This is a genomic window from Rhodococcus sp. P4_E4 (assembly GCF_056401575.1).
Map to the genome: position 1 here is coordinate 1 of NZ_JBFUJB010000022.1, position 55,574 is coordinate 55,574.

General features: G+C 62.3%; 60 protein-coding genes (1 of these 60 running past the window's edge). 33 read left to right on the forward strand and 27 right to left on the reverse strand.

Features of this window, described 5'->3' with window-relative positions; genetic code table 11:
- Nucleotides 1–807, forward strand: an 807-nt coding sequence (locus AC1DVN_RS23480) for an Mce/MlaD family protein (RefSeq protein ID WP_477994267.1), incomplete at its 5' end; no start/stop codon positions are given.
- A gap of 562 nt (nt 808–1,369) precedes the next feature.
- Here the strand turns inward: AC1DVN_RS23480 and AC1DVN_RS23485 are convergent.
- A complete protein-coding gene (locus AC1DVN_RS23485; RefSeq protein ID WP_092765666.1) occupies nt 1,370–2,383 on the reverse strand; it encodes a GlxA family transcriptional regulator in 1,014 nt (337 codons plus the stop codon).
- 149 nt (nt 2,384–2,532) lie between these two features.
- Here AC1DVN_RS23485 and AC1DVN_RS23490 point away from each other — a divergent pair, with 149 nt between their 5' ends.
- Both AC1DVN_RS23490 and AC1DVN_RS23495 read left to right on the forward strand, forming a co-directional pair.
- Nucleotides 2,533–3,168, forward strand: a complete 636-nt coding sequence (locus tag AC1DVN_RS23490) for an isochorismatase family protein (protein ID WP_192804721.1) — start codon at nt 2,533–2,535, stop codon at nt 3,166–3,168.
- Between the two features lie 120 nt (nt 3,169–3,288).
- Entirely contained in the window at nt 3,289–3,585 is a 297-nt protein-coding gene (locus AC1DVN_RS23495) for a hypothetical protein (protein WP_070795426.1), read from the forward strand.
- Here AC1DVN_RS23495 and AC1DVN_RS23500 read toward each other — a convergent pair whose 3' ends face one another.
- The 6 genes from AC1DVN_RS23500 to AC1DVN_RS23525 form a co-directional block, all read right to left on the reverse strand.
- Entirely contained in the window at nt 3,586–4,569 is a 984-nt protein-coding gene (locus AC1DVN_RS23500) for an NAD(P)H-dependent flavin oxidoreductase (RefSeq protein WP_092765668.1), read from the reverse strand.
- A gap of 80 nt (nt 4,570–4,649) precedes the next feature.
- Complete coding sequence (locus AC1DVN_RS23505) at nt 4,650–5,786, reverse strand: CaiB/BaiF CoA transferase family protein (RefSeq protein ID WP_070795428.1); 1,137 nt, start codon at nt 5,784–5,786, stop codon at nt 4,650–4,652.
- On the reverse strand, nt 5,783–6,880 hold the full coding sequence (locus AC1DVN_RS23510; protein WP_019746017.1) for a hypothetical protein: 1,098 nt from the start codon (nt 6,878–6,880) through the stop codon (nt 5,783–5,785). The genes AC1DVN_RS23505 and AC1DVN_RS23510 overlap by 4 nt, the downstream gene beginning before the upstream one ends.
- A gap of 50 nt (nt 6,881–6,930) precedes the next feature.
- On the reverse strand, nt 6,931–7,887 hold the full coding sequence (locus AC1DVN_RS23515) for an ABC transporter substrate-binding protein (protein ID WP_477994268.1): 957 nt from the start codon (nt 7,885–7,887) through the stop codon (nt 6,931–6,933).
- A 90-nt stretch (nt 7,888–7,977) separates the two neighbouring features.
- Nucleotides 7,978–8,751 carry an ABC transporter ATP-binding protein gene (locus AC1DVN_RS23520; protein WP_020971337.1) on the reverse strand — a complete coding sequence of 258 codons (774 nt, stop codon included), beginning with the start codon at nt 8,749–8,751 and terminating at the stop codon, nt 7,978–7,980.
- Nucleotides 8,752–8,762: 11 nt separating this feature from the next.
- A complete protein-coding gene (locus AC1DVN_RS23525) occupies nt 8,763–9,635 on the reverse strand; it encodes an ABC transporter permease (protein ID WP_020909703.1) in 873 nt (290 codons plus the stop codon).
- A 233-nt stretch (nt 9,636–9,868) separates the two neighbouring features.
- Between AC1DVN_RS23525 and AC1DVN_RS23530 the strand changes: the two genes are divergently transcribed.
- The 3 genes from AC1DVN_RS23530 to AC1DVN_RS23540 all read left to right on the forward strand — a co-directional run bounded on the left by AC1DVN_RS23530 (nt 9,869) and on the right by AC1DVN_RS23540 (nt 12,727).
- On the forward strand, nt 9,869–10,759 hold the full coding sequence (locus AC1DVN_RS23530) for a LysR family transcriptional regulator (protein WP_428691974.1): 891 nt from the start codon (nt 9,869–9,871) through the stop codon (nt 10,757–10,759).
- Nucleotides 10,756–11,682 (forward strand): LysR family transcriptional regulator, encoded by a 927-nt coding sequence (locus tag AC1DVN_RS23535; RefSeq protein WP_182261877.1) that lies wholly within the window; start codon nt 10,756–10,758, stop codon nt 11,680–11,682. The genes AC1DVN_RS23530 and AC1DVN_RS23535 overlap by 4 nt, the downstream gene beginning before the upstream one ends.
- A 184-nt stretch (nt 11,683–11,866) precedes the next feature.
- Entirely contained in the window at nt 11,867–12,727 is an 861-nt protein-coding gene (locus tag AC1DVN_RS23540; RefSeq protein ID WP_477994269.1) for an alpha/beta hydrolase family protein, read from the forward strand.
- A 64-nt stretch (nt 12,728–12,791) separates the two neighbouring features.
- Here AC1DVN_RS23540 and AC1DVN_RS23545 read toward each other — a convergent pair whose 3' ends face one another.
- Both AC1DVN_RS23545 and AC1DVN_RS23550 read right to left on the reverse strand, forming a co-directional pair.
- Nucleotides 12,792–13,280, reverse strand: coding sequence for a hypothetical protein (locus tag AC1DVN_RS23545; RefSeq protein ID WP_408989010.1), 489 nt, complete (start codon nt 13,278–13,280; stop codon nt 12,792–12,794).
- A 68-nt stretch (nt 13,281–13,348) separates the two neighbouring features.
- Nucleotides 13,349–14,248, reverse strand: coding sequence for a LysR family transcriptional regulator (locus AC1DVN_RS23550; RefSeq protein WP_477994270.1), 900 nt, complete (start codon nt 14,246–14,248; stop codon nt 13,349–13,351).
- Between the two features lie 119 nt (nt 14,249–14,367).
- On the opposite strand from AC1DVN_RS23550, the gene AC1DVN_RS23555 reads away from it, so the two are divergent.
- The 5 genes from AC1DVN_RS23555 to AC1DVN_RS23575 all read left to right on the forward strand — a co-directional run bounded on the left by AC1DVN_RS23555 (nt 14,368) and on the right by AC1DVN_RS23575 (nt 19,211).
- Nucleotides 14,368–15,594: an MFS transporter gene (locus tag AC1DVN_RS23555; protein ID WP_069145310.1), complete on the forward strand. Its 1,227-nt coding sequence runs from the start codon at nt 14,368–14,370 to the stop codon at nt 15,592–15,594.
- Nucleotides 15,595–15,633: 39 nt separating this feature from the next.
- Nucleotides 15,634–17,094, forward strand: a complete 1,461-nt coding sequence (locus AC1DVN_RS23560) for an amidase (RefSeq protein ID WP_477994271.1) — start codon at nt 15,634–15,636, stop codon at nt 17,092–17,094.
- A 54-nt stretch (nt 17,095–17,148) separates the two neighbouring features.
- A complete protein-coding gene (locus AC1DVN_RS23565) occupies nt 17,149–17,667 on the forward strand; it encodes a MarR family winged helix-turn-helix transcriptional regulator (protein WP_003943230.1) in 519 nt (172 codons plus the stop codon).
- A gap of 238 nt (nt 17,668–17,905) precedes the next feature.
- Entirely contained in the window at nt 17,906–18,289 is a 384-nt protein-coding gene (locus tag AC1DVN_RS23570) for a hypothetical protein (RefSeq protein ID WP_223257864.1), read from the forward strand.
- A 10-nt stretch (nt 18,290–18,299) separates the two neighbouring features.
- Nucleotides 18,300–19,211, forward strand: a complete 912-nt coding sequence (locus AC1DVN_RS23575; protein WP_223257863.1) for an NmrA family NAD(P)-binding protein — start codon at nt 18,300–18,302, stop codon at nt 19,209–19,211.
- Between the two features lie 42 nt (nt 19,212–19,253).
- Here AC1DVN_RS23575 and AC1DVN_RS23580 read toward each other — a convergent pair whose 3' ends face one another.
- Complete coding sequence (locus AC1DVN_RS23580; protein ID WP_046379624.1) at nt 19,254–19,499, reverse strand: DUF3253 domain-containing protein; 246 nt, start codon at nt 19,497–19,499, stop codon at nt 19,254–19,256.
- 108 nt (nt 19,500–19,607) lie between these two features.
- Between AC1DVN_RS23580 and AC1DVN_RS23585 the strand changes: the two genes are divergently transcribed.
- The gene (locus AC1DVN_RS23585; RefSeq protein WP_477994272.1) at nt 19,608–20,234 is read left to right on the forward strand and encodes a class I SAM-dependent methyltransferase; all 627 of its coding nucleotides are present in this window, start codon (nt 19,608–19,610) and stop codon (nt 20,232–20,234) included.
- A 128-nt stretch (nt 20,235–20,362) separates the two neighbouring features.
- Nucleotides 20,363–20,830, forward strand: coding sequence for a hypothetical protein (locus tag AC1DVN_RS23590; protein ID WP_477994273.1), 468 nt, complete (start codon nt 20,363–20,365; stop codon nt 20,828–20,830).
- 19 nt (nt 20,831–20,849) lie between these two features.
- On the opposite strand, the gene AC1DVN_RS23595 is transcribed toward AC1DVN_RS23590, so the two are convergent.
- The 3 genes from AC1DVN_RS23595 to AC1DVN_RS23605 form a co-directional block, all read right to left on the reverse strand.
- Nucleotides 20,850–21,287 carry an SRPBCC family protein gene (locus AC1DVN_RS23595; protein WP_477994274.1) on the reverse strand — a complete coding sequence of 146 codons (438 nt, stop codon included), beginning with the start codon at nt 21,285–21,287 and terminating at the stop codon, nt 20,850–20,852.
- Between the two features lie 96 nt (nt 21,288–21,383).
- Nucleotides 21,384–22,070, reverse strand: a complete 687-nt coding sequence (locus tag AC1DVN_RS23600; protein ID WP_317559084.1) for a hypothetical protein — start codon at nt 22,068–22,070, stop codon at nt 21,384–21,386.
- On the reverse strand, nt 22,067–22,987 hold the full coding sequence (locus AC1DVN_RS23605) for a LysR family transcriptional regulator (protein ID WP_080910246.1): 921 nt from the start codon (nt 22,985–22,987) through the stop codon (nt 22,067–22,069). Before AC1DVN_RS23605 ends, AC1DVN_RS23600 begins: the two co-directional genes overlap by 4 nt.
- 95 nt (nt 22,988–23,082) lie before the next feature.
- On the opposite strand from AC1DVN_RS23605, the gene AC1DVN_RS23610 reads away from it, so the two are divergent.
- From AC1DVN_RS23610 to AC1DVN_RS23620, 3 genes are read left to right on the forward strand one after another with little or no spacing between them, the layout of a single operon-like run.
- Nucleotides 23,083–24,285 carry a YbfB/YjiJ family MFS transporter gene (locus AC1DVN_RS23610; protein WP_477994275.1) on the forward strand — a complete coding sequence of 401 codons (1,203 nt, stop codon included), beginning with the start codon at nt 23,083–23,085 and terminating at the stop codon, nt 24,283–24,285.
- A gap of 45 nt (nt 24,286–24,330) precedes the next feature.
- The gene (locus AC1DVN_RS23615; RefSeq protein WP_477994276.1) at nt 24,331–25,359 is read left to right on the forward strand and encodes an NAD(P)H-dependent flavin oxidoreductase; all 1,029 of its coding nucleotides are present in this window, start codon (nt 24,331–24,333) and stop codon (nt 25,357–25,359) included.
- Entirely contained in the window at nt 25,356–26,060 is a 705-nt protein-coding gene (locus AC1DVN_RS23620) for a hypothetical protein (protein ID WP_477994277.1), read from the forward strand. Before AC1DVN_RS23615 ends, AC1DVN_RS23620 begins: the two co-directional genes overlap by 4 nt.
- An 18-nt stretch (nt 26,061–26,078) precedes the next feature.
- Here the strand turns inward: AC1DVN_RS23620 and AC1DVN_RS23625 are convergent, their stop codons facing one another.
- From AC1DVN_RS23625 to AC1DVN_RS23635, 3 genes are all read right to left on the reverse strand, one after another.
- The gene (locus AC1DVN_RS23625; RefSeq protein WP_477994278.1) at nt 26,079–26,564 is read right to left on the reverse strand and encodes a hypothetical protein; all 486 of its coding nucleotides are present in this window, start codon (nt 26,562–26,564) and stop codon (nt 26,079–26,081) included.
- Nucleotides 26,565–26,584: 20 nt separating this feature from the next.
- Entirely contained in the window at nt 26,585–28,420 is a 1,836-nt protein-coding gene (locus AC1DVN_RS23630; RefSeq protein ID WP_021333262.1) for an acyl-CoA dehydrogenase, read from the reverse strand.
- Between the two features lie 396 nt (nt 28,421–28,816).
- A complete protein-coding gene (locus tag AC1DVN_RS23635) occupies nt 28,817–29,839 on the reverse strand; it encodes a zinc-dependent alcohol dehydrogenase family protein (protein WP_029256658.1) in 1,023 nt (340 codons plus the stop codon).
- 134 nt (nt 29,840–29,973) lie between these two features.
- Here AC1DVN_RS23635 and AC1DVN_RS23640 point away from each other — a divergent pair, with 134 nt between their 5' ends.
- The gene (locus AC1DVN_RS23640) at nt 29,974–30,870 is read left to right on the forward strand and encodes a helix-turn-helix transcriptional regulator (protein ID WP_029256657.1); all 897 of its coding nucleotides are present in this window, start codon (nt 29,974–29,976) and stop codon (nt 30,868–30,870) included.
- Between the two features lie 27 nt (nt 30,871–30,897).
- Here AC1DVN_RS23640 and AC1DVN_RS23645 read toward each other — a convergent pair whose 3' ends face one another.
- Nucleotides 30,898–32,106: an MFS transporter gene (locus tag AC1DVN_RS23645; protein ID WP_269576657.1), complete on the reverse strand. Its 1,209-nt coding sequence runs from the start codon at nt 32,104–32,106 to the stop codon at nt 30,898–30,900.
- A 178-nt stretch (nt 32,107–32,284) separates the two neighbouring features.
- On the opposite strand from AC1DVN_RS23645, the gene AC1DVN_RS23650 reads away from it, so the two are divergent.
- Both AC1DVN_RS23650 and AC1DVN_RS23655 read left to right on the forward strand, forming a co-directional pair.
- A complete protein-coding gene (locus AC1DVN_RS23650) occupies nt 32,285–33,370 on the forward strand; it encodes a PQQ-dependent sugar dehydrogenase (protein ID WP_060939821.1) in 1,086 nt (361 codons plus the stop codon).
- 109 nt (nt 33,371–33,479) lie between these two features.
- Nucleotides 33,480–33,884: a DUF4259 domain-containing protein gene (locus AC1DVN_RS23655; RefSeq protein WP_019745980.1), complete on the forward strand. Its 405-nt coding sequence runs from the start codon at nt 33,480–33,482 to the stop codon at nt 33,882–33,884.
- A 25-nt stretch (nt 33,885–33,909) separates the two neighbouring features.
- Here AC1DVN_RS23655 and AC1DVN_RS23660 read toward each other — a convergent pair whose 3' ends face one another.
- On the reverse strand, nt 33,910–34,593 hold the full coding sequence (locus AC1DVN_RS23660) for an SDR family oxidoreductase (RefSeq protein ID WP_046379593.1): 684 nt from the start codon (nt 34,591–34,593) through the stop codon (nt 33,910–33,912).
- A gap of 77 nt (nt 34,594–34,670) precedes the next feature.
- Between AC1DVN_RS23660 and AC1DVN_RS23665 the strand changes: the two genes are divergently transcribed.
- The 3 genes from AC1DVN_RS23665 (at nt 34,671) to AC1DVN_RS23675 (ending at nt 37,019) form a co-directional block, all read left to right on the forward strand.
- Nucleotides 34,671–35,252 (forward strand): TetR/AcrR family transcriptional regulator, encoded by a 582-nt coding sequence (locus AC1DVN_RS23665; RefSeq protein ID WP_218001062.1) that lies wholly within the window; start codon nt 34,671–34,673, stop codon nt 35,250–35,252.
- Nucleotides 35,253–35,380: 128 nt separating this feature from the next.
- Complete coding sequence (locus AC1DVN_RS23670; RefSeq protein ID WP_060939802.1) at nt 35,381–36,262, forward strand: MBL fold metallo-hydrolase; 882 nt, start codon at nt 35,381–35,383, stop codon at nt 36,260–36,262.
- Nucleotides 36,263–36,314: 52 nt separating this feature from the next.
- Nucleotides 36,315–37,019 carry an SDR family NAD(P)-dependent oxidoreductase gene (locus AC1DVN_RS23675; RefSeq protein ID WP_019745976.1) on the forward strand — a complete coding sequence of 235 codons (705 nt, stop codon included), beginning with the start codon at nt 36,315–36,317 and terminating at the stop codon, nt 37,017–37,019.
- 49 nt (nt 37,020–37,068) lie between these two features.
- Here the strand turns inward: AC1DVN_RS23675 and AC1DVN_RS23680 are convergent, their stop codons facing one another.
- Nucleotides 37,069–37,446: a hypothetical protein gene (locus AC1DVN_RS23680; protein ID WP_084324721.1), complete on the reverse strand. Its 378-nt coding sequence runs from the start codon at nt 37,444–37,446 to the stop codon at nt 37,069–37,071.
- A gap of 25 nt (nt 37,447–37,471) precedes the next feature.
- Nucleotides 37,472–38,842 carry an APC family permease gene (locus tag AC1DVN_RS23685; protein WP_374701098.1) on the reverse strand — a complete coding sequence of 457 codons (1,371 nt, stop codon included), beginning with the start codon at nt 38,840–38,842 and terminating at the stop codon, nt 37,472–37,474.
- A gap of 168 nt (nt 38,843–39,010) precedes the next feature.
- Here AC1DVN_RS23685 and AC1DVN_RS23690 point away from each other — a divergent pair, with 168 nt between their 5' ends.
- Entirely contained in the window at nt 39,011–39,682 is a 672-nt protein-coding gene (locus AC1DVN_RS23690; protein WP_080910254.1) for a DNA alkylation repair protein, read from the forward strand.
- A 5-nt stretch (nt 39,683–39,687) separates the two neighbouring features.
- Here the strand turns inward: AC1DVN_RS23690 and AC1DVN_RS23695 are convergent, their stop codons facing one another.
- Nucleotides 39,688–40,632 (reverse strand): GlxA family transcriptional regulator, encoded by a 945-nt coding sequence (locus tag AC1DVN_RS23695; protein ID WP_092765686.1) that lies wholly within the window; start codon nt 40,630–40,632, stop codon nt 39,688–39,690.
- Nucleotides 40,633–40,837: 205 nt separating this feature from the next.
- Here AC1DVN_RS23695 and AC1DVN_RS23700 point away from each other — a divergent pair, with 205 nt between their 5' ends.
- The 4 genes from AC1DVN_RS23700 to AC1DVN_RS23715 all read left to right on the forward strand — a co-directional run bounded on the left by AC1DVN_RS23700 (nt 40,838) and on the right by AC1DVN_RS23715 (nt 43,813).
- Nucleotides 40,838–41,512 (forward strand): DJ-1/PfpI family protein, encoded by a 675-nt coding sequence (locus AC1DVN_RS23700; protein WP_092765687.1) that lies wholly within the window; start codon nt 40,838–40,840, stop codon nt 41,510–41,512.
- 34 nt (nt 41,513–41,546) lie between these two features.
- Nucleotides 41,547–42,017 (forward strand): DUF2269 family protein, encoded by a 471-nt coding sequence (locus AC1DVN_RS23705; protein ID WP_092765688.1) that lies wholly within the window; start codon nt 41,547–41,549, stop codon nt 42,015–42,017.
- Between the two features lie 82 nt (nt 42,018–42,099).
- Nucleotides 42,100–42,765, forward strand: a complete 666-nt coding sequence (locus tag AC1DVN_RS23710) for a HEAT repeat domain-containing protein (protein WP_175470381.1) — start codon at nt 42,100–42,102, stop codon at nt 42,763–42,765.
- 13 nt (nt 42,766–42,778) lie between these two features.
- Nucleotides 42,779–43,813: a MerR family transcriptional regulator gene (locus AC1DVN_RS23715; RefSeq protein ID WP_477994279.1), complete on the forward strand. Its 1,035-nt coding sequence runs from the start codon at nt 42,779–42,781 to the stop codon at nt 43,811–43,813.
- A 44-nt stretch (nt 43,814–43,857) separates the two neighbouring features.
- Here the strand turns inward: AC1DVN_RS23715 and AC1DVN_RS23720 are convergent, their stop codons facing one another.
- Entirely contained in the window at nt 43,858–44,229 is a 372-nt protein-coding gene (locus tag AC1DVN_RS23720) for an SdpI family protein (protein ID WP_084324725.1), read from the reverse strand.
- Between the two features lie 356 nt (nt 44,230–44,585).
- On the opposite strand from AC1DVN_RS23720, the gene AC1DVN_RS23725 reads away from it, so the two are divergent.
- Together AC1DVN_RS23725 and AC1DVN_RS23730 are read left to right on the forward strand one after the other, a co-directional pair.
- A complete protein-coding gene (locus AC1DVN_RS23725) occupies nt 44,586–45,080 on the forward strand; it encodes a hypothetical protein (protein ID WP_069145327.1) in 495 nt (164 codons plus the stop codon).
- A 132-nt stretch (nt 45,081–45,212) separates the two neighbouring features.
- Entirely contained in the window at nt 45,213–45,707 is a 495-nt protein-coding gene (locus AC1DVN_RS23730; RefSeq protein ID WP_477994280.1) for a DinB family protein, read from the forward strand.
- A gap of 33 nt (nt 45,708–45,740) precedes the next feature.
- Here the strand turns inward: AC1DVN_RS23730 and AC1DVN_RS23735 are convergent, their stop codons facing one another.
- The 4 genes from AC1DVN_RS23735 to AC1DVN_RS23750 all read right to left on the reverse strand — a co-directional run bounded on the left by AC1DVN_RS23735 (nt 45,741) and on the right by AC1DVN_RS23750 (nt 49,226).
- Nucleotides 45,741–46,202: a DUF6389 family protein gene (locus tag AC1DVN_RS23735; protein ID WP_041815418.1), complete on the reverse strand. Its 462-nt coding sequence runs from the start codon at nt 46,200–46,202 to the stop codon at nt 45,741–45,743.
- A 230-nt stretch (nt 46,203–46,432) separates the two neighbouring features.
- Nucleotides 46,433–47,461 (reverse strand): 4-hydroxy-2-oxovalerate aldolase, encoded by a 1,029-nt coding sequence (gene dmpG / locus AC1DVN_RS23740; RefSeq protein WP_020971280.1) that lies wholly within the window; start codon nt 47,459–47,461, stop codon nt 46,433–46,435.
- Nucleotides 47,458–48,402 (reverse strand): acetaldehyde dehydrogenase (acetylating), encoded by a 945-nt coding sequence (locus AC1DVN_RS23745; RefSeq protein ID WP_020909649.1) that lies wholly within the window; start codon nt 48,400–48,402, stop codon nt 47,458–47,460. The genes dmpG and AC1DVN_RS23745 overlap by 4 nt, the downstream gene beginning before the upstream one ends.
- The gene (locus AC1DVN_RS23750) at nt 48,399–49,226 is read right to left on the reverse strand and encodes a 2-keto-4-pentenoate hydratase (RefSeq protein WP_060939886.1); all 828 of its coding nucleotides are present in this window, start codon (nt 49,224–49,226) and stop codon (nt 48,399–48,401) included. The genes AC1DVN_RS23745 and AC1DVN_RS23750 overlap by 4 nt, the downstream gene beginning before the upstream one ends.
- Nucleotides 49,227–49,295: 69 nt before the next feature.
- On the opposite strand from AC1DVN_RS23750, the gene AC1DVN_RS23755 reads away from it, so the two are divergent.
- Nucleotides 49,296–50,057, forward strand: coding sequence for an IclR family transcriptional regulator (locus AC1DVN_RS23755; protein ID WP_020909647.1), 762 nt, complete (start codon nt 49,296–49,298; stop codon nt 50,055–50,057).
- On the opposite strand, the gene helR is transcribed toward AC1DVN_RS23755, so the two are convergent.
- Nucleotides 50,019–52,241, reverse strand: coding sequence for an RNA polymerase recycling motor ATPase HelR (gene helR / locus AC1DVN_RS23760; RefSeq protein ID WP_477994281.1), 2,223 nt, complete (start codon nt 52,239–52,241; stop codon nt 50,019–50,021). The genes AC1DVN_RS23755 and helR overlap by 39 nt on opposite strands.
- Nucleotides 52,242–52,512: 271 nt before the next feature.
- Here helR and AC1DVN_RS23765 point away from each other — a divergent pair, with 271 nt between their 5' ends.
- The 3 genes from AC1DVN_RS23765 to AC1DVN_RS23775 form a co-directional block, all read left to right on the forward strand.
- Nucleotides 52,513–52,977 (forward strand): hypothetical protein, encoded by a 465-nt coding sequence (locus AC1DVN_RS23765; protein WP_232816830.1) that lies wholly within the window; start codon nt 52,513–52,515, stop codon nt 52,975–52,977.
- Nucleotides 52,978–53,154: 177 nt separating this feature from the next.
- Nucleotides 53,155–53,391 (forward strand): microaggregate-binding protein 1, encoded by a 237-nt coding sequence (gene mbp1, locus AC1DVN_RS23770; RefSeq protein WP_003943084.1) that lies wholly within the window; start codon nt 53,155–53,157, stop codon nt 53,389–53,391.
- Nucleotides 53,392–53,534: 143 nt separating this feature from the next.
- Nucleotides 53,535–55,574, forward strand: partial view of a catalase gene (locus AC1DVN_RS23775; protein ID WP_264613561.1) — the 5' portion only. It continues 135 nt past the right edge of the window; only the first 2,040 of its 2,175 coding nucleotides appear in the window; the start codon lies at nt 53,535–53,537; its stop codon lies off the right edge, out of view.

The following is a 55,574-nucleotide window of genomic DNA, read 5'->3' on the forward strand; positions in this document are numbered from 1 at the left end:
GGGGTGCACTCCGTTCCGGTCGACGCACTCCACACCGTCGCGAAGGAACTCGGCGCGGCATTCAACGGCAAGGGCGAAGATCTGCAGGTACTTGCCGACTCGCTGTCGGGGATTTCCCAGTCGGGCCTCGACACTCTTCCCCAGACCCTCGGACTGATCCGCGACAGCCAGACGGTACTCACGACCCAGTCCGATCAATCGTCGGCGATCAAGCAGTTCAGCACCGACCTCGACGCACTGGCTGCGCAATTGCGCACCAGCGACCCCGACATCCGACGCGTGATCGACAACGGCATACCGGCCAGCGAACAGGTCGGGGCTCTCGTCCGTGACGGGGGTCCGAGTCTGACGACAGACCTGAGCAACCTTGCGTCCACAGCACGAACATTGACGCCACGAACCATTGCACTGCAACCCCTTCTGATCTTCATGCCCGGCCTCGCCGCCGGTATACCGTCCGCCATTGAGGCAGACGGACCGTCTCAACGTCAGGGACTTGTCCTCGAGACCAATGCGCCGTTCCCCTGCACGGTCGGATACGAAGGGACTATGGCGATCCTCGACGAGATGAAGCGCAAAGACCCGAACTTCGACGACACTCAGCAGGACTTCCCGGTCAACGTCGCGGCCAGCTGCCTGGCGCCGCAAGGCAGTGAAACGGGGGTTCGGAGCGCCAACCGCGTCGTATTCGCGGACCCGAATACCCCCCAGCCTTGGGACGACAAGCCCAAGGTGGACCCGGACAAGCTCAACCTGAACCCTATTGCCACACAACTGGCACCATCGTTCGGTGCGACACCGAAGTGAGATGATCACCAGCTTCGGGAGGTGACAACGGTGAAGTGGGCCGGCCAGACGCTCATCCCGGGGCTCAACTCTCGGTGGACTACCTCGCACTCGATGCCGGACAACCCGAAACGGCAATCCTGGGATACGCCAAACGGTCAACACGGGATCGCCAAAGCGAATGCGAGAAACTCCTACCGAAACTAGGGCGACGCCCACGCTCTCAACATGCTTCGCCAGTGCTCCAAGCTTGAGAAATCCGATAGGTGCATGATCCCGTCCGGGTTCACCGCATCGTCTAGCAGCGCGCGCCAGAACGTCAGTACGAGTGGAAAGAGCTGTGCGTGCGTCAACTCACCCGTTGGTGACATTGAAGCGACGCGATACGCGCGATGGAATTCGAACAGAGCGTCGAGGCATTTTTGGGCGGGCGTCCGGCTTCGTATTAGTCCAAGAGCGGTTCAAGTACACGTACTCCCGACGTATGTGGCTGGATCGGGCCGCTCGCTAAGGGCAGAGAACTGGCCTGCTGCTTCACATAGTGAGGGCAAGCGAATCGGTCGTATCTAGGGCGCGCGGCGCATCATCCCCTCCGTATGCGCCCTCCTGAACCAACGGACGTCGCGGTTTCTCCGACGCGATCGTTGTGGGAGTGGTCAGCGAACTGCTTCCGGTAGGTGGAAGGTGCGGTCGCAAACGCGGATGTGAAGTTCTGTCGAAAGGTCACCGTGCTTCCGAACCCACACGCCAGCGCAATTGCGTCAATGCTCCAACCGGTCGTCTCCAGGAGAACTCGCGCCTCGCTCAGTCGTTGCTGGAGAATCCAGCGTGCCGGAGTGGTTCCCGTGACAAGACGGAACTGCCGTATGAAGTTTCGTCGACTCATCCGCGCCTGACCTGCGAGGCGGTCGACAGACAGCGGCTCGTCCAGGCGTCCGAGCGCCCATTCCAGCACGTCTGCAACAGCTGTGTCGCCCGCAGGTTCCGCAAGCGGTCTCTCGATGTACTGGGCCTGACCACCCTCTCGATGCGGCGCGACGACCAGGTTTCTCGCCACGCGGGTGGCAACTGCGGATCCGAGGTGCTTGCGCACAAGGTGCAGACAAGCATCGACCGACGACACCGTCCCCGCGGACGTCATCACGTCGCCGTGGTCGATATAGAGCACCGACTCGTCCAAGCGGATACTTGGATGGTTTTTGGCGAGCGCGGGCATCATCTCCCAGTGCGTGACGGCCGAGCGACCATGGAGGAGTCCGGCGTCGGCGACGGCAAAAGCGCCGAGACACAACCCCACGATCGGGGTGCCGCGAGCGTGCGCCCGGCACAGCTTGGCTCGCAATGACTCGCTGATCGGTGAAAGTGGTAGCGGCCAGGAAGGGATGATCACGATGTCGGCCCAATCGAGTGTCCGCGGTCCCGCCACATCGCCGACCGAGTATCCCTCGACGGTCCGAACCGCGCCCGCGCGATCGGACCACAACCTGGTTTCCCAGTCAGGTGCGAGCCCGAGCCTGCCCACCTCACCGAACACCATCAACGGCGCTGCGAGATGAAACATCGTGATGCTGTCGAACGCATAGAGGGCGATTCGCATTTGGTCTCTTCCACATCATGGCGCAAAGTCATCGAAAGTATGCACCCGTGCCACTCACGGATGCATAGACACCTACCGAACAATGGAAGACGACCGTCAGGATCGCCGATACGAAACCGAACCCGACCGACCTTCCAGGAGTGATGAAAGTGCCTACACCTCGCCGTGCCCTTATCGTCGTCGACGTACAGCGGGAATACTTCGACGGTCCACTGCAGATCCAGTACCCACCGCGTGAGGAGTCATTGGCCAACATCCTCAGCGCCGTCAAGGTCGCTCGCGCGAATGACCTTCCCGTCGTCGTCGTGCAACATCGGATGCCCGAGGGCGCCCCGGTCTTTGTCGAAGGTACGCCCGGATGGTCACTTCACCCAGCGCTCGAGGATCACATCGATCCGGAAACCAAGCGCATCCACAAGCAGTACGCGAGCGTCTTCGCCGGCACCGATACAGCCGATTGGCTGCACGCGAAAGACATCGACACCATCACGATCGTCGGGTACATGACCAACAATTGCGACCTCGGCACCGCCGTGGAAGCGGAAGCTCTCGGGTTCGCCGCCGAGATTTTGTCAGATGCCAGCGGTGCGATCCATCTGGCCAACGAAGCAGGTCAGGTATCGGCGCAGTCCCTGCACGAGACCCTCATGATTCTTTTGCATTCGAACTTCGCTGCCGTCGCAACAACAAGCGCATGGGTCGACGCCGTAGATTCCGGAACGAGTTTGCCCAAGAGCAATCTTGTCGTCTCAGCCATCCAAGGACGCGAGGCGGCCCTCAGTTGATGCAATGCTGCAGGCCCGCAATAGATTCGGGACGCCTTAATCCCTGCCGGTGCAGACCGAACTCTCATCGACACCTTGGATGCCGCGAAACTTGAAGGACGATAGGTCCTTTGAACGCGGATGTCGGCGCCGGCGGGCCGTGAGCTACTTCCTCGGGGCGCCGGATGGGCAGAAGCTCGAAACATTCGTCTCGTCGGCTCCGCCCTGCGCTTTCCTCGTCCTGACGTCAATGATCGTCCGGATGCACCCGAAACGATCGAGCGCGATGACAAGCCGCGAGGCGATCCGGAAGAGCTCACCGTCACCGCACGACGCATCGACGACGAGGTACGGCGGCGGGCGGGTCGGCGAGCGCAACGGCAGCGATCATGCGCGAAGGACTGGCCGACGGTAGCGCTCAGCGGGTTCGGGACGTAGTCAGGCGCTGACAGGATCCAGGAGGCCGGCAAGCCGTCCGGCAATTAGTGCTTCGGACTCTGCGACAATACGTTCCACCAATTCACCCACTGTGGGGATGTCGTGAATCAATCCTTGCACAGTGCCAGCCGTCCAGATGCCAGCCTCGGGGTCGCCGCTGTCGAACACCGCTCGGCCCCGCGCACCGGCAACAAGATGTCGAACGTCTTCGAATTTGCCACCACTGGAGAGAATTTCGACAACTTCTTGGCTGATGCTGTTACGTGCTACGCGAGCGGTATTGCGCAGTGACCTGAAAATCAGCTCGGTGTCCACCTCGGAGGCAGCAACTATCGCCTCTTTGATGTTGCGGTGAATCGGAGACTCCTCGGTACACATGAACCGAGTGCCCATGTTGATGCCGTCGGCGCCAAGCGCCAGGGCGGCCACTAATCCTCGCGCATCGGCAAATCCACCGGATGCGATCATGGGAATGCTGATCCGCTCTGCTGCTGCAGCGATGAGAACGAGACCAGGTACGTCGTCTTCTCCTGGATGCCCGGCGCATTCGAACCCGTCGATGCTGATGCCGTCGACGCCGAGGGCCTGGGCTTTGACCGCGTGGCGGACGCTGGTGCACTTGTGGAGAACCTTGATGCCGGCGGCGTGAAAGTGCGGCAGATACGGTGCGGGAGAGGAGCCGGCTGTCTCGACGACTTTTACTTCGCAGTCGATGATCACATTGCGATACTCATCGTAGGGCGGAGGTGTGATCGTCGGGAGGATGGTGAGGTTGACCCCGAAAGGTTGATCGGTGAGCTCGCGCGTTCGGGATATTTCTCGGGCAAGATCGTAAGGCGTCGGCTGTGTCAGAGCAGTGAGCATGCCGAGCGCGCCGGCGTTTGCAACTGCCGCTACGAGTTCTGCTCTCCCCACCCACTGCATGCCGCCCTGGACGATGGGGTGACGAACTCCGAACGTCTCGGTAAATGCGGTTGTCAGCACTGGACATCTCCTCGATGATGCATGGATATCGGTTTGTCAGCTACGTTGTTGCCAAGCCATTTTCGGCCAGAGTGACGCATTCAGCCCATCGACGACGCCCACTCGTTCAAGGCCGGGACTTGCGAGGGCTCAGTTCGTGCCATCGGCGGTTCGGCGCGATAGGGCATGGCAGGCGTCAAATATTGCTCGCCACGTTCGTTGGTGCCGGGGATGAAGGTTCGGTTCGCAATCACATCGTCGGCGCAGATTACCTGGTCGTAGTCACGCACAAGCGCGGCAACCACTCCGGCTGCGGTGAGATGCTCTACCGCCTCAGCGGCGCTGCGGTGGCACAGTTGCTTCTCGATCGTGGCGACGAGGTCTGCACGGTTTTCCACGCGCAGTGTGTTGGTGGCAAACCGCGGGTCGTCGGCCAACTCTGGTAAGTCGATCGCCTTGCATAGTTCAATCCAGGCTCGCGGTTGGTAGCCGCTGATCACCAGCTCGCCGTCGACGGCACGAAAGACGTCTGCGGCAGGTGCGACGCTAGGTTGTCCGTTCCCTTTGCGGCTCATAGCCTTTCCAGACACTTGCCACTCGATCCAGTTGGCGGTCTGCAAGTGGATTGCGACGTCGAGCAGGGAAACTCGGACGGAGGAGCCCTTGCCGGTGCGATCGCGCCGCAGTAGCGCTGCCAGTACCGCTTGGGCGACGACGTAGCTCGTTGCATGATCTATGACCGGTGCGCCCACACGCTGTGGCGGGCCCTCCGCCTCACCCGTCACCGACATCAGTCCGCTCTCTGCTTGCGCAGCGATGTCGAGCCCGGCGCGGGTGGAGGACGGGCCCTCCGCCCCGTACCCGCTCACCGATACGCTGATGATTTCCGGTCGCAGACGTTGGAGTTCGGCAGAGGAGAATCCCAGTCGATCAAGCGTTCCCGGGCGCAGATTGTGCAGCAAGATGTCGCTCGACGCGATCAGATCCCGAGCCCGCTGCAGATCGGCGGAGTCTTTGAGGTCGAGGCAGATTGAACGCTTTCCACGGTTGTACCCGTAGAAGATGCCGCGCGCGTAATCGGCGTCGATTTGTCGGGCCGGTTCACCGCCAGGGGGCTCGAGCTTGATGACCTCGGCGCCGAGATCGGACAACTGCTGCCCGGCGCTGGGTATTGCGATCAGTTGACCGATCTCCACTACTCGGACACCTGCCAACGGCAGGTCTACTTCGTCGGTCATCGAATGATCTCCACATGAGGCGAAGTGACATCCTCAGCGGGCTCCAGGCAGCGCGCCAACAGGATGCCTTCGGTGTGGTTGCAGGGGTTCAATCGATTTCTGTCACCTTCTGCTCCCCCGATTCGGATTGTCACGGTTCCATCGTCATTGCGCTCGAAGTGTGCGTCGTTGAGGTTGACGGTGTGGTCGCGGTACTCGAAGGACTCGAACCAGTGGTTGTACAGCATCACTCCGAAGTAGGTGCAGTCCGGGAGAGTGAATGTAATATCCACGGCAGTAGCGTCTTTCAGTGACCACCAGCCGGCAATGTATTGGTTGGAGCTGGTGCCGTAGAAGTCTCCCCACCCTCGTTGCTCCGAGGTCACGCGAATCTCGTTGGGAGACTGACTGAGTGTTTCGATGAGCTGAAGACTGCGTCGAAGGCTCACGTCCATGCCACGAGCAAGTTTCGTGAGGCGCTGGGCCAGCCACGCCGTGTCGAGATCGGGGCGTGCACCAGGCGGCGGACCGAGGCGCTCGATGTGGAGAACGGGATCGATCTCCGCGTTACGCGTCTTGTGATACACACGCACTACAACGTCGAAGCAGCGCTCATCCAGCCGAATGCCGCTGCGCCCCTCCAGCTCTTGTGCGACGAAGATCTCGAAGTTGCCGTCCGCGTCACACACCTTGTCGTCGATGACGATGTTGTCGGCGACCCGGTCGGTCCCAGACGCGCCGACGCGATTGGCGAGGACGGCGACGTACGGCACTGTGCCACGGTTACCGTGAATACGGTATGTCTCGTTGGGGTCGATCATCGCAGTCCAGTAGTCGACGTCGATGCCGTCTCCCCAGAACTTTCGCATCGGTGACATCAGAGTGAAGAGTTCAGGTCGGAGCACGTCTTGGCGTTCGATATTCATCTCGGCGAGGTATCCGAACAGGCGAAGTGCGTGCCGTACGCCTTCGGCGCTGTCCAGCGGCGATCCTGTGGCGGCAGCTGTCGAACCGAATGTCGCAAGGCTGTCGGTGACTGCAGACCAAGCCTCGGTGAGCTGCCGGCGATCGTGCTGGGACTCGGATTGTGTTGACTGGTCAGCGAGTTGTGTCATCGTTTCTTCTCTTTCGTAGTAGACGAACTGGATTGTGTATGGGGCGTTGGTCAGCAGAGGGGGTCGAAAGGAACGTCTGCGTCGGACTTGCCCGAGGTCTGGTTGTTCACCCATCTGACGTTCTGGGTCCATCGGTCGGCCGAAATCTGCACAGGCCAGAGGCTCTTCTGTGAAGCCCACACCTGGTTGGCTTTGTCAGCAGGAACATTCATTCGCTCGGTGAGAAGTTGAGCTCCTGCTTGCTCGTTTGCAGGATCGGCTATCCACCCTGCTGCGGCCTCGAGCGCCGCACACACGGGGGCAGCAGCATCGGATTCAGCGAATGTGGCTGTCGTGACGAGCACCGTGCCCAGGCCGTATGAACTCACGCCGTCAGAGGCCACCGGGTCTACTTCTGTAATCGCCGTCATCGGTATTCCTTGAGCATCGAATACGGCCTGGCTGGCAGCGGTGAGAACGGCGGCATCTATGTCGCCCTTTCGTGCGAGTGGTATCTGACTCGCGGTGGGTGCCGCTGCGATGAATTGCACCGTGGATGCGTTGATGTTTCGTTCTGCGAGAAGCTGATTGACGAATTGCTCGGCTGCGCCGCCACGTGACGGTATGGCGATCCGCTTGCCGGGCAAATCCTCGATGGTGGTGATGCCGCTGTCTTTCGTCACGGCGATGGCAAGATCGATCGACCCGTACGGGGACAGTGGCCGCAGACTCTGCCCTTGCTCTATGGCCGGAACGACGGTTCCGGGTGCTCCGACCGCGAGATCGGTTGTACCGCCGATGAGACCGCTGATGAGTTCGGGCCCGTTCTTTCCGTCGATGAGCTCGACGTGGAGGCCTTCCTTGTCGAACATTCCTTGTTGGACGGCGACGTAGACAGGTAGGGACAAAGCGCTCGCAGGGTAGACCCCGATGGCGACGCTGCCGTCGTTCGGACGCCCTCCCCCTCCACACGCGGAAAGCAGTAGGGCCGCAGCAATGACTGTGCCGACAAAAGGTCGAAGTTTCATGGGATTCCTGTTCCTTGATGGCTGGGCGCATCAGTAATCAAGCTGAGTTGGCTGGGCACATCAGTAATCAAGCTGAGTTGGCTGGGCACATCAGTGGTCGAGCTGACCACGCAGCCGGTTGAAGATTTCGATGTATCGAGGTTCGGCGGTGAGGGTTTCGAGTTCGCGGGGGCGCTCGATGTCAATGCTGACGTCGTCGATCACCCGGCCGGCCCCGAGCAGCAGAACGCGGTCGGAGAGACAGATGGCTTCGCCGAGGTCGTGGGTTACGAAGATGACCGTCCGGCCTACCTGGGATTGCCAAAGCTCGAGGAATTCTCGCTGTACTTCGACTCGGGTCTGCGCATCGAGGGCGGCAAACGGTTCGTCCATCAACAAGATGTCCGGATCCAGAGCCCACGTTCGGGCCAACGCGACACGCTGGCGCATCCCTTGGGAGAGTTGCCAAGTCCACAGCCGTGACGCCTCGGACATTTGAACGGCCGCAAGCCAGCGCGCGGATTGAGTTCGTCTCTCCGCCTTGGGTACTCCCCTCAATTCGAGACCGTACTCCACGTTCTTCTGCGCTGTTCGCCACGGGAACAGCGCATCTCGGGCCATCATGAAGCCCATCCGAGAACGAGCGTCGAATGGCGTTGTGCCGAGGACCTCGGTCTTCCCTTCTGTTGCGTCCACCAATCCAGCGAGCGCGTTGAGCAGGGTGGTCTTGCCGCAACCACTCCTGCCGACCAGGCTCACGAACTGTCCGCGAGGGATTGTGAGGTCGAGATTATCGACCACAGTTTTCGCCGACCCGTCGGGCGAGGGGAAGGATATCGTCAGTCCGTCGAGTTGGACTGCGGGTGTAATCACGTTGGTATCCATGATGATTCCTGTCATCGTCGAGCCGGGGGCTGCCACCGAAGGAGGTAGCGCTCGGCGAAGTTCATGGCCTGGTTGAGGACGACCGCGACGATTGCGAGAAGTATGAGGATCGCGTAGACCGCTTCCATCCGGAACTGGGCCGAGTAGATCGACACAAGCTGGCCCAGCCCGTCCCGTGACGAGATCAGTTCCGAACCCACGACGCCAAGCAGTGAATAGATCAGCCCCAACCGAAGACCGGCAAAAATGCCAGGTGTCGCGACGGGGAGGAGAATGTGCCAGAACACCTGTGTCTTACTGGCATTCAGGACAGTGGAAAGTCGGAGCCATTCGTCGTCAACTGACTTCACACCGGCTCGTGCACTCGAGCAGACGATGAAGAATACGAGTGTGAACGCGAGAGCGACCTTTGCCGTCATCGTGATCCCGAAGATGACGATAAGCAGAGGTGCCAGCGCAAGACGTGGCATGGCATTCGCCGCATCCAGAAACGGACTCATGATGCGTTCGAGGGTCGGAAGCAGTCCGAGAGAGAGCCCTACCGCCACCCCGACTGCGCTTGCGAGGATCCACGCGATCACGACGGCAGTCATCGTGGCACGCAAGTTCGTCGAAATCTCCCCCGACTGCACTGCTGCGGTGAAGTAGTTCCAGGCCTCGCCTGGCGTTTTGGCCAGAACTGGCTCGATCCAACCTTGCGATGCGACGAGCTGCCACGCTCCGAGTAGGACCAAAAGCAGTGCGGCCTGGGCCAGTCGTACCCCGATGGTGCGTCGTGTACCGGATCGACGCTGTCGAGCGGGCTTCGGCTCAGAGCGTGCCCGCCTCGCGGAACGGGGTGACGTAGCGCCGGATGGCGAACTAGCGGTGATGGTTTCGGTCATTTCGGCGCCTTCTCCGTAGTGCTCACAGGCGGCGATAGGTGCTCGAGAAAAGCAGACGGGTGCGTCTGGTCGAAGCTCCCCGGGTTGTTGCTCACTGCGTTCATATGTGAAGCAGATCACGGGATTCTTCTTCCCGTCTACGCCACATTCGAGAGGTATGCCATAGGGTTTACCTATGGCTGACGGGCGCAGAATCGGGCGCGCACGCGGACTTCCATGAGAAGGGAATCCCAATGGACCGGCGTCATCTGGAATACTTTCTCGCCCTTGCTGATCGGGGCAGCATTTCCGCTGCTGCTCGCGGACTGGGGGTCAGCCAGCCGACAATCTCGGAGGCTCTGGCCAGAATGGAGAAAGAGTGCGGCCTGACGCTCGTCCGCCGTGGCTCGCGGGGAGTCACCCTGACCGACGCTGGGCGCGATCTCACAGGTCCGGCGGCCCAAGTACTTCGGGCATACCGGGATTTGGATCACGCTTTGCATCCATTGAACGTCGTGCAGCGGGGTCGGCTGACGGTCGTATGTCCGCGAACATTGGCGCGTGATCCGGCGGCCACGGCCCTCGGTGCGTTCAAAAGCAAGTTTCCCAACGTTGCGGTGACGATGCTCAGCAACGACACCGACGGAATCGGAACGGTGGTCGCCTCGGGTCAGGCTGATATCGGCCTCGGGGTGGACGAGGTGTTCGACGAGGGTGTTGAACGTATCCTTCTCGGCCGGCAACGAATCGTTGCGCTGGTGCCCGCCGCACGAAGTGAAGGCGAGGGGGTAGCGGCGTTGACGGATCTGTTGCGAATCGGATTGATCACCAGCCCGCGTGACGATGTCACTCGGCGACTGTTGGCGGAACGCCTGGGCGAAGGCACTGTGGACGGGGCGGTGGTTGCGGAGACTATCTCTGTGGCCTCGATGATCCCACTTGTACGCGCGGGAGTCGGCGTCGCCTTCCTTCCCGAATCTGTCGCCGATACAGTCGGAGAAGGTGTGGTGCTGTGTCGTACTCGGCCCCCGCTCACTCGTGATATCTGGATGTTCCACGGTTCGACGCCATCGCCTGCGGCACAAGCGTTTATCGAGACGACCAGCCGATTAGGTGACGAAGGTGGAATGGGGAACGCCGGATGAGCAACTTCGGAGAGTCCGCGCCCCCGCGAATCGATCCGCGGCAGCTACAAGACTTCCTCGCGGTCGTCGAACACGGCAGTATCACGGCAGCAGCGGCAAACCAGTTCACAGGAACATCGAGCGTCTCTCAATCAATTGCGCGACTCGAAAGACGCGTCGGAGGACGGCTTTTCAATCGGGGCCGGGCCGGCGCGACGCTGACTGCGCGCGGACGGAATCTCATCGATCCAGCACGCGAAGCGCTGGCCGCGCTCGACCGATTAGTGGTCGAGCGCGAGTTCTTACTGTCAGCAGTCCCCCACCTCAGTGTTGCCACGACAGCGAGCCTTGCGGACGATCCCACAGCGGTGCTGCTCGGAGCGCTGCGCACGGAGGTGCCGAACCTGAGAATCACCATCTCGGTTCCGCCGGGGTCATCTGTGGCCGATGCGCTTCACCCGGTCATGGCCGGCACCGCTGACGTGGCAATAATGGAGTCGCCGCCCACCGGCGTTCCCGGGACTCGAATGGTGCGCCTTCCGGACCACAAGTTGCGCCTTGTCTGCCCGCCCGGCACCCCGCCACCGGTCGACGGGGTATTCATCGGCGACGACCTCATGCGTATCGGCTTGGTCGTCGCACCGCGGTTCGAAACTTCCGATGTCTATCGCCATCTGCGTTCGATCGAACCGCGAATCGACCATGCCTTCGTGATGAGGTCACAGCATCGCGATGCCTTCGCGGATTTCGCATACGAAGGGATCGGTGCTGTCATCCTCGAACTCTCCAGTGCCGAGCGAGCATCCGAACGCGGCTGCACTGTGGGCGAGATACTCGAACTGCCGCCACGGAAGATCGCAGCCGTGGCAAAGGACGGCCAGAACACGCAGGTCGTCGAACATTTCCTACGGCTGTGTGCCGAGCAATCGGCGCGGAAGCTGTAGGCGGAGTCGATCTCTCTGGGACTTTGCGTATTCGCGGCGGCTGCTCATACACCGAGAACGATTGTTTTGTCTACAGACACAACACTTCTGGGATAGTCCGTTTCCTCGAACAAAGCCGACGGTTCACCTTGCCGTAAATATGTAATACGCGTCACTCCGGATCAACTTCGAAAGGTTGACCTTCATGCGAAAGTCTCTGAAATATTTCGCGAATGCTGCAGCGACGGTTGCGTTGTGCGCGACGCTAGGACTCACGGGCGCAACCGGAACAGCGGCTGCCGATACGCCCGGCATCCCGAGCGTCGGGCACGACTGGGCGAGTGCAGGGCCGTACACGCCGAATGTCTCGATCGGGCTGGTGCACACTCTGTACTACCCGCGCCAGCTCGGCGCGCGCGGCGAGAAGCACCCTGTTGTGATCTGGGGGAACGGGACCGGTGTGCTCCCCGGTGCGTACACCTCCTTGTTGCGCCACTACGCCAGTCACGGATTCATCGTGGTCGCCGCCAATACACCGGCAAGCAACTTCGCCATCACCATGCGGTCGGGAATCGATCTCATCGCAGACAAGGCGGCCAGCCCGTCGAATGTCTTCTACGGCAAAGTCGACCTGGAACACATTGGTGCGGTGGGGCACTCGCAGGGCGGGTCTGCGGCGATCAACGCGGCGATCGACGACCGCGTCGACACTGCCGTCGCGATCCAGCCAGGCCCGCTCAATGATGTCGATCTCATCGACGAGCCCGTTCTCTATCTGGCCGGCCAGGCCGACGCAATCGTTTGGCCGGCGATCGTGCGCGCGATGTACGAGGACGCAGACCACGTGCCTGCCGAGTATCTGGAACTGCGCGGCGCCACGCACTTCGGTACGGCGATCACCGGTGGCGATATGCGCGGGCCGAGCACGGCGTGGCTGCGGTACTGGCTACTCGACGATCCGAACGCCCGCACCGAGTTCTTCGGAGCGAGCTGTGGATACTGCACTGACACCCAGCAGTTCTCCGACTTCGACCGCAACGATCTGGCCCTGCAGATCCCGGGGTGACGGTCAGATCCGGAGTTGTCGAAGACGAACAGCCGTTCCAATCAGGTCGGCGGAGTCGCGAAGCTCAGATGACGACGTAGCCGTACATCCGTTCGCCCTGAGCAACAGCTCTGGTCGCTAGTTCGGCGAAGGCGGTCAGGAACGGCACTGAGTCCTCCGACGGTTCACTGGTCTCGTCGATCGCCCAGGCCGCCGCAGCAGCGGCGACACCTTCAGCATTCAATTCCGCTAGTGCATCGCGTAATTCGTCGGTAACCGTGAGCACGAGGGTGTCGCCGTCGTCGCTCATTGCGACGAGTTTCCCGCAGCGTGGACCTTTTGCGACCTCGTTGTAGGGGCGAGCTGTGAGGGCTGCTTCCAGTCGGCCGAGCGCGACAACCGGATCGACGCCTTTCGCCTGCAGAACCGGAGTCCCATCCGCAGCCAACTGAACCCGCGGGCGAGAGGCATCGTTCGCCTCGATCACCGCTGGTTCCAAGTCGACGAGACCCTCGAGGGCGGAGGTGGCGTGCTCATCCGTGCGCGCGGTGAAGTAGTCGGTGATCGCAGACATGGCGCGATCATCCCACACGCGGTGCATCCCCACGTCCCGGAGTCCTTCCGCGACTTGGCTGATCACCGTCAGACGGGGCAGGAGTGTGCTTCCTCGATCGCCTTCGCGAAAGCGCGGAGTCGTGGGCTTTCGAGATCGGTACGCCACACGAGGCCCAAAGCAGATTCGGGTAATCCGTTGATCGGTACGAATGTGATGTCCGAGCGCTGGCTGTATGTAGCGGTTGCTGCGCACAGGATGAGGCCGACCTGACTGAATGCGACCTGCGACAGGCCTTCCTGAACGGTGCTCGCCCCACCCTGCGTGGGAATCGTGGCTCCGCCCGGCGTCGTGCTCGGGGAATTCACACGCTGCCAATAGTCGGGGGCGGGGCCGGTGATGGGTACGAGACAGATCTGCGCCAACTGCTCGGCGTCGATCACGTCCAGTTCACTGAACGGGTGATGGACTGAGACGGCCAGGGTCTGGGGCTGTCGAGAAAAGACGAGCCCGGTCGTCAGCTCGGGCTCATCTACGGGGAGAAGTGCCACTGCCGCATCGATTCGCCCGGCGAGTACATCACTGAACGGATCACCCAGGGGTAATTCTTTGATGGTCACGCAAGTTTGCGGATGTTGTATCTCGAAACGAGTGACAGCAGCCGCGATCGAATCGTAAATTGCTCCTTGGAAACCCACCCGAAGCGGCGTCGGCATGTTGCGTGCTCTTGACTGAGCGTCCTCGATTACTCCGACAAGCGCACGATGCGCGGGAGCCAACGACGCAAGAAATTCGGCGCCGAATTCAGTCAGGTGTACGCGGCGACTGGTGCGCGCCACCAGGCTGGTGCCGATACGGCGCTCCAACCCGCTGATCAGCTGACTGACTCGGCCCTGGGAGATGAACAGTCGTTCGCCGGTGCGACCGAAGTGCAGTTCTTCAGCGAGAACGAGGAAACACTCGATCTCACGCATCGGAGGCTCCGACATTTTCACTCCGACCTTCGACTCATTCGACCACTCCATCATGGCTCATCGATGAATTGAGCTAATGGTTGGATGAGCGATTCGCCGTTGATCCTTGGGCGTGCGGGAGCTTCTCTGGTTACATGCCACATTCCGCGCCCGGGCAGAACAGCCCCGCGCCCACGTCCTCAACCCACGCACACACCATCGAGAACCACTGGGCTGCGGTCGCCCTGATCGCAGCGTCCACCTTCATCGTTGTCGCGGCAGAGATGATGCCGGTCGGGCTACTCACCCCGATCGGTGCTGACCTGGTGGAAAGCGAAGGGACCATCGGGCTCTCACTGGCCATTACCGGGTTGGTGGCAGCGGCCACTGCCCCGTTTGTGCCCATCGTGACCCGGCGCTTCGATCGTCGGTCGACGCTTATCGTCCTGATGTTTGTAGTCGCCGCGGCGAACGCCCTCACGGCTCTCGCACCAAGCTTCGCTGTGCTCGCTGGTGCTCGCGTCCTACTCGGTGTGAGCATGGGCGGAGTCTGGGCACTCGCCGCTAGCCTGGCACCCAAATTGGTGGGTTCCAGATCCGTCGGGTTGGCGACCACGATCATCTTCAGCGGAATCGCTGTTGCCTCAGTTCTCGGTGTCCCTGCGGGGACGTATATCGGAGCAGCGGCCGGGTGGAGCGTGGCATTCTGGACTCTCAGCTGCGCCGCGACGCTGATCGCGCTCGCCATGTTCGCTGTCCTACCCGTGATGCCAGCTGATCAAGCTTTGTCGCTCGGGAGTCTCGCGGCGGCTTTTCGGAACCCGGGAGTCCGGGTCGGAATCGCGATTACCGCGCTCATCGTCACCGCTCATTTCGCGGCGTACACCTATGTGCGTCCGGGGCTGGAGCTCTTCGCAGGATTGCACCCTGCGCAGATCGGCACGATGCTCTTGATCTACGGGGCTCTGGGCGTTGTCGGCAACTTCATAGCCGGGCCATCTGCCACCAAGTCACCGAAGACTGTGGTCGTCATCCTCAGCGCGGGAGTAGCGATCACCCTTGCCCTGTTCCCGATCTCGGCTACTACCTTGATCACAGCTGCTCTGCTCATGGCGGCTTGGGGCCTCTTCTACGGTGGTGTATCGGTGAGTACTCAAACATGGATCGCACAAGCAGCCCCCGTTCACCGAGAGGCCGCTGCGGCTCTGTGGGTTGCAGTCTTCAATGCAAGCATCGCCCTCGGCGCGTTCGCGGGTGGACGCATTCATGACCACTCCGGTTCCGAAACGGTCTTCTGGATAGCCGCGGGAATCGCCACTCTCGCAATGCTGCTCGCCACATTCCGCAATCCCGTCGTTGCAAAGCACGAACTGACAACCTAGCCGCCGACACAAAACCTTCATAGAGGCAGGACAACAGATATGCGCCAGGCACCCGTTTCGACATTCATGGATGTGACCGAGATGCTCGAACGCTACCGGGACAAATCGCTGTCTCCGGTGGAGGTGCTCGAGTCCACCATCGAACGTATCGAGGCGCTCAACCCGACCTTGAATGCAGTGGGACACAATTTCTTCGATACTGCACGGGTACAAGCGAAGTCAGCGGAACGCCACTACGCCCGCGGTTCGGATGTCAGCCTTCCGCTCGCCGGTGTTCCGGTTGTGGTGAAAGAGGATGAACCGGTACAAGGCCAACCGTGGACTCAAGGGTCCAAGGTCTATGAGGACTTGATCGCCACCCACACTTCGACTTTCGTGCAGCGGATCGTCGACGCCGGTGCCATTGTCCACGCGCGATCGACGGCCCCGGAATTCTCCTCGGCCGCGTTCACACAGTCCGAGTTGTGGGGCGTCACTCGCAATCCGTGGAACACGAAATACTCCTCCGGCGGGTCTTCCGGTGGATCGGCAGTCGCACTTGCCACCGGTATGACGCACTTGGCTACCGGTTCCGATGTTGCAGGATCGATCCGAACTCCGTCGTCACTCAACGGAATTGTCGGGTTCAAGCCACCGCACGGCCGTGTCCCCGTCGATCCGCCCTTCAATCTCGATCGCTACTGCCACTGCGGTCCGATGGCTCGCACCGTAAGTGACTGCCTCACACTGCAGTCGGTCATCGCGGGACCGACCTCCACTGACATTGCCTCGCATGTGCCGGCATCACCGCTGCCCGGCCTCGATACGCATTCGTTGACAGGAATGCGTATCGCCGTGATCCCGGCGTTGGGTGACTGGCCGGTTGATCCGGACGTTGCCGCCAACACCGCCAAGTTGGTGGACACCCTCACTGCGCTGGGCGCACGCGCGGAGATCATCGAAGTCGACCTGTCACGCGCTGCAATCATGCGTGCGGCCGCCATTCACTACGATCACGTGTTCGGTGCATCGATCTCCGCCGAAGCGTCCGCGCACCCCGACAAGGTCACCGAGTACGCGCAGGAATTCGCCCGATGGGCACGCCGCACCCGTGGTGATGCGACTTTCCTCGACGGACTCGCGATCGAAGCCGAACTGTATTCGTCGATCGGATCCCTGTTCGACACCTATGACGCGTTGATCACTCCGGCAGTGGTGACCGATGGCTTTCTTGCCGGCGACGACTACGTGGGGCACGGAATCAATGTGGCTGGAACAGAATTGGAGTTCTACCTCGAGGCTGTCCCGGCCATCACCTTCAACATCCTGAGCAGCTGCCCGGTGCTGACAATCCCCACCGGTTTCGCTCGGAACGGAATCCCCACCGGTACACAGATAGTCACGCGGCCGTACGACGACCACACGGCCTTTGCGATAGGGCTCGCCCTCGAGAAGGTCCTGCCGTATCCGAATGAGCATCCAGACTGCTTCGCGACCCCGCAGGAATCGCTCGGCGTTTGAGACTTGCTCTGGTGAAGGGTTGACCAGAATGTAGTTAGGTGCCATATTAGTTGCATGGCAGTGGACGGAACCGATCACGACTCACCCACGTTGGATCAGGCGCGGCGGCAGTTGGAGCATTACGGCCTCGGGTCCGATCCGCAGGCGGTGCTGGTTGCGGTGCGGCTGATTTCGGCGGGCGCGCGGCTCGGTCGAGCAACCGAGGTCCACTTCGCGAGGTATGGACTGTCGACCGGCCGTTACCGATTGCTTGCGGATCTGGAAGACCACGACGGGGAGAAATCTCCCTCGCGACTGGCCGCTGATCTCGGCGTCTCGCGAGCCACGGTGACCGGGCTGGTCGACGGCCTCGAGCAGGAGGGTTTGGTCGCTCGGCGTCCGTCGGCCGAGGACGGGCGTGGTGCGGTGGTCGTCCTGACTGCTCGCGGCGCTCAGCGTTTGCGTGACATGGCGCCCGAACACTTTGCTCGTCTCGAGGAAATGGTCGACGAGCTCACTGTCGACGAGCGTGCGGTTTTTCTGGATCTGCTCTCGCGGGTCGTTCGCGGTATCGGTGCGCTGACTGCGGAGTAGTCGGCTGGGATTCCAGGCATTCGTGTAGCGATTCGAATCGTCGCCAATTCTCGACAGAGGCTTCTCTCTCCATGCCCAAATAGTTAGCCACCTAATTATAAACGGAAAGTTGGCCTCCTTCATGTCCGGACTCACCCCGCMGATCCGTCGCGAAAACAAAAGGGAGATAAACGATTCCAAWCGATTCGACCCGGTTGCCGATCGTCGCGCCGCACGACCTTTCACCCTGTGGAGAGAGGTGCTGGTCGCCTACCTTGCCCCTGCGCTGATGGCGGGTGCTGGCGGAGTCGCATCCGGCCAATCGGGCCTCACGACGGCGGCATTTACGTCCATCGCGGGCACGTCGGCAGTGGTGGCGTTGCTGATCGGCTCCTGGCTGCGGCGTCGCGGGAGGTCACGACCGTGGACCACGGCCCTGCCTCGCATCGTGGTGGCGGCAATTCTTGCCGTCGGAGCCGCTGTGATTGCTGGTCTCGTCGGGTGGTTCGCCTCCCGTTGGCTACCAGCTCACACGAGCGTGGTCGACACCGCTCGGCTTGCTCGCCTGCAACTCGATCTACCGATATCTGCCGCTGTGGCTGCCGTCATCGTCAGCTGGCGATGGCGCCGTCAGAATCCCTGACAGACAACACATGTCAAAGATCCCCGGCTTCGCGGGGAAGACCGAAAGGAACACGATGATCGTCATCATGGGAGCGTCCGGAACCACAGGCGGCGCGTTGCTACGCAGTCTCGCATCCTCGGGTGTGCCGAGCCGAGCGCTGTCCCGCGACCCGGACAGGCTGCGCGCCCACCTCGGCGATTTGGCCGACGGTTTGGTCGAAGTAGTGCGGGCCGATGCCGCAGACTCAACTTCGCTACGCACTGCTTTCGAAGGGGCTGAACAACTTTTCCTCGCCATGGCCAACGGACTCGAACAGGTCGAGCTCGAAACGCGTGTGATCGACATAGCCGCCGAGAGCGGCGTCGAACACATCGTCAAGATCTCCGATCCCGCCGCCGCGGCCGACTCCCCTATCGCTCTCTCCCGCGGCCACCATGCCGTCGGCGAACACCTGCGCGCATCCGGGATCCGCCACACTCTGCTCCGCCCCTATGCGTTCATGCAGAATCTGTTGCTCCTGGCTCCGGCGGTGGCTGCGCAAGGGGTGATTCTGGGCGCGATGCGGGACGCGCCGTGCAACTGGATCGACTGCCGAGATATCGGTGACGTCGCCGCGGCCGTGCTCACACGCGCCGACCTCGCCGGCGGTACCTACGTCCTGACGGGTAGCGAGGCAGTCGGCTACGGCGGCATCGCCGATTCTCTGACCCGCATGCTCGATCGCCCCGTCCAATATATCGACCTGGCACCGCACGAACTGCGGCAAAACCTCGTCGATCATGCCCACATGCCTCCGTGGCTGGCCGAGCACATTCTGGAGATCCAGCAACTTGCCGTCTCGCGCCCGGAGTCACCCACCGACACGGTGGCACGTGTCCTGGGGCGTGAGCCACGAAGCCTGGATGCGTTCCTGCGTGAGCATCTGGACCGTTTCCGCTGATTCACGCTGCGAGAGCAGTGCCGCCAGAAGTCACGCGGTTGATCAACGAGCCCACCGAATCCTGATCGGACCTCGTACGGATTCCGGGTCGACGACTTCGCCGCCCTGGGTGATCTGTACTTCGCCGTCGGCCACCATGTGGCGGGCAGCCTCTCGGACGGGGTCCATCAGCGGACGCCAATTGTCGGGTGCCGCTGCGCGGGCCACGTCGGAGGGGCAGATGCTCGACTCGGCCGATCGGGCACTGAGTAGTTCGCGGATCTTCGCCGCCAGTTCTTTCTCTTCCACCGTGTGACCTCAGTTTCCGGTCGTGACCGTAGGCCTTCAACAGAGTATGAACCTTCGGTTCGGCGAGTTGTGGCGAAGGAATGGTGCACATCGATAATTATTGACGGCGTGGAGAATTCGAGTGCAACGCGCCGCGACGTAGTCCGAAACTCGTATTCGGCCAGATCCCAGGAGTACGCGGACCTCTTCGGTTCGATGGATTCGACGCACGCATCTGATCGGGCCCTGGTGACCAGCTGGGCTGCCACTTTGACCGGCCCAGTGCTCGACGCCGGGTGCGGGCCGGGGCAGTGGACAGACTTCCTGGCCCAGAGCGGGCTGGCTGTGAGCGGGATCGATCTCGTGCCTGAGTTCGTCGAACGAGCACGCAACCAATACCCGGATCTTTCCTTCGAGGTCGGGGGCTTCGAGGCATTGGACGCGAGAACGAATTCACTGGGCGGCGTGCTGTCCTGGTACTCGCTCATTCACCATCACCCGCAAGATATCGAGGCACCGCTCGCTGAATTCGCGCGCGTGATCCGCCCAGGCGGTGGATTGTTAGTCGGCTTCTTCGAAGGCGCAACGGTAGAGCCTTTTGATCACGCCGCGACGACTGGTTATCGATGGCCGGTGACCGAACTTGCCGAGGTGCTGGTCACAGCGGGTTTCGACGTGATCGAGACCCATACCCGGACGGGGAGCGGTTACAGGCCGCACGGCGCAATCACTGCCAGCCGGCGCGGCGTCGAATAGCGGATCGAGACAGCGGATCGAGACGGGGCGAGCAATTCTCTTTCATTCATTTCGTGTGAGTGGTGTGCTGGATGAGTCACTCCCCGGCTTTTTCAGCACCGGATCATCCACAGTTGAAAGAAGGCGCCATGACCACGATCCATCTTCACAAGACGACCACTGCGACGCCCGAACAGGTCCTTGCCGGCCTGACCGACTTCGGCCCGGGCCGTGAGGAAATCTTCGGCCGCAGTGCGGACAGCTACCTGAAAGTGCACCAACAAGGACCCCACGATGCTGATGTCACCGAGGGCTCCAGTGGTATCTGGGAGCGTCTGCACTACGACTGGACCGACCCGCACTGCGTCGTGATGACAACCACCGACTCCAACCTGTGGGGCGGGGCGTCGAGCCATACCTACACGCTGACCCGGCAGCCAACGGGTCTGACCGATGTCGACGCCGTCGTGGTCCGGGACGGCAAGAACCTCAAGGGAAAGCTCCTGGCGTCGGTACTCGGACTCGTCGGCACCCAAGTGCTGGGAAAGTCGTTCACGAAGTCCATCGATGCCATCGAAACTCGCAACGGTGGCGCGAGCGGCGGCAACACACAGTGACAAGAACCTGACGGGCTTGTCAGAGCGCTTCGAGGGCTACCGTCATCTTCTTCACCGTCTCTGGTGCCACTTTGGCTTCGAATCCCGCCTTCAGGAGAGGCGACGCTATCTTGGCGGCACCGTTGAACTCGACGTTCGCGTGATATTCGATCTCGGTCGAGTTCGGACCCACCGAAGTCAAGGTGATGTCGTCGGTACTGGTGGCAGTCTTGTTCTTTCCTTCGAGAACAACGTGATTCAGCTCGTCGGTCACCAGCGTGTACGTCAGTTCCGTGGTGACGCCGAACAGCTTGGACACGTTGTGCCACTGGGTTCCGACGCCGACAGGACCGTCGGAGATCTGCGTGCAGCTCTCGGTGCCCGGATCCCACGTCGGCGCATTGGCGAAGTCGCGGAGAAACGCCGCAGCCTTTTCGATCGGTACCTCGGCGGTGAATTTGCGGGTGACGTCAACCATGCGGTGGGCCTTTCGGTTCATTTTTCGGCGGTAGTGCCGCGGTGAGAGTTCGTTCCGACGCCCGGGCTACCCATACTCGACAAACGGTAACCACCTTCAGAAGACTGCGCGGTCCAGTGGACGCGGAAGCGGATCGAGTGCGCCGGTCTCGCGCAGGCGCTCGTACGCCCGAACGACCCCATCGACGGCCCCGATCTGTAGCAACACGCCGCCCGGTAACGCGGCAACGCCTGCTGCGAGGTCATCCGGGATCGCGTCAGCGCGAGCGGACGAGAGGTAGCCGACTCGGCCGATCACGGGATCACCGACGCGATAGTCGGACTCGTCTTCGAGAGCGTCGAGGATGTTGTCGTCGGTGACGTCTCCGAAGTCCGGTTCCCACACCGCGGCGAGCATCCGAAGTAGTTCTGTCTCAGGAACTTCGGCGGTGTCCGGCGCGCTGACGGCAATAATCATCGACTGAAGGACGATTTCAGGTTCGCCGCCCGCCAACCCGGAGAGCTCGAGCCCCCATTCGGGCCCTCCACTGGATGCGAGCCTCAATCCGATTCCCAGACGATCCGACCAGTCTTCGGCGGCCTGCGCGTTCTCGAGGACCTGCGCCAACTGGTCGACGGTCACGGCAGTAGCAGGTCCAGCGGAATGGATCTGTTGCCACGACCCGCCGACCACCTCGGGCAACAGGAATTCGACTTGCTCCAACGTCCGACGCCACCGGGAGGCCACGGCCTGCACCGATTCCGGCCGTCGTCCCCAGAAAACTCGAATAGCGCGTCGTGTCATCGAGTCCTCCGGTAAGGATCGTCCATGGGTAGCCATATCCCGTCTTCGTGGATTTCGAGATCAGTGACGCCGCGGGTGAGAGCGTCGACGGCCGCGAGAACTGCAGGGCGCGTTTCGTTCTCACGGCACAGGAGTGACCACGTCCAGATCGCCGCGGGGTCGATCACCGGACGTGCAGTGAGATCGCTTGGCAACGTGATGGTCTGCCCTTTGGGCGAGTTGACGACCGGACGGCCGACGGCACGGACGTGATCGAAGAATGCCGGACCGGTGATACCACCGTCGTTGATGCGCAGGATCTGTGCGCCGGTATCGCGAGCGAATTCTTCGGCGTAGACGTTCCACGAATACCAGGAGGTGGTGTCGTCGTCGACGAGTACGACGACGTCGCGTGCCCGCACCGGTGTGGTGTCCTCTCCGGTGGAGACCGCGTACAGCCGATCCGCACCGAGCAGTCTTGCGCTCAGAGCATGTTGGGCGACATCGGTTTTCCGCACCCAGGCGATCGCCAGGTCGAGGCTGCCGTCCGCTACCCGCGCGGCCTGCGCGTGCGAAGGCACCACCCAGGCGTCGACGTGCAGTTGCGCGACCCCTGAAGTGCGCGCGATCAGATCCGTGGGGAGCCAATTGACGTAGCCGATCCGGACGGGCTCCGCTCCGGACAGACGCTCCGCGCGGCGTCGCAGATTCTCGGCACTCTCGAGTAGCGCACGGACATCAGGGAGCAAGGCCGCGCCGGCTGGCGTCAGAGCGACGGAACGGCGGTCGCGGACGAACAGCTTGACGCCGAGGTCGCGCTCGAGTGCCATGATCTGCTGCGACAATGACGGCCCGGCTATCAGTAGCCGCGCCGCGGCTCGGCCGAAGTGCAGTTCCTCGGCGACGACCTCGAAATATCTCAGCTGACGCAGCTCCACGATCATTCATGCTACGTGCGGTGGGAGGTTGTGCCTATCAGTCAGGAGCAAAGCGGTCGTGGCGGTCCGGCGCGGCCGGGGCACACGATAAGACCATGACCACAGTCCACAACGGCGTCTCCCCGCGAGCGCACGCTGTCCAAGCTGCCGCTGCGCTGGCGGCGAGCATGGGAATCGGTCGATTCGTCTACACACCGATTCTGCCGTTGATGCACACGCAGGCCGGTCTGTCCGCCTCGCTCGGCGCCACCCTGGCGACGGCCAACTACGTCGGGTACCTGATCGGTGCGCTCGCGGGAATCCTCATTCCCGGCGTGGTGCGCTCGGCAGCGGTGATGCGTACGTCGTTGGTGGTCCTCATCGCGACTTTGGCGCTCATGCCCACTACCCACGACGGATCCATCTGGTTCGCCCTGCGGCTCGTCGCAGGCATTGCCAGTGCCCTCGTCTTTATGATCGCCGTCAGCGCTTTGCACGCGCACCTTCGGGGGCAGTCCCAATTCCTGGCCGGATGGGGATTCGGCGGAGTTGGGTTGGGTATCGCCCTGTCCGGGGTCCTCGTGTTCGTCGTCCGCTTCATCGGTGCCTGGAGTACAGCCTGGCTGGCATCTGCGGCCCTTGCGGTGGTGTGTGCGGTCGCAGCCTGGGGATTGACGCCGGAAACGCGTCCGATCATCACACCGGACGCGCCGGGAACTCCCGGTCTCCAACGCTGGTTCACTGCCTTGTTCATCAGTTATTTCCTGGAAGGCATCGGCTACATCATCGCGGGCACGTTCCTTGTTGCCGCAATCGATCTCGCCGCTCCAGAATGGGTCGGCAGCGGCGCTTGGATAGTGGTCGGTCTGGCCGCATTTCCCTCGTGCGCCCTGTGGGCTTGGCTCAGCCTGCGTTGGTCGAGGCCGACTCTGCTTCTCGTTGCCCTGTTGATTCAGGCGGTGGGCATAGCGCTTCCTGCTGTGATCGGAGGCGTCGGCCCCGCACTGATTTCAGCTTTCCTGTTCGGTGTCACCTTCCTTGGTATCGGGTCAATTGTGTTGGCAATCGGCGCGCACCTGCAGTTCCCACGTGCCGTGGCGTTGCTGACCGCTGGATACAGCGTCGGTCAGATTCTCGGCCCACTCGTTGTCACTCCGTTGCTGCGAGACGGGTATCGCGACGCTCTGCTGTTGGGTGCGGCCGTCGTCCTGGGCGCAGCAGTGGCCGCCGCGGTTTTGCGGTTCCGATTCCCTTCCGATCTCGATGCGGACCCTCGGACGGCCACCTCGACTGAGGAGGTAGTTTTTGATGTCAGATGACGAAACCGCCGGAGCACTACCCGACGTAGGACTGGAGATGTTCGAATGAGCGCACTCACAACCGATCTCGACCTGAAGGTCCCTGTCATCGCAGCCCCCATGGCCGGCGGCGCTTCCACACCGGCACTTGTTGCTGCTGCCTCTCGCGCAGGCGGTCTCGGATTCCTCGCCGCCGGGTACAAGACGCCTCAGGCTCTGTCCGACCAGATCGACACCGTGCGCGCCGAGGGAGTGTCGTTCGGTGTCAACGTCTTTGCGCCCAACCCGGTGCCTGTCGACGTCGATGCCTACCGTGCCTATACCAGGGCGATCCAGGTCGAGGCGGATCGCTACGGCATCACACTGGCTGACGGTGAGCCGGTCGAAGACGACGACTACTTCGAGGACAAGATCGATCTGCTCCTGGCCAGCCCGGTTCCGGTGGTCAGCTTCACCTTCGGCTTTCCCACACCCGGCGTCATCAAGGCGCTGCGCGCTGCCGGTTCACTTGTCGTCCTCACTGTGACTTCGAAGGCAGAGGCGCTCCTTGCCGTCGACGCCGGTGCCGATCTGCTTGTTGTGCAATCGTCGGCTGCCGGCGGCCACTCCGGAACGCTCACTCCCCTGCAGGTTCCGGCAGAAACACCGATCACCGAACTGATCGCACAAATCCGTCATCGCACCTCTGTTCCGCTATTGGCGGCCGGTGGACTGGCGACCTCCGCCGACGTCGCTGCAGCCTTACGTGCCGGAGCGGACGCGGCAGTCGTCGGTACCGTACTGCTGCGCACCGAGGAGAGTGGTGCCTCGGCTCCGCACAAGGCAGCTCTGGCCGACACGTCACGCGGGAACACGGTCGTCACAAGAGCTTTCACGGGACGTCCTGCACGGGCACTTCGGAACGAGTTCATCGATCGCTACGACGCACAAGCGCCCATCGGGTACCCGGCCATACATCACCTGACCAATCCGATGCGCAAAGCCGCTGTTGCGCAGGCAGATCCCGAGCGAATGCACCTGTGGGCCGGCACTGGCTATCGCCATGCGACGGAGGAACCAGCCGGGGTAGTGATTTCGCGATTGGCTAACCTGTGACGGCGCGGACACCGGAAGCCGGATTGCCGGAAGTAGTGACATACGACGGGTTGCCCGGGTCCGCCGGTGGTGCACACTCGCTTCGAGTCAAGCGTCCCGATGTTGCATTTCAGCGGCTGCAGACATTCCTGGAATCCTGTACCGAACCAGTGTCGTTGCCGTCGTGGACGTTCGAGATCTACCAGAGGGGGCCATCCGAGCCGACCGCGCAGTTGTCATCGTTCGCTGCCGAGCTCTTCGGTGGGCCCCGCTACAAAGCGCAAACCCATACCGAATGGAACGTCCCACCTGGTTCTGTCAACGAAGCGCTCGATGCCCTCGTTGGTTGCGATGCGGTTACAACCCACGGACGTTCTGTGGCGGCGCTGACCTGCAGCGCGCCCGTACGCCTGATCGACCCCAACACGCGCGCGCCGTACCCCGACATCACCCCCGACGCGTTCGGCCGTTTTGCCGTGGATGGATACGGCCGGATTCTCGGCGAGTCAGGCATACGCGCAACCCTCGGCAACTCGACATCCTCACTGTCCCTTTGGCTCAACCTGCCTGCAGACGAACGGTTGTCGTCCGGTGCTCGTCACCTACAAGACCATCTCCCGTTCCGGTTGTCCGCGAAACACTGGCGTCTCTGGCGGCCGAACCGGAGCGGAGACTCGTATCGTTCCAACAAGATTCCGTCGCCGGTTCACGACCACGTTTGAATCACAAAGCAAGCATTCTCATTTCGGGCAGAGTTCGCCGATCTCGGAGACGATGCGATCAGTGCTGCGAACCACCCATACCGCGCGTCCGCCACGCAATGTCGGCATCAAGAGTCGGTCCTTCTCGATGGGCCAGTGCACAAAGGGAAATCCGCCGGCCAGCTCGTCCTGGACTTCGCCGGCGATCAGGGCCGTCAACTCCTGTACAGGCTGTTCGATGTGCGGCCCGACGACCCTGACGCCGATCAGGGGACTGGTTCCTGCACTCTTGCCCTTTGGCCGTGGTCCAGCGTCGAGCGCGAGGTGGCACTGACCGTCATCGAGCATCGACACCGTCCACACGCAGTTCTGCATGTACGTATCAGGGCCGTGCCAGCGGCATTGCAGATCCCTGCCGACAGCCTGGCACGCCTCGACGACGTTGGCGGGAGCGTCGTCTGGTGCATCCGGCCCCATGATCGGAAAGCTCCAGACTCCCACGTAGTCGAAGTCGGGCAGATACATGCTTTCACTATGGCACGTTGTCAGAATGCGTCTTCCTCGAGTTCCATGATCTCGTTGTCGAGGGATCCCAGGATTTCTTTCGTCGACGCCAGGATAGGCAGGATGTTCTTGGCGAAATACGACGCGATGACCACCTTGCCCCGATAGAACGACCGGTCCTTTGCCGACGCGTCACGGTCCAAGGCTGCCAACGCGACTTCCGCTTGCACCAACAGGCGCCATCCGATGAGCAGGTCGCCTACCGCGTACAGAAAGCGCACCGAGCCGAGGCCTATCTTGTACAACTCGGAGGGTTGGTCCTGGGAAGCCATCAGATACCCGGTGAGCGTCCCGGCCATCTCCTGCACGTCGGTCAAGGCGGTCTCGAGTAGGACTCGCTCGGCCTTGAGTCGACCGTTCCCGGCCTCACTGTCGATGAACTCTCGTATGCGACCGGCTACGTGAGCGAGTGCAACGCCGCGGTCGCGTGCGATCTTTCGAAAGAAGAAGTCCTGCGCCTGGATCGCCGTGGTGCCCTCGTACAGGGTGTCGATCTTGGCATCGCGGATGTACTGCTCGATGGGGTAGTCCTGAAGATAACCGGAGCCGCCCAGGGTCTGCAGGCTCTCGGTGAGCAGTTCGTAGGCCTTCTCGGAGCCGACGCCCTTGACGATCGGCAGCAGCAGATCGTTGACCCGCGCCGCCAATTCGGCATCCGCACCCGAAACCAACTCGGCGACATCGGCATTCTGGTGTGCAGCGGTGTAGAGGTAGACCGCTCGGAGGCCTTCGGCGTAGGCCTTCTGCATCGCCAGGCTGCGTCGGACGTCGGGGTGGTGCGTAATGGCCACACGGGGCGCGGTCTTGTTTGTCAGCTCGGTGAGGTCTGCGCCTTGAATTCGTTCTTTTGCGTACTCGAGGGCGTTGAGATAGCCGGTGGACAGTGTTCCGGTCGCCTTGGTGCCCACCATCATTCGAGCATTCTCGATGACCTGGAACATCTGGGCGATACCGTTGTGGACATCACCCACGAGCCAGCCGACGGCAGGAACGTCCGTCGCTCCGAAGGTGAGCTCGCAAGTTGGGGAAGACTTGAGGCCCATCTTGTGCTCGACGCCGGTGACGTACACACCGTTGCGCTCTCCCAGTTCAAGTGTGTCCGAGTTGAAATGGGACTTCGGAACGTAGAACAGGCTCAAACCTTTGGTTCCTGGACCGGCTCCCTCGGGCCGGGCAAGCACCAAGTGGAAGAGGTTCTCGGCCGTGTCTCCGACGTCACCGCCGGAGATGAATCGCTTGACGCCCTCGATGTGCCACGTGCCGTCGTCCTGCGCGATTGCCTTTGTTCGGCCTGCGCCTACATCTGATCCGGCGTCTGGTTCGGTGAGCACCATCGTTCCGGCCCATCCGCGTTCGAATCCTTCTTTGGCCCAGTGTTTTTGCTGTTCGTTTCCGATGGTGTAGAGCACGCTCGCCATGAGTGGACCCATGTTGAAAAAGCTTGCGGATCCGTTTGCCGCGACCAACATTTCGCCGATCGCCCAGACCAACGGCGCCGGAGCAGGAACACCACCCATGCCTTCTGGTAGGCCGAGTCGCGACCAACCGGCCTCGTTCACCGCCTCGACCGTCTTGCGTAGAGGTTCCGGGACCACAACTGCGTGATTGGGTGCGTCGAATTCGACAGGGTTCCGATCCGCGTCGGCGAAGGACGCGGCGACCGGGCCTTCTGCCAGTCTCGCTACTTCCGCAAGAATGTTGCGCACAGTGTCGGTGTCGAGGTCCCCGTATGCGCCGGCATCCAACAGCTCGCCGATCCCGAGCACCTCGAACAGATTGAACTCGATATCACGCACGTTGCTTTTGTAGTGACCCATTGTTCTCCGACCTTGGTTCGTCAGCAATACGATTCGTCAGCAGATACGGCTCGTCAGCAGTACACAAGAAAGCCTGCCCCACAAGGAATTCAGTACGCAACCGTAGGTAGAGACGAGTTTCGTTGCTACAAAGTAGCGCCGAGCCGCTCTCATTGAAACATTCACTCGTACAATCGGTTTCCGCTGGTGGGGTGCATATCAGTCGCGTAGCATCCTCCTGGGTCAAAGCAGCTGCGCACCAATCGAAGTGCCCATCCTCACCTTCGGCATCAAACGCATTCGCTGTGATCAGTGAACATGCTGCTCGGTAAACCAAGAGCGCCTCTCGTTGGTAGCCGAGACGTTCCTCGATCGGCGTGGAGAACCCAGTTCTGTCTCGTGAGCCTTTGGTATCGGTCAGAGGGTGAGTAGCACTTTGGTGGCGCGCCGCTCGTCCATCGCCTGGTAGCCGGCGGCGGCGTCCTCCAACGGGAGAGTGAGGTCGAAGACGATGCCTGGGTCGATCTGGTCGGTCATGATGAGCTCGATCAGTTCGGGTAGGAATCGCCTGACCGGCGCGGGACCGCCGAGCAGGCTCACCGTCGCGAAGAACAGGTTCATGCCGTCGAGCTCGACGCCGTGGGATACCCCGACGTAGCCGACATGTCCGCCGGGGCGGGTAGCTCCGATAGCCTGCATCATCGATTCTTGGGTGCCTACGGCTTCGACGGTCGAGTGGGCGCCGTAGCCGCCGGTGAGTTCCTTGATTTTCGCGATGCCCGCGTCGCCCCGCTCTTCGACGATGTCGGTGGCGCCGAATTGCGTGGCGAGTGCCTGCCGGTCGGCGTGACGTGACATGGCGATGATCCGCTCGGCGCCGAGTTGTCTGGCAGCGAGGATCGCCAGGAGTCCGACTGCGCCGTCGCCGACGACGGCGACTGTTTTGCCAGGTCCGGCTTCCGCAGCTACGGCGGCGAACCAACCGGTGCCGAGCACGTCGGAGGCTGCAAGGAGGCTGCGAGCCTGCCGCTCGGTCGGCTCTCCGCGGACAGGGACGAGGGTGCCGTCCGCGAGCGGGATGCGAGCGTATTCGGATTGGGTGCCGACCGAGCCCATCATGACCTGGTGGATACAGCGAGACTGAAAGCCGGCCTCGCAGATTTCGCAGGTGTTGTCCGACGCGACGAACGAGCCCACGACGAAGTCCCCAACTTCGATGTCTTTGACCTCGGGGCCGACCTGTTCGACGACGCCCACGTATTCGTGTCCCATCGGCGTCGGGCCATTCAGCTCTTCGATGCCGCGATAAGGCCAGAGGTCGGAACCGCAGACGCAGGTGGCTGTAACGCGAATGATCGCGTCGGTCGGTTCGACGATCACCGGCGCATCGATCTCTTCGACCCGGACATCGCCGGGGGCATGCATGACGACAGCGCGCATGACGTGGCTCCTCACCATCGGTTTCTTCGTGTCACTTCAACCTGATCACGATTCGGCGGCGTGCGGGAGTCCCGCGCGATAGTGGTACTGCGAGGGACTCCCTCGCTACCGGTCACTGACTTACGCTCGATGGCATGGACGATCGAGCGCAAGTACGCGAATTCCTGACCTCGCGGCGCGCCCGAGTCACGCCCGAACAAGTTGGACTGCCGGCCGGATCGAACCGCCGCGTGGACGGTCTACGTCGAAGTGAAGTGGCAACCCTTGCCGGAGTGAGCGTCGAGTACTACACCAGGCTCGAGCGCGGAGCGATCAGCGGCGCATCGCCGGGAGTACTCGACAGTATCGCGAAGGCACTACGACTCGACGACGCCGAGCGCGCCCACCTATTTGATCTCGCGCACGCGGCAAGCCCGGTAGCCAGGCCCCCGCGTCGGCGAAATGCGAAGGGCTGGAAGCCCCATCAGAGCCTGCAGTGGGCGCTCGATGCAGTCACTGCAGGACCCGCTTTTGTGCGGAACGGTCGCATGGATCTTCTTGCGGTCAACCCACTCGCGCGTGCGTTCTACAAGGACCTCTACGACATGCCGGGGCAGCCCCCGAACATCGCGCGCTTCACGTTCCTCGACGAAAGGGCTTTCGAGTTTTATCCGGACTGGAACGCGTTTGCCGAGGTGACCGTCTCGATTCTGCGAACCGAGGCTGGGCGAGATCCTCACAACAAGGAATTGCACGATCTGATCGGTGAACTCAGCACTCGGAGTGAGGAATTCCGGCGTCGGTGGGGCGCGCACGACGTCCGCCATCACGGCACCGGATTCAAGACTTTTCACCACTCCGCCGTGGGGGAGCTGACGCTTGCCTTCGAAGGTTTGGAGATGGCCGCCGAGCCGGGGTTGACGCTCACGATCTACACCGCAGAGCCGGGATCGCCGTCCGCGGAACGGATGCAGTTACTCGCCTCGTTGGCAGCCAGTGAGAATGCGGACTCTGCGCCTCACGTGTCGGAGCGGTCGCTGACGGACGGCTGACGAACTGCGCGACGGTTGATCGGGTCGTCAGTTGACGACTTCGGCGGCGGTGCGCTTCGTGCGTTCCTTGCGCAACAGGATCATCAGCGGCAGAAAGTAGAGAGCGGCAACGCCGGTGCCTACCAACACCGGCCCAGTGGCACCGAGACTCGAGGCGAACGCGAACCCGGCGATCCAGGAGCCGACCGCCGTGCCCAGATTGAACGACGAGGTGCTGAGAGCAGAAGCCATCGTCGGTGCCTGATCGGCATAACGCACAGCCATCCCGATCAGGATGGGATTGGTCGACATGCCGAATAGTCCCAGCATGACTACGAGAATCACCGTCACGATCACGTTGTGCGAGAAGAGGCAGAGCGCCCCGAGTACGAGAAACGTCATCGCTGCCGAGACGAACAAGACCCCGTACTGATGCTTCGCACCGAGTCGACCGCCGAGATTGGAGCCGACGAACGCACCGAGTCCGTAGCCGACAAGCACTAGCGGCACTGCCGACGCAGCAAGTCCCGTGTTCTCGGTCAACAGCGGAGAGATGAAGCTGTACGCCGCCAGCGACGACCCGCACACGACGGCGCAACCGGACAGAACGAGCCAGATGCGTTCGTCCCGTAGGCTCGCGATCTCCGCTCGCCAGGACGGCACCGCACCGGAGTCGGTGTCGGCGGGTACCAATCGGTGGACGACGGCCGCGGCGACGAGCGCGAGGGCGGCGAGGGCCCAGAAAGGACCACGCCACCCGATGCTCTGACCGGCCAGAGCGCCGAGCGGAACACCGATGACGTTCGCGAGCATGCCTCCGCCCAAGACGATGCCGAGCGCGCGCGAGGAAGACGCCGGGCCGGCCGCTTTTGCTCCGACCACTGCGGCGACTGCCCAGAATGCGCCCGTCGCCACGGCTGTGAGGAAGCGGGCGCCGAGAATGAGTCCGAAGTTGGACGAGAGCGCGACGATGACGTGTCCGATCGCGAAAACAACCAGCGCCGAGCTCAAGGTCACGCGTCGGGGAACCCTGAGTGTCAAGATCGCCATCGCCGGCGTGCCGACGATCATTCCGATCGCGAAGACGGTGATCATCAGGCCGACGTTCGCGATCGACGTACCGAGGTCACCCGCGATTTCGGGAAGAATGCCGGCGACGACGAATTCGGTTGTGCCCATCAAGAAAACTCCGACGGCCAGCACGTAGATCACGAGCGGCAGGCGGCCGGTTTCTTCGACGGTCGGGGCGGAAATCATGAGGTGGTCAGTTCTCTTTCTGTTGACGACGCGCATGTCGTGGCGCACCCGTCCAGGGCATCACGCCCGTCGCCTGCGAGGGAGTCCCGGTCGTTGGGGGTACTCGAAGGGACTCCCGGTGTGGCCGATTGCGCGCTACCGTCGGCGCAAAGACTGCCTGAACCCGGGAGACGCGCCCATGACACGACGACAGATCCGAGGACTGGGCGCCGCCGTGCTCGTCTCGGCCTTCCTGACGGCCTGCGGTAGCGAGGATCCTGAAGGGCCCCGTCCGCAGGCAAGCACGACAACACGATCGGCGCCCGCCGCGGCCTTCGGTGAACCCGAGACCGTCGCCGACGGCTTGGACGCGCCCTGGTCGATCGCATTCCACGGCGACACACCACTTGTCAGTGAGCGCGACAGCGCGCGAATCCTCGAACTCGACGCCGGCGGAAACAGCCGCGAGGTGGGAGTCGTCGACGGCGTCAGCCCCAGAGGTGAGGGCGGTTTACTAGGGATCGCAGTACGTGAAAACCGCCTGTACGCGTACTTCACCGCGAACGGGGAGAACCGGATCGAACGCTTCGACATCATCGGTGCTCCGGGGGAATTCGCGCTCGGGCCGGCCGAGACGATTCTCGACGGGCTCGCTTCGGCCAACTACCACAACGGTGGTCGCATCGCGTTCGGCCCGGACGGGATGCTGTACGTGACCGTCGGTGATGCCGGTAGTCGAGACAGGGCTCAGGACCTCGACTCGATGTCCGGGAAAATCCTTCGAATGACTCCGGATGGCGATGTGCCGCTAGATAATCCATTTCCGAACTCGTTTGTCTACAGCTACGGCCACCGCAACTCCCAGGGCATTGCCTGGGCAGGGGACGGCACGATGTACGCCAGCGAGTTCGGGCAGGACACCTGGGACGAGCTCAACAAGATCGAAGCAGGCGGAAACTACGGGTGGCCCGAGGTCGAAGGGATTGCGGGTGAAGACGGATTCATCGACCCGCTCCAACAATGGTCACCTGACGATGCCAGCCCCAGCGGAATCGCCATCCACGACGGCACGATCTACATCGCCAATCTTCGTGGTGAGCGACTCCGCACGGTGCCCTTGACCGATCCCGCGACCGCCGACGAGCAATTCGTCGACGAATACGGGCGCCTCCGTGATGTTGTGGTCGCACCGGACGGGTCGCTGTGGATACTGACGAACAACACCGACGGACGCGGCGACCCCAAACCCGGTGATGACCGCATCATTCGCGTGCCGTTGCGCTGATGTCGATTTCCGGCGAACGCAGTACTTCCAGCCCGAGGATCCTCGCCGAAGCCGGTGATTCACTAATATCGTTACGACAGATGACGCGGGTACGGATCGGAGAGACAGCATGGGGACTTGGGGTTCAGGACCTTTCGACAACGACGTAGCGGGCGACCTGCTCAGCGCGGTACAGGCGGGTGACTACGATATCGACGATTACGCACGCCACCCCGACGACGGCTACCTCGATGCCGATGATGCTCAAACAGCTATTGCCGTAGCCGAGATCCTTGCGGTTGCGCACGGGGTTGCTCCGGCGCCTGTGCAGCTGGCCGAGATTGATGCCGCCGGGTACGCCGGAACCTTGAGTCCGGAGCAGAAGGCATGGGTCCTCACCGCACTCGAGCGTGCCGTCGCAGACAGCGACACGTCGGAGTTGTACGAGTTGTGGGAAGAAAACGGTCCGGAAGACCTCGCGGCTTGGCGGGCACCGATCCTGGGCAGATTGGCGAGTCTCAAAACGGTGGGATGAGTGTCACTCGTCAACAGTCCCTTGGTTACTCGGAGTTCGACGACGACAGACTCCCCTTGACATACCGGGTGGTGTCGTCGGCGAGGATCTCAGCCAGCCCACGTTCGATGCCGTCCAGGGCCTGCGCGGCGACATCGGCCGGAGCGATCTTCTGTTCGGCCGGTACGCCCGCAGCCATGTCGGTATCCATGTATGCAACGTGCAGTGCCGAGACGGCGATTCCCCGCGGCGCCAGTTCTTCTCGAACGGCGTCGGTCATCGCCCACGCCGCTGCCTTCGATGACGCGTAAGACCCGAGCGCAGCCGGATGGAACCAGGACAGCACCGAAAGAACGTTGAGTACTGTTCCGCCTCCGTTGTTTTCGACGACCGGAGTAAACGCCCGGGTCACGGCAAGCGGGCCGTAGAAATTGACGTCCATCTCGCGGCGAACGTCATCGATGTCGCCTCCGATCAAGGGTGCCGAGGTAGAGATTCCGGCGTTGTTGATCACCAAGGTCACATCCGATGCGATTTGCGCTGCGGCCGTGATCGATTCGGCGTCCGTCACGTCCAACCTCAGGGGGATGACGCCGGGCAGATCGACAGTTTCCGGATTGCGGGCAGCCGCGTACACCTTTGCGCCGCGCTCGACGAGCCCTGCTGCCAGATGGCGGCCGAGTCCGCGATTGGCTCCGGTGACGACCGCAACCGTCTTGTTCAGGTCCATGATTCTCCCAGGGTTGTGACTGTCGGTGACATTTAGATTATGAATCAAATCTAAGTGTGGGCTAGGATAGATGTCAAGTGAAATCCAAACTGGAAGGCGTTGTGATGGGCCGCGTATCGCAGCAACAAGCGGAAGAGAACCGTCGGCGCGTCGTGGAAACCGCAGCTCGTCTGTTCCGAGAGAAGGGCACTCACCTCAGCGTCGCCGACTTGATGAAGGCGTCGGGGCTGACCCACGGTGGTTTCTACAAGCAGTTCGCGTCCAAGGACGCGCTCATCGACGAAGCGACCACCCATGCCTTCGCTGAACTGGCGCAGCTGCACGCAGCAGGTCTCGAAAGGCACGCTGGGCAGCGTGACGAGGCTCGACAAGCCCTGATCGACAACTACCTCTCCGTGGAGCATCGCGACAATCCGGCAGACGGATGTCCCGCTGCTGCACTCGCCGCCGACATGGCACGCGAGCCGGCAGACAGTGAGGCCCGTCGGGTGTATGTCGAGGGGGTCGGTGATTTTGCCAAGGCGCTCGCGGATGAGGAGCATGACGGGCTCGTGCGTCTCTCGACCATGATCGGCGCTCTGGTCCTCTCGCGAGCCACCAAGGGATCGTCCCTCTCCGAGGAAGCCCTTGTCGCTGCTCGTGAAGAGCTCACCGGGTAGTCCAGGATGATCCGCGTACGGCCCGCTGACCCGGCCATGCATACTGGCTGAGGTCTCTGTCAGCGATACCTTCGATTGCTTCGAGATCTGCAACTTCACTACCCGATGGCCGCAGGGAGAAGCGAGAGATGTTCACACCCAGAGAATTTGGCAAAGTCTCAGTGCTGGTACCAGAGAACGGTGGGACCGTCCCCTTCGGAAACACCGTGGTCGTGCACGGATCCGAACGCACGCTGGTGATCGACCCGTCCCTCTCCCTCGACCGAGATCCCGTTGGCGCAGACCTCGTCTTCATCAGTCACGGCCACGAGGACCACGTTGCCGGTCTCCGGCATTTTCAAGCACCAACGTATGCGCACAACCTCGACGCACCGTCGGTCGCCTCCCTTGACACGATGCTCACAAATTACGGCCTCCGCCCCGAGGAGCGAGCTGAGGTCGAACATTCAATAGCAGCGCAGTACGGCATTCCCCCGACGCACGATGACGTTTCCGGGATCGCCGACGGCCACGTCTTCGACCTCGGAGACCGCACGGCGACGGTCATTCACCTACCTGGTCACACTCCCGGACATTGTGGCCTCCTCATCGAGCCCGACGGCTTCTTCTATGTCGCCGACATCGATCTCACCTCCTTCGGCCCGATGTACGGCGACCTGGGCAGTAGCGTCGACGACTTCCTCGCCTCCATCGACCGCGCCGCGGGCATCGACGCTCGGTGGTACGGCACCTTCCATCAAAAGGGCGTCGTCGAAGGCAGCGACGAGTTCCGTCGCCGGCTGACCGCCTACCGCGACAAACTGCTCAGCCGCGAAGAAAGACTCGTCCAATTTCTCGGTGAACCAAGGCAGTTGGAAGACATCGTCGCGCATCGCCTCGTCTACCGTCCGCACGTCACCGCGCCGTACGTCGATGCAGTCGAACGACGAACTGCGCAGCTGCACCTTCAGCGGCTCGTTGCGGCAGGTGCCGTTGTCACGCTCGAGGGCAACGTATTTCGGCGTGCATGAATGTGTCGTGTCATCCATTGGATGTGAACAGAGCGGGCAGAAGGGTGCAATTGTGGCGAGGGTAGTTGTTGTCGGCGCGAGCCGGGGACTTGGTCGTGCATTGATCGAGGGCTTGAGGAGCGATGGTCACGACGTTGTCGGTATTTCTCGTCGGCGCCCTGACGGGTTCGACGTCTCCGAGTGGATCGAAGCAGACCTGACCGACCCTGTTGCGGCAGCGAACTCGATCGACCAGGAGCTTGTCGGAGGTGTAGACACCCTGATTTGCAACGTCGGAATTTGGGAAGGGGACGCCTTCACTTCCGATTATGTGTTCACAGATCAATCCGACGTCGAAATGCTGGAAATGATCAACGCCAACATCACCGGCACGATCCTTTTGTCGAAGCGCCTGATCCCGCGGATGATCGGGCGTCCTCGACCTCGGATTTTCTTGACCGGTTCTACCTCGGGGCTCCCGCGAAGCGGTAGGCCGGAAGTTGCGTTCGGCGCATCGAAGTCCGCGATCAACGGCATTGCCGACGCCTTGAGAGAGGGCTACCGGAAGGACCGACTCGCAGTGACGGTCCTTCACCTCGGATATCTCAACACGGAAGATGGACTCGATGTGCCCCGAGACATCGCTGCCGCTCGCGGAGATGGGTCTCTGGTTCCCGTGCACGACGTCGTGGATACCGTGCGCTCCATCTCGAATCTGTCGTCTTCGTCATCGGTTCGAGAAGTGGTCCTTACTGCCATCGACGACACACGATTCTGAACGACAGCTACCGCTTCGGTCTGTGAATCCGATTGCCGAACAGATGTATTCAGAGAATATTTCCCTCGATGAAGATGAAGGCTCCCGCCAGGTACACCAGGGTGAGCCCCGTCAGGAGCCACGCCATGTACGGCCGGATGTAGAGGCGCCGCAGACGGTGCAATCGCAGGGAGGCTCGCAAGAACGCGCCTACGGAGCCGAGTAGCAGCATGAGGCTCGGGACGAAGACGGCCAGTCGGCGATCTTTCTGTGAGCACAGCAAGGTGTCGGTACCGAAGCATTCGCCCCGCCGGGAGCCCAACCAGACGATCGCGACAACCAGTGCCGCGGTAGCCAGAACGACGGACAGGCCGTACGTCAGGGTTCGCCTGTTGATTTTTTGCTCTCGACGCTGAATTACATCTGGTGTGTCAGAACTGTCGGTCATCACACCCCCTTTCGAACATCGCACCTTACTTCGTGGATCGACGGCGGGAGAGGGCGTACAGCACTACTCCGACCGCCAAGAGTAATGATGCGCGCAACCACGTTGCGGCGCTCTGCTGGGTGAGCAACGCAACGCACGTACCGAGGGCGAGGATCGGAAAGATGATCGGTGTCCGGAAATGGCTGTGTTGCACTGCGTCACGACGCAGAACCAGGACCGCGATGTTGGTGCTGATGAATACGAAAAGCAGCAGGAGTACCACCGTCTCTGCCAGGGCTGACAACGATCCGGTGACGCAGAGAGCCATGGCAACGGCTGTGGTTGCGATGATCGCCACCCAGGGGGTCCGGCGCCGCGGCAGCACGCGCGCGAATGCGCTGGGGAGCAACCCTTCCGACGCCATTCCGTACGTCAGCCTGCTTGCCATGATCATTGTCAGCAGTGCGCCGTTGGCGACGGCTACCAGAGCGATCAGGCTGAACAGGCGAGGCGGAACACCGACGTCGGCGGCTGACACCACTGCCAGTAAGGGGCCGGAGGACGCGGCGAGCTCGTCGGCGGGCAGCACCACCGAGACAGCCAGGCCGACAAGGACATAGGCGGCGCCCGCCGTCAACAGGGCTCCGAACAGTGCGCGTGGGTAGACCTTGCTCACGTTCTTCACTTCTTCGGCGACGTTCGCCGAGGTTTCGAAGCCGACGAACGAGTAGTACGCGAGGAGCGCCGCTGCCAACACGGCGAGTGCAGGCGATCGACTGTCGTCGAACTCCACGACACTGCTCAAGGTTCCGTCGCCGTGCCCGAGAACTACGCAGGCGAGGACGACAACCATGACGAGGCCGGTGACCTCCACGACTGTCATGACGACATTTGCGCGCATCGACTCCTTGATGCCTCTGGCATTGAGAAGCCCCACCAGGAGGAGGAAGACGAGCGCGGCTGGAACGGTCGGGACGTCAATGAAGGCTTTGAGATAGTCACCCGAGAATGCGAGGGCGAGTCCTGCTGCACTCGTGACACCGGCCGCCAGCATCGAGAAGCCGACGAGGAATGAGATCAGAGGTTTCCGATACGCCCGTTGGGCGAATACTGCTGCACCGCCCGCCCGCGGATATTTGGTGACCAGTTCGGCATACGACGTTGCTGTCAGCAATGCCATGACGAGCGCTACGAGCAGTGGTACCCAGACGGCTCCACCAACTTCACCGGCGATGACGCCCACCAATGCGTAGATACCGGCGCCCAGGACGTCTCCGAGGATGAACACGAAAAGGAGTGGGCCGGTTATAGCCCGAGTGAGAACATTCTTACTGCCGCCTTCATCTCCGCCTGCGGTTTCGTCCACGTTCTCGGCACCCGCGGCGCGTCGCATATGCAAGGTTCGTCCTGTCTTCATGGTGACGTGCCGCCACCTCAGGAGCAGACATGTACCCATTGGTCGAAGTTTCAAACACGGGTCGGACGTGGATGCTTCGGCGCGTGCCGTCCCGTGCTTTCCTTGTAGGTGACTTGCAGTAGGTGACTTGCAGTAGGTGAATCGCAGAAGTAGTGACTGGAGGACGGCGTGGCTGAATCGACGGTTGCCGCGGTGATGGACGAGTTGGCTGCGCTCGAGGATCCGAAGGTGCGCGCAGTGAACGAGAAGCACGGTGACGATCACGGTGTGAACCTGACAAAACTGCGGGCAGTCGCGAAGCGACTGAAGACTCAGCAGGAACTTGCACAACAACTTTGGGCGACGGGCGATACTGCAGCGAGGCTGCTTGCCCTCTTGATCTGTCGCCCGAAGGCGTTCGGGCGTGACGAGTTGGACGTCATGTTGCGTGAGGCTCGTACTCCCAAGGTGCATGACTGGCTCGTCAACTACGTGGTGAAGAAGAACCCGCACGCGGAGGATTTGCGGGTGGCCTGGACCGCCGACTCCGATCCCGTGGTTGCGAGCGCCGGTTGGGCCCTGACTACCGAGCGCGTAGCGAAGAAGCCCGAGGGCCTTGATCTTTCAGGATTGCTCGACGTCATCGAGGCGGAGATGAAGGATGCCCCTGATCGCCTGCAATGGGCGATGAACCACTGCCTGGCCCAGATCGGGATCGAACATGCCGAGTACCGGGCCCGCGCAATCGACATCGGTGAACGTCTGCGGGTGCTCGAGGACTACCCGACTCCCCCGAACTGCACCTCGCCGTTTGCGCCGATCTGGATCTCGGAGATGGTGCGTCGACAGAGCGAGAAGTAGGTCAGCTAGCGCGACGTTCGAAACTGCGTCCGGTATCGCTGTGGACTGGTGCCGACCAAGTCTCGGAAGCGTTCGCGGAACGTGGTGACGGCATTGAATCCGACTTGTCCCGCAACACGTTCGATGGAGTGGTCGGTGGTCTCGAGCAGAAATTGCGCTTGACGGAGCCGCGCGTGATGGAGCCACTGCAACGGCGTCGTACCGATTTGTTCCTGGAAGCGGCGGTTGAGCGTGCGAGTGCTCATCGTTGCCTTGGCTGCGATTGTCGTGATGTCGAGTTGCTCCCCGAGGTTCTCTTCCATCCAGTTCAGTAGCGGCCGAAGGGTTGTCCCGCTGGGTACGGGAGGTTCGTGGACGATGAATTGTGCTTGCCCTCCGGCACGTTCGAGCGGCATCACGCTCAGCCGCGCCGTGTCGGCGGCGACCGCGGACCCGTAGTCCTGACGGACCATGTACAGACACAGGTCGAGTGCGGCCGCGGCGCCGGCGGAAGTCAGGACGTGCCCGTTGTCTACGTAGAGAACGGCGGCATCGACGTCGATGGCCGGGTGCCGACGCGCCAACTCCGACGCAGCCGCCCAGTGCGTCGTCGCGCGAAGTCCGTCGAGCAAGCCTGTGTCGGCGAGTGTGAATGCACCGACGCACAGTGAGGCGATGCGCGTGCCGCGATCCGCGGCAGTTCTGAGGGCGTCGATGATCTCGGGGTCGATCGGCACGTCGAGTTCGGCGGTGCCCGGGATGATGATCGTGCTTGCCTGGGCGAGACGTGACAGTCCGTGCGGTACTCGCATCGTGAACGTTCCGGTCTCCACCTCCTCGGTGAGCGCGCACACGGAGGTCCGGTACGCCGGTGCACCTGAGGGGAGCCTGCATCGTCCGAAGACTTCGAGGGGTGCCGCCAGGTCCATCGGCACCACCCCGGGCAACGCGAGAACTGCAACGTCATGCATGTCTGAAACGTAGCGTATGTGGCGCGAGATTCGGTGATCTCGTGTCTTGAAATATCCTCTCAACTGGTATTTCACAGAATGTGTGAGGTTGGCTGAAATCCGTCGAAGGTTGGCTTTCAGCCGTCGCCATAGAGGTCAACTTCCTCCTACTGTCGTGGGAACAGCGACGTGCACAGGAGCGCGTCGCACAAAATCGGAGGTTGCAGTGCACGCGCAGATCGTGTTGTTCGACGGATTCGATCCCATGGATGTCGTGGGCCCGTACGAGGTGCTTTACGCCGGGGGTCTCGCCAGCGGTGGGGCGTTGAGCGTCGAACTCGTCAGCGCGGAGGGGCCTCGGACCGTCATGAGCGGCAGTGGTGAACTCGCTATGACCGCCACTGCAACCCTCGATGTCGAACACGCGGATCTGATCATCGTTCCCGGAGCATCGGGTCTCTTCGAACCCAATGCGGACCAGCCGGGTTCCAGCTTGCCGGAAAGGCTCGCGGCCACAACGGAAACCGAACTGCCTGTCATGATGCGCCGTGCACTCGACGATCCTGGTGTTCTCGTTGCGACCGTCTGTGGAGGATCATTGGCGCTGGCGATGGCGGGGCTTCTCGAAGGGCGTCGCGCCGTGACGCACCATCTTGCCGTGGACGCATTGGCGGCCGGCGGTGTAATTCCGATCCAGGCGCGAATCGTCGACGACGGTGACCTGATCACCGCCGGTGGGGTGACATCCGGTCTCGACCTGGGCCTGTATCTGCTGGAACGATGCCTCGGGCCCCGGATAAGTCTCGAGGTCGAAGCGCTCTTCGACTACGAGCGTCGTGGAACGGTGTGGTCGGCCAAGGGCGCCGAGCCTGTAGTCACCTTCGCCCCGGACGCCGCGTGAATACGCTTGTGCGTACCGAAACGCGAGAAATCCCATGACCGGAATCCTGCTGTCCCTCCATGTGATTGCGGCGATTCTTGCCATCGGCCCCGTCGCTGTGGCAGCGAGTATGTTCCCGGTGGCGAGCCGCGCCGCGCTCGCCGATCCGGACAGCGCCAGTGTTGCGATGACGGGCATGCTGCATCGCATCGTTCGGGTGTATGCCACGATCGGCATTGTCGTTCCGATGCTCGGTATCGCCACCGCCGTCAATCTCGGAGTGCTCGGTGACCTGTGGATCCTCACCTCGATCGCACTCACCGTCGTTGCCGCCGTGATACTCACCGCGGTCGTGCTTCCCGCCCAACGGCTGACAATGGCGGCGATCGAAGGAACCGGGTCCGTTGTGGACGTCGCAACGCGGCTCACCCGTCGACTGGGCACCGCGACGGGAGTCTTCAATCTGCTCTGGGTCGTTGTCGTCGTGCTGATGATCTTTCGGCCAGGATCGACAACCGGCGTGTGATCCGAGGCGACATTTCACGTGTCGGAGGTAGTGACGCTTGACCTTGACACAGTGACAAGGGTTCCACTGGTCGGTGAAGGAGGTGGTTGTCGTGAACACAACCAACCACGGTGGGCAGCATGCTCACCTCGTCGACGCCTTGGCCGCAGCAGATCCCTCGGTTCGACTGCGCGCCGCGCTTGCGGTCGGCACACACCCGGATCCTCAGTTGACGGATGCCATGATCGATCGGTGCGCCGTCGAGCCGGACTTCTTCGTCCGCGACATGCTGACCTGGGCGTTGTGCCGCTTGCCGGCCGAAATCACGGTGCCGAGGCTGATCCGTGAGCTCGGGTCTGATGGCTCGCAAGCCCGCAGTCAGGCGCTCCACACTTTGTCCAAGATCGGCGATCCGATCGCGTGGCCCGAGGTCTCCGCGCTCGTCCACGACCAGGACGACGAGGTTGCGCGCAGTGCGTGGCGCGCGGCTGTGGCTCTCGTGCCGGCGGGAGACGAGGGCGCACTCGCGGCCGATCTGGCCACAGAACTCGGTCGGGGTGAACTGCAGATGCAGCTCAGTCTGAGCCGCGCCCTGACCGGGCTCGGCGAGGCTGTGCTCCCGGTGCTCGACGCGGCCGGTACGAGCCCGAATCCGCGTGTCCGAGCGCATGCTGATGCTACAAAGCAACTCTGGCACGATCCCGACGGTGGATTCGCTCTCTCACACGAGTTGGCGAAGCGCGTCGCGGCAATCGGACCGGACGCGTAGGAAGGGGAGACGGATGTTGATCGGCGAGGTCTCGCGGCGTTGTGGTGTCAGCACACGGATGCTGCGTCACTACGACACTTTGGGGCTGGTGAAGCCGACGGGCCGCACGTCCGGTGGCTACCGCGAGTACTCCGCTGACGACATCCGTCGCCTCTTCCACGTCGAGAGCCTGAGGACATTGGGGCTCTCGTTGAACGAGGCCAAGCGTGCACTCGACGAATCAGACTTCGCACCGGCCGATTTGGTGGGTGAACTCATGCAACACACTCGGCAACGGATCGCGGCGGAGGAGGAATTGCTGACCAAACTCGAAAGGGTCGACGCCACCGCCCCTTCGGAGTGGGACGACGTCCTGCGCCTGGTCTCGCTGTTGCGTGCACTCGAATCCGAGTTCGCCGCCCACCGTCAGCAAGCGATTCTGTCGCAGGACGCGAATGCGGCATTGCCCGTCGACGCACTCGTCGAGGCCATCCTGTCGGAGAGGGATGCCAACGTGGCGGGAGCGTTGCAGTGGGCGTTGGCGAGGACCGAAGGTGCGGGCCTTGCAGGTCTGACGAAGGGGCTCGAATCGGAGGACGTCGAGGTTCGACGCCGCGCGATGTCGGCCATATCCGGGATCAACACCGAGGAAGCAACTCGGTCTCTGAAGCGAGCTCTCGATGATTCGGACGCGATAGTCCGCGCCGACGCCGCTCTCGCCCTCGGATCTCGCGGAGAGGCTGTCTCGATGCCCGCTCTCCTCGAAATGGTCGCCGACGGGCGCCGCGACGTCGAGGCAGGCGAGGTGCTCGGTCTTCTCGCGGAGCACTCACCTACAAGCGGTGAGGTCGTCGATGCCGTGCAGGCAAGACTGGACGGCACTGACGACGCCCCGACGAGGTTGCGAATTACGCAGGCACTCGCCGAGTTTCCCGGCGCTGCAGCACGCGAAGCGCTCGCCCGGATCACCCACGACGACGACAAGACGGTCGCGTCCACGGCAGCAGCGATTCTCGAGATGCGCGATCGAGGACCACGTCGGCGCGAACGACCGCGTATCGGGGACTGAAAGCCGAGATCCAAGGCGCGTCTGACAGCGGCGGGGTCAGGCGGTCAACGCTGCAACGACTTCGCCGCGGCGTTGCCCTTCACTCCTGCAAAGAGCAGGACAAGGAGCACCGCAAGAAACACGACTGTTGAGGTGACAGCCGACACCACAGATCCGAAACCTGTCACGACGCCGATGGCGACCTGCATGCACAGTCCCGCTACGGCAGTCCACATCGTCCGGCGCAGAAGCGGCTGCGCACTCTGATGTGCCAACTGCCACGCCTCTGGACTCGCGATCGTCGCCTTCGTCCGTATGCCGACAACGGGATTCGGTTCATCACCGACGAGTCGCGGCATGAGCCCAGCAACGAACGCGAGGATAAGCGTCGACGACGTCAGTGAGACCGTCAGACCCAGTAAGTCAGGCGATTCCATCCGTCCAGCCCCCAATCGGCAGATGTTGACGCAGCGGACATTCCAGTCTGGGGTGCCGCCGGGACACCCCGACTGTAAGCCAACGAATGCATGTGCAGCTATTCGGGTGACGCATTTTCACGCTTTGTCGGATGGACTGTGAGACTCGATCTCGGACTGACTTTCAGACCGGCCTAGTGCGGATCACCCACGCAGAAAAGGTTTCCCACCGGATCCGCGAGAACGTCCCAGGATGATCCACCTGCCTTATGGTGCTCGAGATCGAAGTCGAGATGAAGTGTATTCCCCACGCGCGCTGCAGAATCGGTCCGACCACCACGTGGCAAGCGATGGTGATCAACGGATAGGGTTCTTACGTGGTGGATCAACGGCGACAGAGTTTGAGACGCAGGTACCTGAGCCTCAGCCTCGGCGAACTGGCTGCCGCGGCTGTATTTGCCGCTGTGGCGGTCGGTGTCGTGATGCCCCGGCTCGAAGGTTCGCGAGACTCCGCGGCGTTGTGGTCGGCGCTGGCCCCACTTCTTGTGATCCTCGTGCAAGTAGGTGTCTATTGGCTGCTTGCGCGGGGCTGGGTCGAGTTGGAGCCGATGCCGGCCCGCCTCGCAGCGCTTTACCGCGTGTTTCGGGTCCTCGATGTTCTCTTGTTGGCGATAGCTCTCCTCGGCGTTGTCATCTGGTTACCAGATCACTCCGGCGCGGCGGTGGGCGTCGTGGCGGTGTGGGCTTTCGGCGTCGTCGAGTACGTCAATTACTTCGTGGCTCGTCTCGCCTATCCGCTGCGGCGGTGGCCTTTCGAGGTCGGCAAGTGGCGGAGACCCCAACTTGTGCGCGACCTGAACTCGGCACGCTGACACCGGCAACCAAGTTGTCTTTGCTGTAACGGCAAAATTTGATGCGGGATCGGAGTGAGTTCGGAAGGATCGGTTCTGCCCATCCAGGAATGAAGCCTCTTCATCGTTCTTCGCCGAGGAAGGAAAACCGCCATGGCAACGTCGCGTCGCAGCCGCCGAGATGCCCCACCACCCCGGACAGGGAATAGCGAGGCAGCCACACTACGAGCGTTTCTCGACTACCTCCGTGATTCGATTGCCGCCAAGGTCGAGGGTGCTCCGGAACCTCAGGTGCGCACCACAATTGTTCCGTCGGGAACAACCTTGCTCGGGCTGGCCAATCATCTGACCTTTGTCGAACGATCGATGTTCCTTGCAGAAAACGTGACGGATTGGAAAGCGACGTTTCAATCGTCATCGGAAGACAGCGTGGACGGTGTCGTCAGTCGCTATCGCGAGACGGTCGAGCGCGCCAACGCAGTTCTCGACGGATGCACAGATCTTGCCGCGCCCATCCCGCGACCGGGGGCGAAACGACCCGCTCCCAGTGTCCGCTGGGCGCTCGTGCACATGATCGAAGAGACCGGACGCCATGCCGGGCACGCTGACATCCTCCGCGAATTGATCGACGGTTCGACCGGACGCTGACGCTGCAACGTGTTCGCCGATGCTTCCGCGCTTTCACCGAGGCGAATGTCCACGGCTGATCTCTGGGCCCACGAGTACAGCGTCGACAGTTCCGTCGGGAGTCGTTACTTCCCAGGGTAGTTCGGTGGCGGTCGAGGGAATGAGCCCGCCGATCCATTTGGCCACGACACCGATGACCACTTTCTCGAGTTCCACACGTGACCACTTTCGCGGTCGATGCGGAACCGGCGGTTCCCAGCCCTCCTCGCCCCAGATCACGCCGAATAGCTCTCTCTCGTCACCGATCTGCTGATTCAGACTGAATGCGTCGGGACCCTCGAACCGTGCCCAGACGCCGAATGTTCCCTCGCCGTCTTGGTCGAGCGAGACGTCGATGACGATCCCTTCGGTGCGCGGGGTTGCCGCGTTGTGGATCGCAGCCAGTCGATCGCTCACTACCCCCGACGCGGTATCGAGGACAGATCTCAATTCGTCACGGTATTCGGTAGGTTCCACGAGCTCAGCCTATCGAAGGTATCACCCTGCAGGTCTTGCATCGATGAAGCTGGTTTCCTGAATTCGTCTGTAGCGGAGAAGTTTCTACTCTGAGCGTCAGAGATGTCGTGCGACGAACTTTGCCAGCTTTTCGAGTGCCGTGTCGGTGGGCTCTCTCGGCCGAAGTGGCAAGTCCCGCCCCCGTCCGGAGACGGGAGCGGGACTCGGGTATCAGCGAACTCGGCAGCGCGTCAGACAGCTTCTTTTGTCGCCTGCGCTGCGAGGGTGAGTGCGATGTCGACGATCATGTCTTCCTGGCCACCCACCAGACGGCGGCGGCCGGCTTCGAGAAGCAGTGTGCGAACGTCGATTCCGTAGCGCTCCGAAGCGGCCTCGGCGTGGCGCAGGAAGCTCGAGTACACGCCTGCATAGCCGAGCGTGAGGGTCTCTCGATCGACGCGAACCGGCCGATCCTGCAGCGGCCGGACGATGTCGTCGGCGGCGTCCTGCAAGGCGAACAGGTCGCAGCCGTGCTCCCACTCCTCGATGTTCGCGACGGCAATGAAGGCTTCGAGGGGGCAGTTGCCGGCGCCGGCACCGTGACCGGCAAGCGAAGCATCGACGCGGGTGACGCCGTTCTGCACTGCGACAACGGAGTTGGCAACCGAGAGCGAGAGGTTCTCATGGGCGTGGATACCGATTTCGGTGCCGTCGTCGAGGATGTCGCGGTATGCGCGAACACGATCCGCGACGTCGTTCATCACCAGACGTCCACCCGAGTCGGTGACGTAGACGCAGTGCGCGCCGTACGACTCCATCAGCTTGGCCTGCTTCGCCAGTTCTTCGGCAGGCGCCATGTGGCTCATCATCAGGAAGCCCGAGACGTCCATGCCGATCTCGCGGGCGGTTTCGATGTGCTGCGCGGAGACGTCGGCCTCGGTGCAGTGCGTGGCAACGCGAACCGAGCGAACACCGAGGTCGTAAGCGTGCTTGAGTTCACTGATCGTGCCGACACCCGGAAGCAGCAGCGTGGTGAGACGAGCGTGCTCGAGTACCTCGGCCGCTGCTTCGATCCATTCCCAGTCGGTGTTCGAGCCGGGGCCGTAGTTGAGCGAGCCGCCGGCGAGGCCGTCACCGTGTGCAACTTCGATCGCGTCGACGCCGGCAGCATCGAGAGCTGTGACGATCCGCTTGACGTCGGTGGGCGAAATACGGTGGCGGACAGCGTGCATGCCGTCGCGAAGGGTGACGTCCTGGACGAAGATCTTGCGGTTGCTCACTTGGTTGCTTCCTTCTGCTGGGCGATGCGCTCCGCGATCTGCATTCCGGCGGACGTCATGATGTCGAGATTGCCGGCGTACGCAGGCAGGTAGTGTGCAGCACCCTCGACCTCGAGGAACACCGACACCTGATGGGTGGGGCGATTGCCGTCGACGAGCAACGTCTCGACGGGCTGGTCGGCCGGGATCTCGGTGATCTGGACTTCCTGCTTGAGGCGGTAGCCCGGAACATAGGCGGAGACGTCGCCGACCATCTTCTCGATGGACTGACGGATCTCCTCGTGAACAGCCGGGTCCGGGGCGTCGACGAGGCAGAACACCGTGTCGCGCATGATGAGCGGCGGCTCGGCGGGGTTGAGGATGATGATGGCCTTGCCGCGGCGGGCGCCGCCGACTGCCACGATCGCCTCGGATGTGGTCTCGGTGAACTCGTCGATGTTGGCGCGCGTTCCGGGACCGGCGGACTTGGAGGCGATGGACGCGACGATCTCCGCATACGCCACCGGGACGACTCGAGAAACAGCCGCAACCATCGGGATCGTGGCCTGGCCACCACACGTCACCATGTTGACGTTGGGTGCGTCCAGGTGCTCGTCTGCGTTGACGGCCGGCACGACGTACGGGCCGATGGCGGCAGGCGTCAGGTCGATCATGCGCTTGCCGAGGGGAGCCAGCCGCGCGTTGTTGGCGACGTGAGCCTTTGCCGAGGTGGCGTCGAAGACGATCTCGATCTCGTCGAAGTTCGGCAGACCGATCAAACCCTCGACACCTTCAGCCGTGATCGGCACGTTCAGACGCGCTGCGCGGGCGAGGCCGTCCGACGCCGGGTCGATGCCGACCATCGCGCCCATCTCCAGGTAGTCGGAGTTGCGCAGCACCTTGATCATCAGATCCGTGCCGATGTTGCCCGATCCGATGATCGCGACCTTGACCTTGCTCATGCGTTGTCCTCTTCGCTGGAAAAACTGGTGGTGACGGAACCGAACCCGGAGACGGTCACGGTGACTTCGTTGCCTGCGGTGACCGGTGCCATGGGGCCGAGTGCGCCGGACAGGATCACCTGGCCTGCCGTCAGCGGCTGCCCCAACTCGCGTGCCGTGCGGGCGAGCCAGACGACTGCTTCGATCGGATCGCCCAGGCAAGCGGTTCCGACGCCGGTGGACACCTCGGTGCCGTCGACGGACATCGACATGACGACGCCGGCGGGTTCCACCTCGTCGAGGGTGCGGCGTTCGGTTCCCAGGACGTACACGCCCGAGGACGCATTGTCGGCGACGGTGTCACCGAATTTGATGTCCCACGACGCGATGCGGCTGTCGCAGATCTCGATCGCTGCGACGGCGTAGTCGATCGCGCCGCGCACCTGCGCACTGTCCAGCGGTCCGTCCACGAGGTCGGCACCGAGTACGAAGGCCACTTCCGCTTCGACCTTGGGCTGGATCAAACGACTCATGGGGATGGTGCCGCCGGCAGGGAACTCCATGTCGGCGTACAGAACGCCGAGGTCGGGCTGGTCGACGCCCAGCTGTTGCTGGACTGCCACCGAGGTCAGGCCGATCTTGCGGCCTACGACGACGGCACCCGCCTGCCGACGGATTTCATCGACGCGGCGCTGGACAGCGTAGGCAGCGACGAGATCGTCGGCGCCGATCAGATCGCGCACCGGTGCGCAGGGAGTACCGCTCGCGATGGCGGCTGCGAGGCGGTCAGCAGCAGCTGAGATGTCCGTCTCGCTCGCTGTACTGGTATTCGTGGGCTGGCTCATGGCCATTACTTTCGCCGTGGCGCCGAGATTGCGCCAGGGAACTGTCTCACTCAGCGATACGCTGGGCAGGTGACTGGCGGCGCAAACCTCGACACCGTGCTCGGCAAGGCGGTGACGATCCTGCGTGCCTTCCGGGCTGACGATCACGTGTTGCCTCTCGCCACCCTGGTCCAACGGACCGGACTGCACAAGGCAACGGTGCACCGCCTGGCCAACGAACTGGTCGCGAACCGGCTACTGGACCGTATCGACGGTGGCTACCGGCTCAGCGGCGGCCTCTTCGAACTCGGCATGCTCGCCTCCCTCGAACGCAGCCTCCTGGAAATGGCGATGCCGTTCCTCCAAGACTTGTACGAGCGGACCCACGAGACAGTCCACCTGGGGGTCCGCGACGGCCACGACGTCGTATACGTCGCGAAAATCGGCGGACACCGGCAAGCCAACTCGCCGTCCCGGACCGGTGGCCGGATACCGCTGTATTGCACCGCAATCGGCAAGGCGCTCCTGGCATTCTCCGACAACGAATTTCGTCGCGAGGTGCTGTCGGAACCGATGACCAGACGCACCCCGCACACGATCGTTGCGCCCGGCATTCTCAATACCCAACTGAACCGAGTGGTCGAGACCGGTATTGCGTTCGAGCGCGAGGAATCAGCGCCGGGTCTCGCGTGCGTTGCGGCGCCGGTATTCGGGACCAACGACAAACCCGTCGCCGCCATCAGTGTCACCGGTCCCACCAGTCGCTTCGTTCCCGAGAGCCAAGTGCCTTACGTTCGCGCCGCTGCCGAAGGCCTACACAGCACCATCGCTCGCCGCGAACGACTGCGGTGATCCGGCCGTCCCGGCCCGGACGAGCCCGGTCAAGGCCTGCGGCAACGGCCCCTCGTGCAAGACGCCGAGACGTTGGGTTGCGCGGGTGAGGGCGACATAGAGTTCCGACGCGCCGCGTGGGCCGTCGGCGATGATTCGCTCCGGTTCCAAGACGAGCACGGCATCGAACTCCAGACCCTTCGTTTCCGAAACAGGCACAGCGCCCGGCACGTCCGCAGGTCCGATGACGATGCTCGTACCCTCGCGCCCGGCCTCGTCCTGATTGAATTCGTCGATGGCGGAGGCTAGTTCGTCGGCGAATATTTGTCTGGACCACGGCGCGATCCCGCAGGCGCGGACGGACTCGGGTGGCTGCACGTCCGGCGCGAACTCGGCGAGCAGGGCGGCGGCGACGCTCATGATCTCGGCAGGGGTGCGGTAGTTCACCGACAGGGATCGGTAGATCCAGCGGCCGGGGACGTACGGCTCCATCATCGTCGCCCACGAGCGGGCACCTGCGGGTGAACGTCGTTGCGCGAGATCGCCTACCACCGTGAAAGACCGGTCTGGGCAACGGCGCATCAGGACTCGCCAGTCCATCTCGGACAGCTCTTGGGCCTCGTCGACCACTATATGCCGGTACGTCCAGTGTCGGTCAGCAGCAGCGCGTTCGGCGAGTTCCCGGGTATCGCGTTCGACGAAACGATCCGCCAGGTCCTCGGCGTACAGCATGTCCTGGGCGAGAAGGTGATCCTCGTCGTCCATCAGATCCTCGCGGCTGATCATCATGTCCAGCACGCCCGCTGCATACGCGGCTTCGTCGCGGCGTTCACGTTCGGCACTCTGGTCGACGGGCTTGTCCCGGCCGAGCATGTCCACCAACTCGTCGAGTAACGGAACGTCCGAGACAGTCCAGGCGTCACCGTCCTGGCGAAGCAGATTCTCGTCCGCGCCTGCCGCGCGTAGTCGCGCTGGAGAAGTAAACAGCTGTGTCAGTAGCTCTTTCGGAGTCAGGATCGGCCAGAGCGTGTCGAGCGCCGCGGTAAATGCGCTGTTTTCCACCAGCTCTGCGGTCAGGTCCGTCCGCACTTGCTCCCAGGCTTCACGGTCACTGCGTGTCAACCACCCCTTGCCGATCCGCGCTATCGCCCGTTCGGTCAGCGCCCAGGTGAGGATTTCGGTGAACACAGTGCGTGCGTCGTTGTGGGGGAGTCCGCTCGAACGGGCTTCTTCTCGGGCCCACTCCGCGGTTTCGGCGTCGATCCGCACCGTGACGTCCGCCAATTCGATCAACAGTGGGTTCTCGGGCAATTGCTGGTGATCGGCAATCGCTGCGCCGAGAACGTCCAGGATCTTCAGCGAACCTTTGAGCCCAGCGGCCTCCGGAGTGTCCTCGGAGGTGACGCGTAGACCGGGAACGAGATCACCGGTGGTCATGAACACCACGTCGGACTCTCCCAGCGAGGGCAGTACGCGGCCGATGTGGTTCAGGAACGCCGGGTTCGGCCCGACCACGAGAACGCCGTGACGTTCCATCCGCTCTCGCTGGGTGTAGAGCAGGTAGGCGACGCGGTGCAAGGCGACGACGGTTTTCCCGGTACCTGGGCCACCTTCGATCACCAGCACCCCGGGGTGTTCGAGTCGGACGATGTCGTCCTGTTCGGCCTGGATGGTTGCCACGATGTCCCGCATTCCCTCACCGCGGGGTGCGTTGACTGCCGCGAGCAGGGCGGAATCGCTGTGCGTGTCGTGTTCTACGCCGTCGGGGCGCCCGAGTACCTCGTCGGTGAAATCGACCACGCGTCGACTCCGGGTGCGGAACTGACGGCGTCGACGCATGTTCTCCGGGTTGGCAGCGGTGGCAACGTAGAACGCGCGAGACGCCGGCGCCCGCCAATCGAGCAGCACCGGTTCGTAGTCGTTGTCCGCATCGAGAAGGCCGATCCGGCCGATGTAGGAGGTCTCGCCCGAATGCGAGTCCAACCGGCCGAAGCACAGTCCGTTGTCGGCTACGTCCAGCCTTTTCACCTCTTTGGCAAGTGCGCGCACCTCGGCGTCGCGTTCCATGAGTGCTTCGCCATTTCCGCGCAGAGCGGTGTTGTACCTGCCTTTGACTCGGGCGCGCTCCGCATCGAGGCGTGCGTAGAGCCCCTCCACATAGTTCCGCTCGGAACGCAGTTCTTCTTCGTATCCCTGGGTTGGCACGTGCCCTCACTTCCGCTGGCTGTTCCGATCCCGTAGTCGGTCGTGCGGGATCGGAAGAGCCATTCTGCGGCACTACCCGGGCCTTGCCGCAAGGCCCCCAGTGGGATATATATTGATAGTGGAAGGGAGTGTTGATCCTCCCTCACAGTTCCTGTAACAGATCCCTCAGACTGACGTACGGCTCCCAGCCTGGTCGATGTTTGGACCCTGAACGCCACGGGTACAAATCTAGTGGCCGGTGTTCCAAAATCGGTTGCCCTCATGAACTTACGTGGATCGAGGGATTGTGAAGGCGATACTGGCAACGGCCGCAAGCATCCTTCTGGTGGTTGCCTTGGCCGTTGCCATCTTGCTTTTCCTTTCCGGATCTCCGCGCGAAAGCACCTCACACGAGCTTGCCGATACGGTGCACACGATCGGCGGAAAGCCGACCACCTGCAGCGAGTTGTTCGGCGAAACGTGCAGCTTCGCTTTGCAGTCGGACTACAACCAGTGGGGACAAGACCTCGACAGTTTCGTCAATGCGGGAACTCTCGGTCCCTTCGCCCGCAGCATCGGTTTCGTGGCGGAGGCAAAGCTGAGCCTGCAAGCATGCGAGGTCAGCGCCGCAGCTGGTCGGACGATTCTCGATTTCTACACTCTCGCCGAGATCGACCATCCTGCGGCAACCACCACCGATCTCTTCCCCTTCTGGAACGAGTCCCGCCAATTCCTGTGCCCGGTAAACAGTTTCTGAGAACGGTTGATCGTTACTCGCGGAACGACCTCGTCGTTCGGCTACGACGAGTCATGGTCTGCGCCTGGTCGGTGCACGGATGTTTATGCGAATTTCGACGGGGTAGGGCCTTCTGTGTGGGAGTCCTGCCTGTGTGGGAACCCTGAGCGAGAATCCGAAACGTATTGGAGGGTCAACGTGCCAGATGACAAGAGCGGTCCCAGCGAGGGAATCAAAGGCGTAGTAGAGGACGTCAAGGGTAAGGCCAAGGAAGCCGTTGGTGCGGTTTCCGGAAACGACAGTTTGACCCGAGAGGGCCGCGCCCAGCAGGACAAGGCCGAAAGCCAGCGAGAAGTCGCGAAGAAAGAGGCGGAAGCCGAGAAGGCTCGCGCCGAAGCGGCCGCAGACGAAGCGCGACAGAAGTCCGAGCAATAGCCCTGACGCACTCGTCACCCTCGGCCTGGGATTGATCCCAGCCCGAGGGTGAGTCGTGGCTCCGCGTTCAGTTTGAAATCTCTACTTACTTAGGGCGTAACAAGATTCGTGCGCCCAGCATGACGATCAAGAGGAGCTGTTCGATGCCTTCATCTCAGTCCGTCCCAGGTGCACCGGCCCCGAAAGCGCCGGACCTGAAAGAACCGGTCAAGCCTCGACAGCCGTTGCCGCCCAAGGACGACCAGCGGCAGCCGGAGGTGCGTACCGTCGCGGGTGCCGAAGAGAAGGTGAAGGGAAATGGACGTGGCCAGCGGGGGGAGTACCTCACCACCGCCACCGGTACACGGCTTTACGAGACCGACCACTCACTGACCGCAGGCGAGCGGGGCCCGACTCTTCTGCAGGATCACCATCTGCGCGAGAAGATCACACACTTCGATCACGAGCGAATTCCGGAGCGTGTCGTCCACGCCCGCGGGGCGGCCGCGCACGGCACGTTCCTGGCGAATGGCGCAGCCGAAAACATCTGTAAAGCCTCGTTGTTCGCTTCAGGTGCCAGAACCCCGGTATTCGTACGCTTCTCGACAGTTCTGGGTTCACGCGGTTCGGCGGATACCGTCCGAGACACACGCGGCTTCGCCACCAAGTTCTACACCGACGAAGGTGTATTCGATTTGGTGGGCAACAACATCCCGGTGTTCTTCATCCAGGACGGAATCAAGTTCCCGGACATCATCCATGCCGCGAAACCCCACCCGGACCGGGAGATTCCGCAGGCGCAGAGCGCGCACGACACGTTCTGGGATTTCGTGTCGCTGCACACCGAAGCCACCGCGCACACATTGTGGAACATGTCCGATCGAGGCATCCCGCGCTCCTATCGCATGATGGAGGGCTTCGGCATTCACACGTTCAGGCTCGTGAATGCCGACGGCGAGACGAATCTGGTGAAATTCCACTGGAAGCCGGCCGCCGGAGTGCATTCACTCGTGTGGGAGGAAGCGCAGATCGCCGGCGGTGTGGATCCGGATTTCCATCGACGCGATCTTGCCGACGCCATCGAGGCGGGCGCATATCCGTCCTGGGATCTGGGCGTGCAGGTGTTCCCTGATACCGAAGACGAAATGTTCGAAGGCATAGATCTATTGGATCCCACCAAGATCGTGCCCGAAGAACTCGCGCCGGTTCAGGTCATCGGAACGATGACACTCGACGCCAATCCGACGAACTTTTTCGCCGAGACCGAGCAGGTCGCATTCCACCCGGGCCACTTGGTTCCGGGCGTCGACATCACCAACGATCGTCTCCTGCAGGCGCGTTTGTTCTCGTACCTCGACACCCAGATCACGCGACTCGGTGGCCCCAACTTCGACCAGATTCCGATCAACCGTCCTCACGCGCCTGTCAACGACATGCTTCGCGACGGCTTCCATCAGGACGGCGTGCATACCGGAGTCGCTCCGTACCATCCCAATTCGTTGGACGGTGGGTGCCCGTTCATGGCCTCGGCGGACAGCGCGGCCTATATCGAGGTGCCTGAGGAAGTTTCAGGGCGAAAGGGGAGGCAGGCGCCGGCATCGTTCGACGATCACTTCTCGCAAGCTCGACTCTTCTACCGCAGTCTCTCCCCAGTCGAACAGGAGCACGTTGCGCAGGCGTATACCTTCGAATTGGGCAAGTGCTACGAGGAGAACATCAAGACCCGGAATCTGGGAATCTTGGCGAACATCGACGCGGGTCTCGTGTCGATTGTCGCAGGGGGGCTCGGCCTTCCGGTTCCCGAACCGACGGAGCCGTTGAGTGATCCGGAGCTCAGCCCTGCACTGTCCCAGGTTGGCGCGGAATGGCCCGTCGACGGAAGGATCATCGCGCTACTGGTCGACGAGAACTCCGATCTCGACACCGTGGTCGCCATTCGAGACAAGATCTTCGACGCCGGCATGGTGCCGCTGATCCTCGGCCCGCACGGCGGAACCATCGGGGACGGTGACGACGCGGTGACGGTGCAGCGAACGTACCTCACGGCTCGTTCGATCGAATTCGATGCAATCCTGTTGAGCGGCGACGTTTCTCGGATCGGCGAGGGCAAGTTGGATCCACGGGTGGAGACACTGCTGAACGAAATGTATCGTCACAGCAAGGCAATTGGTGGTTGGGGTGAGAGCATGAGTGCGCTGGCTGCC

What these genes read in the sequence shown, in the direction of transcription:
- AC1DVN_RS23485 (WP_092765666.1), bottom strand. Translation starts at nt 2,383, where the DNA reads ATGCGAATCGCCCTCTATGCGTTCGACAGCATCACGATGTTTCATCTC.
- AC1DVN_RS23495 (WP_070795426.1), top strand. Translation starts at nt 3,289, where the DNA reads ATGTCGGCGCCGGCGGGCCGTGAGCTACTTCCTCGGGGCGCCGGATGG.
- AC1DVN_RS23505 (WP_070795428.1), bottom strand. Translation starts at nt 5,786, where the DNA reads ATGACCGACGAAGTAGACCTGCCGTTGGCAGGTGTCCGAGTAGTGGAG.
- AC1DVN_RS23510 (WP_019746017.1), bottom strand. Translation starts at nt 6,880, where the DNA reads ATGACACAACTCGCTGACCAGTCAACACAATCCGAGTCCCAGCACGAT.
- AC1DVN_RS23515 (WP_477994268.1), bottom strand. Translation starts at nt 7,887, where the DNA reads ATGAAACTTCGACCTTTTGTCGGCACAGTCATTGCTGCGGCCCTACTG.
- AC1DVN_RS23520 (WP_020971337.1), bottom strand. Translation starts at nt 8,751, where the DNA reads ATGGATACCAACGTGATTACACCCGCAGTCCAACTCGACGGACTGACG.
- AC1DVN_RS23525 (WP_020909703.1), bottom strand. Translation starts at nt 9,635, where the DNA reads ATGACCGAAACCATCACCGCTAGTTCGCCATCCGGCGCTACGTCACCC.
- AC1DVN_RS23530 (WP_428691974.1), top strand. Translation starts at nt 9,869, where the DNA reads ATGGACCGGCGTCATCTGGAATACTTTCTCGCCCTTGCTGATCGGGGC.
- AC1DVN_RS23535 (WP_182261877.1), top strand. Translation starts at nt 10,756, where the DNA reads ATGAGCAACTTCGGAGAGTCCGCGCCCCCGCGAATCGATCCGCGGCAG.
- AC1DVN_RS23540 (WP_477994269.1), top strand. Translation starts at nt 11,867, where the DNA reads ATGCGAAAGTCTCTGAAATATTTCGCGAATGCTGCAGCGACGGTTGCG.
- AC1DVN_RS23545 (WP_408989010.1), bottom strand. Translation starts at nt 13,280, where the DNA reads ATGTCTGCGATCACCGACTACTTCACCGCGCGCACGGATGAGCACGCC.
- AC1DVN_RS23550 (WP_477994270.1), bottom strand. Translation starts at nt 14,248, where the DNA reads ATGTCGGAGCCTCCGATGCGTGAGATCGAGTGTTTCCTCGTTCTCGCT.
- AC1DVN_RS23555 (WP_069145310.1), top strand. Translation starts at nt 14,368, where the DNA reads ATGCCACATTCCGCGCCCGGGCAGAACAGCCCCGCGCCCACGTCCTCA.
- AC1DVN_RS23560 (WP_477994271.1), top strand. Translation starts at nt 15,634, where the DNA reads ATGCGCCAGGCACCCGTTTCGACATTCATGGATGTGACCGAGATGCTC.
- AC1DVN_RS23565 (WP_003943230.1), top strand. Translation starts at nt 17,149, where the DNA reads ATGGCAGTGGACGGAACCGATCACGACTCACCCACGTTGGATCAGGCG.
- AC1DVN_RS23575 (WP_223257863.1), top strand. Translation starts at nt 18,300, where the DNA reads ATGTCAAAGATCCCCGGCTTCGCGGGGAAGACCGAAAGGAACACGATG.
- AC1DVN_RS23590 (WP_477994273.1), top strand. Translation starts at nt 20,363, where the DNA reads ATGACCACGATCCATCTTCACAAGACGACCACTGCGACGCCCGAACAG.
- AC1DVN_RS23595 (WP_477994274.1), bottom strand. Translation starts at nt 21,287, where the DNA reads ATGGTTGACGTCACCCGCAAATTCACCGCCGAGGTACCGATCGAAAAG.
- AC1DVN_RS23600 (WP_317559084.1), bottom strand. Translation starts at nt 22,070, where the DNA reads ATGACACGACGCGCTATTCGAGTTTTCTGGGGACGACGGCCGGAATCG.
- AC1DVN_RS23610 (WP_477994275.1), top strand. Translation starts at nt 23,083, where the DNA reads ATGACCACAGTCCACAACGGCGTCTCCCCGCGAGCGCACGCTGTCCAA.
- AC1DVN_RS23615 (WP_477994276.1), top strand. Translation starts at nt 24,331, where the DNA reads ATGAGCGCACTCACAACCGATCTCGACCTGAAGGTCCCTGTCATCGCA.
- AC1DVN_RS23625 (WP_477994278.1), bottom strand. Translation starts at nt 26,564, where the DNA reads ATGTATCTGCCCGACTTCGACTACGTGGGAGTCTGGAGCTTTCCGATC.
- AC1DVN_RS23630 (WP_021333262.1), bottom strand. Translation starts at nt 28,420, where the DNA reads ATGGGTCACTACAAAAGCAACGTGCGTGATATCGAGTTCAATCTGTTC.
- AC1DVN_RS23635 (WP_029256658.1), bottom strand. Translation starts at nt 29,839, where the DNA reads ATGCGCGCTGTCGTCATGCATGCCCCCGGCGATGTCCGGGTCGAAGAG.
- AC1DVN_RS23640 (WP_029256657.1), top strand. Translation starts at nt 29,974, where the DNA reads ATGGACGATCGAGCGCAAGTACGCGAATTCCTGACCTCGCGGCGCGCC.
- AC1DVN_RS23645 (WP_269576657.1), bottom strand. Translation starts at nt 32,106, where the DNA reads ATGATTTCCGCCCCGACCGTCGAAGAAACCGGCCGCCTGCCGCTCGTG.
- AC1DVN_RS23650 (WP_060939821.1), top strand. Translation starts at nt 32,285, where the DNA reads ATGACACGACGACAGATCCGAGGACTGGGCGCCGCCGTGCTCGTCTCG.
- AC1DVN_RS23655 (WP_019745980.1), top strand. Translation starts at nt 33,480, where the DNA reads ATGGGGACTTGGGGTTCAGGACCTTTCGACAACGACGTAGCGGGCGAC.
- AC1DVN_RS23660 (WP_046379593.1), bottom strand. Translation starts at nt 34,593, where the DNA reads ATGGACCTGAACAAGACGGTTGCGGTCGTCACCGGAGCCAATCGCGGA.
- AC1DVN_RS23670 (WP_060939802.1), top strand. Translation starts at nt 35,381, where the DNA reads ATGTTCACACCCAGAGAATTTGGCAAAGTCTCAGTGCTGGTACCAGAG.
- AC1DVN_RS23680 (WP_084324721.1), bottom strand. Translation starts at nt 37,446, where the DNA reads ATGACCGACAGTTCTGACACACCAGATGTAATTCAGCGTCGAGAGCAA.
- AC1DVN_RS23685 (WP_374701098.1), bottom strand. Translation starts at nt 38,842, where the DNA reads ATGAAGACAGGACGAACCTTGCATATGCGACGCGCCGCGGGTGCCGAG.
- AC1DVN_RS23695 (WP_092765686.1), bottom strand. Translation starts at nt 40,632, where the DNA reads ATGCATGACGTTGCAGTTCTCGCGTTGCCCGGGGTGGTGCCGATGGAC.
- AC1DVN_RS23705 (WP_092765688.1), top strand. Translation starts at nt 41,547, where the DNA reads ATGACCGGAATCCTGCTGTCCCTCCATGTGATTGCGGCGATTCTTGCC.
- AC1DVN_RS23715 (WP_477994279.1), top strand. Translation starts at nt 42,779, where the DNA reads ATGTTGATCGGCGAGGTCTCGCGGCGTTGTGGTGTCAGCACACGGATG.
- AC1DVN_RS23720 (WP_084324725.1), bottom strand. Translation starts at nt 44,229, where the DNA reads ATGGAATCGCCTGACTTACTGGGTCTGACGGTCTCACTGACGTCGTCG.
- AC1DVN_RS23730 (WP_477994280.1), top strand. Translation starts at nt 45,213, where the DNA reads ATGGCAACGTCGCGTCGCAGCCGCCGAGATGCCCCACCACCCCGGACA.
- AC1DVN_RS23745 (WP_020909649.1), bottom strand. Translation starts at nt 48,402, where the DNA reads ATGAGCAAGGTCAAGGTCGCGATCATCGGATCGGGCAACATCGGCACG.
- AC1DVN_RS23750 (WP_060939886.1), bottom strand. Translation starts at nt 49,226, where the DNA reads ATGAGCCAGCCCACGAATACCAGTACAGCGAGCGAGACGGACATCTCA.